At 52.0% G+C, this 57,671-nt stretch carries 43 protein-coding genes and 1 pseudogene (1 of these 44 cut by a window edge); 15 read left to right on the plus strand and 29 right to left on the minus strand.

The genetic code is table 11. From position 1 onward, the window contains the following. The 5 genes from uppS to rpsB all read right to left on the minus strand — a co-directional run. Positions 1–499, minus strand: the 5' portion of a protein-coding gene (gene uppS, locus JL719_RS13380) for an undecaprenyl pyrophosphate synthase (protein WP_084153436.1). Its footprint begins 266 nt before the window's first position; only the first 499 of its 765 coding nucleotides appear in the window; it begins with the start codon at positions 497–499; its stop codon lies beyond the left edge, outside the window. Between the two features lie 12 nt (positions 500–511). Further along, the gene (gene frr, locus JL719_RS13385; RefSeq protein WP_020481855.1) at positions 512–1,069 is read right to left on the minus strand and encodes a ribosome recycling factor; all 558 of its coding nucleotides are present in this window, start codon (positions 1,067–1,069) and stop codon (positions 512–514) included. A gap of 4 nt (positions 1,070–1,073) precedes the next feature. Further along, positions 1,074–1,793: a UMP kinase gene (pyrH, locus tag JL719_RS13390; RefSeq protein WP_020481856.1), complete on the minus strand. Its 720-nt coding sequence runs from the start codon at positions 1,791–1,793 to the stop codon at positions 1,074–1,076. An 83-nt stretch (positions 1,794–1,876) separates the two neighbouring features. After that, positions 1,877–2,755, minus strand: a complete 879-nt coding sequence (gene tsf, locus JL719_RS13395; protein WP_033158772.1) for a translation elongation factor Ts — start codon at positions 2,753–2,755, stop codon at positions 1,877–1,879. A 122-nt stretch (positions 2,756–2,877) separates the two neighbouring features. Continuing rightward, positions 2,878–3,621: a 30S ribosomal protein S2 gene (gene rpsB / locus JL719_RS13400; RefSeq protein ID WP_020481858.1), complete on the minus strand. Its 744-nt coding sequence runs from the start codon at positions 3,619–3,621 to the stop codon at positions 2,878–2,880. Between the two features lie 281 nt (positions 3,622–3,902). Between rpsB and map the strand changes: the two genes are divergently transcribed. Next, positions 3,903–4,667, plus strand: a complete 765-nt coding sequence (gene map, locus JL719_RS13405; RefSeq protein ID WP_033158773.1) for a type I methionyl aminopeptidase — start codon at positions 3,903–3,905, stop codon at positions 4,665–4,667. After that, the gene (gene glnD, locus JL719_RS13410) at positions 4,664–7,309 is read left to right on the plus strand and encodes a [protein-PII] uridylyltransferase (protein WP_033158774.1); all 2,646 of its coding nucleotides are present in this window, start codon (positions 4,664–4,666) and stop codon (positions 7,307–7,309) included. The genes map and glnD overlap by 4 nt, the downstream gene beginning before the upstream one ends. Positions 7,310–7,314: 5 nt before the next feature. Here glnD and JL719_RS13415 read toward each other — a convergent pair whose 3' ends face one another. Then, positions 7,315–8,535: an FAD-dependent monooxygenase gene (locus tag JL719_RS13415; RefSeq protein ID WP_033158775.1), complete on the minus strand. Its 1,221-nt coding sequence runs from the start codon at positions 8,533–8,535 to the stop codon at positions 7,315–7,317. Between the two features lie 252 nt (positions 8,536–8,787). Between JL719_RS13415 and JL719_RS13420 the strand changes: the two genes are divergently transcribed. The 3 genes from JL719_RS13420 (at position 8,788) to JL719_RS13430 (ending at position 16,708) form a co-directional block, all read left to right on the plus strand. Beyond that, positions 8,788–14,271, plus strand: a complete 5,484-nt coding sequence (locus tag JL719_RS13420) for a glutamate synthase-related protein (RefSeq protein WP_051670397.1) — start codon at positions 8,788–8,790, stop codon at positions 14,269–14,271. A gap of 96 nt (positions 14,272–14,367) precedes the next feature. Further along, complete coding sequence (locus tag JL719_RS13425; protein WP_033158776.1) at positions 14,368–16,107, plus strand: sulfite reductase subunit alpha; 1,740 nt, start codon at positions 14,368–14,370, stop codon at positions 16,105–16,107. Between the two features lie 73 nt (positions 16,108–16,180). Continuing rightward, positions 16,181–16,708, plus strand: coding sequence for a metal-dependent hydrolase (locus JL719_RS13430; protein ID WP_033158777.1), 528 nt, complete (start codon positions 16,181–16,183; stop codon positions 16,706–16,708). Positions 16,709–16,849: 141 nt separating this feature from the next. Here JL719_RS13430 and JL719_RS13435 read toward each other — a convergent pair whose 3' ends face one another. From JL719_RS13435 to JL719_RS13455, 5 genes are all read right to left on the minus strand, one after another. Continuing rightward, complete coding sequence (locus JL719_RS13435; protein ID WP_033158778.1) at positions 16,850–17,278, minus strand: Hsp20/alpha crystallin family protein; 429 nt, start codon at positions 17,276–17,278, stop codon at positions 16,850–16,852. A gap of 123 nt (positions 17,279–17,401) precedes the next feature. Further along, a complete protein-coding gene (locus JL719_RS13440) occupies positions 17,402–17,902 on the minus strand; it encodes a TPM domain-containing protein (RefSeq protein ID WP_033158779.1) in 501 nt (166 codons plus the stop codon). Positions 17,903–17,905: 3 nt separating this feature from the next. Beyond that, the gene (locus JL719_RS13445; protein WP_033158780.1) at positions 17,906–18,766 is read right to left on the minus strand and encodes a TPM domain-containing protein; all 861 of its coding nucleotides are present in this window, start codon (positions 18,764–18,766) and stop codon (positions 17,906–17,908) included. Between the two features lies 1 nt (position 18,767). Further along, positions 18,768–19,358 (minus strand): LemA family protein, encoded by a 591-nt coding sequence (locus JL719_RS13450; RefSeq protein WP_033158781.1) that lies wholly within the window; start codon positions 19,356–19,358, stop codon positions 18,768–18,770. A 90-nt stretch (positions 19,359–19,448) separates the two neighbouring features. Beyond that, positions 19,449–20,051 (minus strand): DUF938 domain-containing protein, encoded by a 603-nt coding sequence (locus tag JL719_RS13455; RefSeq protein WP_033158815.1) that lies wholly within the window; start codon positions 20,049–20,051, stop codon positions 19,449–19,451. Between the two features lie 50 nt (positions 20,052–20,101). On the opposite strand from JL719_RS13455, the gene JL719_RS13460 reads away from it, so the two are divergent. After that, a complete protein-coding gene (locus JL719_RS13460) occupies positions 20,102–21,238 on the plus strand; it encodes a GNAT family N-acetyltransferase (RefSeq protein ID WP_033158782.1) in 1,137 nt (378 codons plus the stop codon). Between the two features lie 12 nt (positions 21,239–21,250). Here JL719_RS13460 and JL719_RS13465 read toward each other — a convergent pair whose 3' ends face one another. The 4 genes from JL719_RS13465 to pedA1 all read right to left on the minus strand — a co-directional run bounded on the left by JL719_RS13465 (position 21,251) and on the right by pedA1 (position 26,603). Next, positions 21,251–21,463 carry a TraR/DksA C4-type zinc finger protein gene (locus tag JL719_RS13465; RefSeq protein ID WP_033158783.1) on the minus strand — a complete coding sequence of 71 codons (213 nt, stop codon included), beginning with the start codon at positions 21,461–21,463 and terminating at the stop codon, positions 21,251–21,253. A gap of 33 nt (positions 21,464–21,496) precedes the next feature. Then, on the minus strand, positions 21,497–23,116 hold the full coding sequence (locus JL719_RS13470) for a putative bifunctional diguanylate cyclase/phosphodiesterase (protein WP_033158784.1): 1,620 nt from the start codon (positions 23,114–23,116) through the stop codon (positions 21,497–21,499). A 133-nt stretch (positions 23,117–23,249) separates the two neighbouring features. Further along, a complete protein-coding gene (gene uvrB, locus JL719_RS13475) occupies positions 23,250–25,346 on the minus strand; it encodes an excinuclease ABC subunit UvrB (RefSeq protein WP_084153438.1) in 2,097 nt (698 codons plus the stop codon). A 33-nt stretch (positions 25,347–25,379) separates the two neighbouring features. Next, positions 25,380–26,603: a lanthanide ABC transporter ABC transporter substrate-binding protein PedA1 gene (gene pedA1, locus JL719_RS13480; protein WP_033158785.1), complete on the minus strand. Its 1,224-nt coding sequence runs from the start codon at positions 26,601–26,603 to the stop codon at positions 25,380–25,382. Between the two features lie 138 nt (positions 26,604–26,741). Here pedA1 and JL719_RS13485 point away from each other — a divergent pair, with 138 nt between their 5' ends. The 4 genes from JL719_RS13485 (at position 26,742) to JL719_RS13500 (ending at position 30,232) form a co-directional block, all read left to right on the plus strand. Then, positions 26,742–27,131, plus strand: coding sequence for a PilZ domain-containing protein (locus JL719_RS13485; RefSeq protein WP_020481875.1), 390 nt, complete (start codon positions 26,742–26,744; stop codon positions 27,129–27,131). Positions 27,132–27,143: 12 nt separating this feature from the next. Then, positions 27,144–27,971, plus strand: a complete 828-nt coding sequence (locus tag JL719_RS13490) for an MOSC domain-containing protein (protein WP_033158786.1) — start codon at positions 27,144–27,146, stop codon at positions 27,969–27,971. A 635-nt stretch (positions 27,972–28,606) separates the two neighbouring features. Next, positions 28,607–29,539: a PEP-CTERM sorting domain-containing protein gene (locus JL719_RS13495; protein ID WP_165385962.1), complete on the plus strand. Its 933-nt coding sequence runs from the start codon at positions 28,607–28,609 to the stop codon at positions 29,537–29,539. Between the two features lie 27 nt (positions 29,540–29,566). After that, positions 29,567–30,232: a phage tail protein gene (locus tag JL719_RS13500; RefSeq protein ID WP_201798991.1), complete on the plus strand. Its 666-nt coding sequence runs from the start codon at positions 29,567–29,569 to the stop codon at positions 30,230–30,232. A gap of 162 nt (positions 30,233–30,394) precedes the next feature. On the opposite strand, the gene JL719_RS13505 is transcribed toward JL719_RS13500, so the two are convergent. From JL719_RS13505 to JL719_RS13530, 6 genes are all read right to left on the minus strand, one after another. After that, positions 30,395–30,739: an FUN14 domain-containing protein gene (locus JL719_RS13505; RefSeq protein ID WP_033158788.1), complete on the minus strand. Its 345-nt coding sequence runs from the start codon at positions 30,737–30,739 to the stop codon at positions 30,395–30,397. A gap of 84 nt (positions 30,740–30,823) precedes the next feature. Next, a complete protein-coding gene (locus JL719_RS13510; protein ID WP_225892856.1) occupies positions 30,824–32,953 on the minus strand; it encodes a peptidase domain-containing ABC transporter in 2,130 nt (709 codons plus the stop codon). Positions 32,954–32,955: 2 nt separating this feature from the next. Further along, complete coding sequence (locus JL719_RS13515; protein WP_033158789.1) at positions 32,956–34,203, minus strand: HlyD family secretion protein; 1,248 nt, start codon at positions 34,201–34,203, stop codon at positions 32,956–32,958. A gap of 45 nt (positions 34,204–34,248) precedes the next feature. Further along, positions 34,249–34,683, minus strand: a complete 435-nt coding sequence (locus JL719_RS13520) for a hypothetical protein (protein WP_033158790.1) — start codon at positions 34,681–34,683, stop codon at positions 34,249–34,251. Positions 34,684–34,690: 7 nt separating this feature from the next. Next, a complete protein-coding gene (locus JL719_RS13525; RefSeq protein ID WP_033158791.1) occupies positions 34,691–34,984 on the minus strand; it encodes a hypothetical protein in 294 nt (97 codons plus the stop codon). 42 nt (positions 34,985–35,026) lie between these two features. Further along, positions 35,027–35,209, minus strand: coding sequence for a hypothetical protein (locus tag JL719_RS13530; RefSeq protein WP_033158792.1), 183 nt, complete (start codon positions 35,207–35,209; stop codon positions 35,027–35,029). Between the two features lie 1,703 nt (positions 35,210–36,912). Between JL719_RS13530 and JL719_RS24100 the strand changes: the two are divergent. From JL719_RS24100 to JL719_RS13560, 5 genes and pseudogenes are all read left to right on the plus strand, one after another. Then, positions 36,913–39,147, plus strand: a pseudogene (locus tag JL719_RS24100) (putative bifunctional diguanylate cyclase/phosphodiesterase). A 225-nt stretch (positions 39,148–39,372) separates the two neighbouring features. Beyond that, positions 39,373–40,038, plus strand: a complete 666-nt coding sequence (locus JL719_RS13545) for a Crp/Fnr family transcriptional regulator (RefSeq protein ID WP_033158819.1) — start codon at positions 39,373–39,375, stop codon at positions 40,036–40,038. Positions 40,039–40,191: 153 nt separating this feature from the next. Further along, complete coding sequence (locus JL719_RS13550) at positions 40,192–43,665, plus strand: FecR domain-containing protein (protein ID WP_033158793.1); 3,474 nt, start codon at positions 40,192–40,194, stop codon at positions 43,663–43,665. Positions 43,666–43,703: 38 nt separating this feature from the next. Continuing rightward, the gene (locus tag JL719_RS13555; RefSeq protein ID WP_033158794.1) at positions 43,704–44,159 is read left to right on the plus strand and encodes a hypothetical protein; all 456 of its coding nucleotides are present in this window, start codon (positions 43,704–43,706) and stop codon (positions 44,157–44,159) included. Between the two features lie 160 nt (positions 44,160–44,319). Continuing rightward, positions 44,320–46,473 (plus strand): adenylate/guanylate cyclase domain-containing protein, encoded by a 2,154-nt coding sequence (locus tag JL719_RS13560; protein WP_129871409.1) that lies wholly within the window; start codon positions 44,320–44,322, stop codon positions 46,471–46,473. Between the two features lie 63 nt (positions 46,474–46,536). On the opposite strand, the gene JL719_RS13565 is transcribed toward JL719_RS13560, so the two are convergent. The 8 genes from JL719_RS13565 to JL719_RS13600 form a co-directional block, all read right to left on the minus strand. After that, entirely contained in the window at positions 46,537–47,130 is a 594-nt protein-coding gene (locus tag JL719_RS13565) for a PqiC family protein (protein WP_165385963.1), read from the minus strand. Positions 47,131–47,150: 20 nt separating this feature from the next. Continuing rightward, on the minus strand, positions 47,151–48,143 hold the full coding sequence (locus tag JL719_RS13570) for an MlaD family protein (protein WP_033158797.1): 993 nt from the start codon (positions 48,141–48,143) through the stop codon (positions 47,151–47,153). After that, positions 48,140–48,931, minus strand: coding sequence for an ABC transporter ATP-binding protein (locus tag JL719_RS13575; protein ID WP_033158798.1), 792 nt, complete (start codon positions 48,929–48,931; stop codon positions 48,140–48,142). Before JL719_RS13575 ends, JL719_RS13570 begins: the two co-directional genes overlap by 4 nt. 2 nt (positions 48,932–48,933) lie before the next feature. Then, on the minus strand, positions 48,934–50,097 hold the full coding sequence (locus tag JL719_RS13580) for an MlaE family ABC transporter permease (protein ID WP_033158799.1): 1,164 nt from the start codon (positions 50,095–50,097) through the stop codon (positions 48,934–48,936). Between the two features lie 172 nt (positions 50,098–50,269). Continuing rightward, positions 50,270–51,253: a response regulator gene (locus tag JL719_RS13585; protein WP_033158800.1), complete on the minus strand. Its 984-nt coding sequence runs from the start codon at positions 51,251–51,253 to the stop codon at positions 50,270–50,272. A gap of 7 nt (positions 51,254–51,260) precedes the next feature. Beyond that, on the minus strand, positions 51,261–55,061 hold the full coding sequence (locus JL719_RS13590) for a response regulator (protein WP_129871410.1): 3,801 nt from the start codon (positions 55,059–55,061) through the stop codon (positions 51,261–51,263). A 592-nt stretch (positions 55,062–55,653) separates the two neighbouring features. Next, positions 55,654–56,115, minus strand: a complete 462-nt coding sequence (locus tag JL719_RS13595) for a single-stranded DNA-binding protein (RefSeq protein WP_033158801.1) — start codon at positions 56,113–56,115, stop codon at positions 55,654–55,656. Positions 56,116–56,151: 36 nt separating this feature from the next. Then, positions 56,152–57,537, minus strand: coding sequence for an MFS transporter (locus JL719_RS13600; protein WP_033158821.1), 1,386 nt, complete (start codon positions 57,535–57,537; stop codon positions 56,152–56,154). Positions 57,538–57,671: the final 134 nt, after the last annotated feature.

The raw sequence follows: 57,671 nt of genomic DNA on the forward strand, positions 1-57,671 counted from the left end.
CGTCGATCTCGCCCGATTTCACCCCAGCGACGATTTGCCGCAAAGCTTGGGTGATGTCCCAACGTCCGCCGTAGTTAGCGGCAATCAGCAATGTCAATCCGTCGTTTTGTGCGGTCTGTCCTTCGGCTGCGGCGATTTTTTCCCGCAGTTTTTCCGGAAACGCGCTTTTATCGCCGATGATTTTCAGTCTGATGTTGTTTTTGTCGAGTTTATCGACCTCGGATTGCAGTGTGTTCATGAACAGCTCCATCAACAAACTCACTTCATCTTGCGGCCTGCGCCAGTTTTCGCTGCTGAAAGCGAACAATGACAGCACTTCAATGTTCTCTTTGGCACAATACTCGACGATCTTCCTGACCGCCTTCACACCAGCGTAATGCCCCATGATCCTGGGCATCAAGCGTTTTTGCGCCCAGCGACCATTGCCATCCATGATGATGGCAATATGCCGTGGATTGCCGTTATTTATCGCCGGTTTATCGTTGTCAGCAGCAGTCATCACGCCTCTCGATTACATGGAAAGCAAATCGGCTTCTTTTTCTTCAAGATGCTTCTCTACTTCCTTGATGTATTGATCGGTGAGCTTCTGAATTTTTTCTTCGGCTTGACGCGCATCGTCCTCAGAAATTAATTTCTCTTTCAAAGCATCTTTGATCGCGGCATTGGCGTCGCGGCGAATATTGCGAATCGCTACGCGGCCTTGTTCGGCTTCATTTTTGACGATTTTAACCAAATCACGACGACGCTCTTCGGTCAGCGCCGGCAACGGCAGTCTGATGACGGTACCTTGCGTGGCGGGATTTAAGCCCAAGCCGGACGACATGATGGCTTTCTCGATAGCCTGGATCATGCTCTTTTCCCAAGGCACGACTTTCAAGGTACGCGCGTCCTCGACAGAGACGTTGGCAACCTGCGACAAGGGCGATTCGTTACCGTAATACGTGACGCTGATTTGGTCCAGCAAGCTGGGATGCGCGCGGCCGGTTCTTATTTTGGTAAATGCTTTTTGTAAGGACTCGATGCTTTTTACCATACGGCTGGCGGCATCTTGTTGAATATCGCTGATCATTCTGTTAGTTCCTCTCGATTAGGGAGCCTATGTCTTCACCGCGCATCAAGCGCATAATCGCTCCCGGCTCAAATACATTCATTACCCGCATGGGCAGGTTGTTATCCCGGCACAAAACCAAGGCCGTGGTGTCCATGACATTCAAGCGCTGATCGATGGCTTCGTCATAGGTCAAGCGGGGATAAAATACGGCATCAGCCACTTTATTCGGGTCCGCGGAATAAACGCCTTTGACTTTGGTCGCCTTAATCATCAACTCGGCGTCAATTTCAATAGCACGCAAACTGGCGGCGGTATCGGTAGTAAAAAACGGATTACCGGTTCCGGCAGCGAAAATAGCCACTCTACCTTTTTCCAAATGTCTGACAGCCCGGCGACGGATGTAATCTTCGCACACCTGATTGATTTTCAAGGCAGTCATGACCCGAACCGGCTGCCCGAGATACTCCAGCGCGTCCTGCATCGCCAAGGCATTAATCACCGTTGCCAACATACCCATTTGGTCGCCGGTGACTCGATTTAAGCCTTCAGATGCTTTCTCGCCGCCGCGCAAAATATTGCCGCCACCAATCACCAAGCCAACCTGGATACCTGCATCGCACAAGTCTTTCACTTCTTGAGCCAAGCGTTGCACTATATCCGGATCGATACTGCCGCCGCGTTCGCTCGCCAGTGCTTCGCCGCTCAATTTAAGTAAAATTCTCTGACAAATCAATTGACTCATAATCAAATATCCACCGTAAACATGGGTTAAAAGCAACGAACTGATATAAATAAACCCGGCGAACCGGGTTTATTCCGAGGCGTTTAGCCTCTAACTTGTGCCATTACTTCGGCGGCAAAATCTTCTTCTTTTTTCTCAATGCCTTCGCCCACTTCGAAACGAGCAAAACGCACGACAGCATTGCCTTTAGAGGTCAGCAATTTACCAACGGTAACGCTGTCGTCCTTGATGAAAGGTTGACCCAACAATGTCACTTCCGCCAGGAATTTATTGATACGACCACCAATCATTTTTTCAACGATCTCGGCAGGCTTGCCACTTTCCAGTGCTTGCGCGGCAAAAATCTCTTTTTCCTTGGCTATAACATCGACTGATACTTGATCATCCGATACATATTCAGGTTTAGCAGCGGCAACATGCATCGCCACGTCCTTACCCAAAGCGGGATCGTTTTTGCTTAACTCAACGATAACGCCAATTTTACTGCCGTGCAGGTAAGCCGCCTGACCACCTTCAGTGGTGGTGAATTTAACGAAACGGCGCACAGTAATGTTTTCGCCGATTTTAGCAATCAACGCACGACGGGTATCGTCAACGCTGACGCCGGTGCTCAGTACCATTGCTTGCAATTCTTCGTCGCTGTTGACATTGCTGGTCAACAAACTATTGACGACATCATTAGCAAAACCAATAAAATCATCGCCTTTGGCGACGAAATCGGTTTCGCAGTTAACATCTACCATAACAACGGTTTTAGCGTCGTCGGAAACTTTAACACCTATGATGCCTTCCGCCGCGATACGGCCGGATTTTTTATCGGCTTTTGCCAAACCGGCTTTACGCATGTTTTCAATGGCCAGTTCCATATCGCCATTGGCTTCAACCAGGGCTTTCTTACACTCCATCATGCCTGAGCCGGTACGCTCACGCAATTCCTTGACCATCGCCGCACTAATACTCATCGTTTTTTCCTCAAATTTTATTAACTAAAAAAACGCCTCACAAAGGAGGCGTTTAAAAGACAGTCTGTTCTGAATACCAGATTCAGCGGCGCTCAACCACCTTGGCCGAGCGCGTTTAATACTTACGCTTCCGTTACGACTTCTTCTACAAAATCGTCGGCTTTGGCTGAAGCATCCATACGCAAGGCTTTTGCTTCCAGCACGGAGGCCGAAGCACTTTGGCAATACAAAGTCACTGCGCGGATAGAATCGTCATTACCTGGGATAACGTAATCAATTTTTTCGGGCGAGTTATTGGAGTCAACCACGCCGACCACTGGAATGCCCAATTTTTTGGCTTCCATAATGGCATTTTTCTCATAACCTACGTCCAACACGAAAATAGCGTCAGGAGTGCCGCGCATATCTTTGATACCGCCCAAGCTACGCTCAAGCTTTTCCAATTCGCGCTCCATGCCCAAAGCTTCTTTTTTGCTGAAACGTTGGTACAAGGTGCCATCGGCTTTCATCGCTTCCAGTTCTTTCAAACGGTTGATGGACTTTTTGATGGTTTTGAAGTTGGTCAACATGCCGCCCAACCAACGATGGTTGACGTAAGGCATGCCACAACGTTTTGCTTCTTCCGCCACGACTTTACGCGCCGCTTTTTTAGTACCGACAAACAGAATGGTGCCTTTGTTGGCGGTCATTTGACCAAGATAGTTCATCGCATCGTTAAACAATGGAAGCGTTTGTTCCAGGTCGATGATATGAATTTTGTTACGCGCTCCAAACAAATATGAAGCCATTTTTGGGTTCCAGTAACGGGTTTGATGTCCAAAGTGAACACCCGCTTCCAGCATTTGACGCATTGACACTGCTGCCATTTACTTCTCCTAAAATTGCCGAATAATTCGGCGTTGGGTTACGCCTCCACTCGCCCCGATCAGTGACCGAAAATCCTAAATAGACTTTCAGCACCCCACCGACCGTGTCGACAAGTGTGAGTATTGGTTACATAGTGAACTTACCTTTATACCATGATTAGAATTTCACAACAACTTCAAGTCTGATAGACTCCTGTCGGCGCCTGCCTGCGAGAGCATCTTGATTAAATAGCAAAACCAGGCCCGCACCCGCTTTTATCCTAATAATTAGCCACCTGCCGATGACTATTACCATAAAAACCGCTGAAGAAATCGACAAGATGCGCGTTGCCGGAAAACTGGCCGCCGAAGTACTTGAAATGATCGCCCCCTACGTCGTTGCCGGCATATCCACCGAAGAGCTTGACCAAATCTGCCACGACTACATCGTCGATGTGCAACAAGCCATTCCCGCGCCCTTAAATTATCGCGGCTTCCCTAAGTCGATTTGCACATCCATTAATCAACAGATTTGCCACGGTATTCCCAGCGAGAAAAAACTAAAGAACGGCGACATCGTAAATATCGATATTACGGTGATAAAGGATGGTTATCACGGCGACACCAGCAAAATGTTTTGTATCGGTGAGGTCAGCCCACACGCCAAACGCTTGGTAGACATCACCCGCGAATGCCTGTTTTTGGGTATAGCGGAAGTCAAACCCGGCGCCCGCCTGGGCGACATAGGCCATGCGATTCAAAAACATGCGGAGAGCAATCGCTACTCCATTGTCAGAGAGTTCTGCGGTCACGGCATAGGCAAAAAATTTCACGAAGATCCACACGTGATGCATTTCGGCAAACGCGGTGAAGGCGAGATAATCGAGCCCGGCATGATTTTTACGATAGAACCCATGCTCAATCAAGGCAAACGCCATATGAAGATCCTCGCCGACGGCTGGACGGCAGTGACCAAGGACCGCAGCTTGTCAGCACAATGGGAGCACACAATTTTGGTGACCGACACCGGCTACGAGATTTTGACGCTGAGACAGGAAGAACTGTGAGCCAAGCGCTGTTCACCGAAAACGATTTTCTCGACTGCTTTGCAGGCGAAAATCCGGTCGCCAAATTCAAAAATGCGATTAACGAAGAAAATGCGCAGTTAAAAATGCGCTTTAACCCGGACCAGGCGACCGTCGGCTTGCTGACCGAGAAAGCTCGCTTCATCGACAATCTATTGACCGCCTGCTGGCTACATTTCCTCGACGCAGCCGCCAGCCGCCATAGCCTGATTGCGACCGGCGGATATGGCAGAAGCGAATTGTTTCCCTACTCGGATATCGATATCTTGGTGCTGCTCGACGCCGCCAACCCGATAGACTATCAACAGCCCGTATCCGGTTTTTGTAATTTTCTTTGGGACATTGGCTTAAAACCAGGACTCAGTACACGCTCAGTAGCAGAGTGCCTGGCGGTTGCCGCGGACGACCAAACCGTCTTTACCAATCTGCTGGAAATGCGCCTGATTACCGGCAACTCCGAACTGTTTAGCGATCTAAAACACCAGATAAATTCTGAAACACTCTGGCCATCGGAACAATTTTTTCCAGCCAAAATGGCTGAACAGCAAAAGCGCTACAGCAAGTACCACGACACGGCTTACAACCTGGAGCCCAACATCAAGGAAGGCCCTGGTGGACTTCGCGACTTGCAGGTCATCAGCTGGGTATTCAAGCGCCATTACAACGCATCCTCTCTCCGCGAGTTGATCAAGTACGGTTTTTTACCGAAATCCGAATACGACAATCTTATTACCGCTCGCGACATCCTCTGGCGCCTGCGCTTTGCACTGCACAATCTGACCAACCGCTGCGAAGACCGATTGGTGTTCGATTACCAACGCGAGCTAGCCAGCCAGTTCGGTTACATCGATAAAAACGAACAACCCGACGTCGAGCAATTCATGCAGTTTTACTTCAAAACTGTCGTGGACATTGAACGCCTGAATGAAATGCTCTTGCAACTGCTGAACGAGAGACTGATCAGCAACAAGGAAAGCCTAACCCCCATCCCTATCACCGCCAATTTTTCATCGATTGACGGCTATCTGGAAGTCAGCCACAAAGACGTATTTCAAAAACAACCGCTGGCTTTGCTGGAAATTTTTTTAATCTTGCAACAATCGCCCTCTTTGAAAGGAATTCGCGCTAGCACCATCCGCTTGATTCGCAAAAACCTGCACCTGATCAATGCCGATTTCCGCGCCAACAAACAGGCCAACCGCCTATTCATGGATATTCTCAGGCAGCCGCGCGGCATTACCAGCCAACTCAAGCGCATGAACCGATACGGCGTACTCGCCGCCTATTTGCCGGATTTCGCCAATATCGTGGCGCGCATGCAATACGACCTATTCCACATCTATACCGTGGACGAGCACACTCTGTTTGTTATCCGTAATTTGCGGCGCTTCTCGCTGGCCAAACACAACAAGGAATTGCCGTTTTGCAATAATATTTTTTTACTGATTTCAAAGCCTGACATTTTGTACATCGCCGCCATGTTTCACGACATAGCCAAAGGCAGGGGCGGGGATCATTCCACGCTCGGCGAAACCATTGCCAACAACTTTTGCCAGCAACACGAATTATCAAGCCACGATACCAAGTTGATCACTTGGCTGGTTCGTCAGCACCTGTTGATGTCAATGACCGCACAACGCAAGGATATTAGCGACCCGGACGTCATCCACACCTTCGCCCAAGAAGTCGGCAGTATAGAGCGGCTAAATTATTTATATCTACTGACAGTGGCGGACATTCGCGCCACCAACCCTAGCTTATGGAATGCCTGGAAAGACGTATTGCTTAAAGACTTGTATATTTCCACCCACCAAGCCTTGCACCGCGGCCTGCAAAATCCGGTGGCCCGCTCGGAACGGGTACAGGAAAACAAAAAAGAAGCGGGCGACGAGCTTTTGAAACTGGGTATATCCAAAACCAATATCACGCAGTCGTGGCAGCATCTCAGCGACGACTATTTTCTGCGTTATTCTGCGGACGAAATCGCCTGGCACACCATCGCCATCGCGGCCTGCCAGGAAAGCGAACTGCCGTTGGTATTACTGCGCCCGCAAACCCAGCGCGGCAGTGCGGAGATTTTCGTTTACACCCGCAACGAAGCGCAGATTTTTTCGATTTCGACCGCCACTCTGGACCATTTGGGCCTAACAATTCTGGATGCCAGAATCATCACGACTGCCGATCAATACGTACTGAACAGTTTTCAGGTTTTGGAACAATCCGGCGAAGCCATTAACGACTTGTATCGCGAAGTACATATCTGCACCTCGCTACGCCAAGGCTTAATCGCCAAAAAAGTGAAAGCGTCAAAGAATATCCACAAGCAGTCCCGCCAGGCCCGACACTTTCCGATAGAAACCAGCATCACCTTTCTGGAAGATCCTTCGCATAAACACACCGTCATCGAATTAGTGACGACGGACCGCGCCGGCTTGCTATCGACCATAGGTAAGGCGTTTACGGAGCTGGATATTCAACTGCACGACGCAAAAATCACGACGATAGGCAGTCGCGCGGAAGACATGTTCTACATCAGCGACCAGCAATCAATGCCGATCACCGACGAAGACAAAAAAGCCCAGATACGTACCACCATGTTGAGATATTTGAGCCTCAAAGGTTAGGAAAGCTATCTTGCCAACAAGGACTCACCGCGCGCCAATTTCGGCAGACGGCCTTCCAGCCCCATCGCAGCCTTCATCGCTTTATTGCGCGCTGGGGTGATGCGTTGCGCCAAACCCAGACCAAGATTTCTTAACAGTTTAATCGGCAAAATGTCGTTACTAAATGACCGATAAAACACATCCATTAAGGTCATCATTTTCAGATTCTCGTTGCGGCGCATGGATTCGTAGCGTTGTAACACCGCCAAGTCGGCTATGCTCTTACCACGTTTATGGGCGTCCACCAGAGTTTCAGCCAGAGCCGCGGCATCCAGCAAACCGATATTGACGCCCTGCCCGGCCAATGGATTAATCATGTGCGCCGCATCACCCACCAAAGCCACACCTTGTTTCACATAGCGTTGCGCATGCTGCCGCTTCAGCGGGAAGCTCGCCACACCTAACACCTGCTTGACCTCGCCCAGGCAATCAGGAAAAGCCGCAACCAGCTCATCCCGCAATTGCTCATAAGATAAGGCTTGTAAACGCCGAACTTCATCGGGGGATTGATACCACACGATGGAACCATAATGACCTGTCAACGGCAAAAAGGCTTGCGGACCACTGGACACAAAGCGCTGCCAGGTGATGTCTTGCTGCGGATAGGCGGTCTCTATGTAAATAACCAAAGCGTGCTGGTTATAATCCCAACTGGTCACACCCAAACCTACCGTCTGCCTGACTCGGGACTGTCCACCGTCCGCCGCCACCAGCAATTTTGCCTGGAGTATACGACCGTCCGCTAATATCAACTCCGACCCATGGCCGTCGTAATTGATCTTGGTGATGGTTTGCGGCATCAACAATTCGATATTGTCGAAATGGGGCAACCTATCCAGTAACGCCAGCTGGGTGATGCGATTTTCGACAATATAGCCCAGCTCGGGATAGCGAATGTCATCGCTATTAAAAGTGGTATCACCGGCGGTTTCCCAAACCCGCATGCGCTTGAATGGGCAATAACGCCGCGATGTCACGCCTTCCCAAGCGCCTACTGCTTCGAGAATATTTTTCGAGGCAATACTGAGTGCCGAAACCCTTAAATCATGTGGCTGATCGCTGGCAAAAGCTTCTGGAACCTGCGCTTCTATCACAGCGACTTTTAACTCGCTACCACCCAGACAACAAGCCACGGCGGCACCCACCATCCCTCCGCCGACGATCACCACATCAAATTGTTCTTTCATATTTCTTCACAAAGTTTTAAAACTAGAGACCAGACGAGAGAACGACGCCGCCATTGGCTTTACGGAATGACAGAGGCCGCGCCACATGGTAGAATTACAAAGTTTCGCCAACTGAAATTCCGAAGTTAATCAGGGATTCTCGCCGCATGGGACGACTCTAACACGCAGCAGGCAGAAAAACCATAAACGGCACTACCGGTAAGGAAAATACCGGCTAGCGCATTTATTCAGTATGAGAGGATCTGGATAGCAATGATTAAAAACGCCCAGAAAATTAACGCAATACACATGCTTTACGACGCTGATCTTTCCCAGGACAGCTGCGGTGTTGGATTTATCACCCGCAAAGACAGCAAACAGACTCACGAGCTCCTAGTCAAGTCACACGAAGCCTTGTGTACTATTCCTCATCGCGGCGGCATGAGCGCGGAAGGCATAGGCGACGGCGCTGGCGTTAATATCGATTTGTCTCTGAAGTTTTTCCGTAAGGCCACAGGGAATGCGGACCTGGAACTGGGGCAATTCGGCGTAGCCAACTTTTTCTTCCCGGAAGATCACGCGCATTACGATTCTGAGGCACAAAAACTAGTCGAAGAACAATTTCTGGAATTCGATCTGCCGATTATCAAATGGCGGGAAGTGCCGGTTGACAGTTCTGTGTTGAATGCCGCAGCGTTGCGCGCGCAATTACCGATTAAACAGGTCATTTTCGGTCGACCAAAATCCCTCAAAGATGCCAGTCACGAGGCTTTTGAAAGACATATTCAGTCTGCGCTGCTGACTATTGAAGCCCATGGCTTTACTCGCCCGGAACTGAATGGCTTTTACCCGTTATCCATGAGTTCCCGCACCCAAGTTTACAAAGGCCGCCTGAACTCATTCGAAGTCATCCCCTACTTTGTCGATTTGTACGACGCGGACCACGAAATCAGTACGCTGTTTTTCCATACCCGTTTTTCCACTAATACCGCACCGGCGACGATGATGGCGCAGCCTTTTCGGTATATGGCACACAACGGCGAGCTGAACACCGACAAGAAAAACCGCCTCAGCGAAAACGCCATTGCTCGGCAAAACAACAAACATGTGGTGTTTCCTTGCGGCCAATCCGATTCCGGCCGCCTGGATCAAACCCTGACCCGCCGCATCAACGAAGATCAACTGGACATTGTCACCGCTATTTTGGCGATGATGCCACCGGCTTGGGAAAACGATAGCACCCTATCGGAAGATGTACGCGCGATGCTGGAATATTTCAGCCTGTACGAAGAGAAAAACGACGGCCCGGCCGCGTTAATCTTCAATGACGGCATTCGCGTCGGTGCGCGCCTGGACCGCCTGGGCTTAAGACCATTGCGCTCGGTCGAAACCGCAGAGTATCTGGCGGTGATGTCCGAAGCGGGCCAGATCGATTTTCCACCGGAAAAAGTGCTCAAACGCGGCCGCATCGAAGCAGGCGGCATGCTGTATTTCGACCATAGCACCGGTGAATCTTACAACAGCCATCAAGTGATGGAACGTTTGGCTAAGGAAAGAGACTACAAAGCGCTGCTGAAACAAAGCTGCGTTCATATCAGCGAATTGCCCAAAGTAGAGCTTTCGGAACTCAGTAACGAGCATGAACTGAATATCGACCAACGTCACACAGCTTATTCGCTGAACCAGGAAAGCTTTAAGTTTTTGCTGGACCCTATCCTGCAAACCGGCTTGGAAAAAGTCTCCGCGATGGGTTACGGCCTGACGCCGAACGCTTTGAGCGCGTCTGAAGGCGGTATGTCGCGTTACTTCAGCCAACGCTTTGCGCAAGTGACCAATCCGCCGCTGGACTCCCTAAGGGAAAGCGACGGCATGACTTTGCGCGTGGCCCTGGGCGCCAAACCCACTTTTGCGCCGCAAAGCAGCAAACAGCTGATGATCGAATCGCCGATTCTGCAACGCACCCAACTGGAGCAGATTCGCAGACAAAGCCAGGTAAAAACCGCGACTATTGAGGCGCTATACACTCCGAACTTTGACAATGCCGCGCAAAATGAACTGGCTTTAGAACAAGCCTTGCAAGCGGTATGCATACAAGTCGAACAAGCTGCGCGCGACAATACCGGCATTATCATTTTAAGCGATGCCAACATCAGCAAATCCCAGGCAGCTCTCCCGGCGCTGCTCGCCATTGCTGCGGCCAACCAGCATCTGGTCAAACATGGTCTGCGCTTTAACAGCTCGCTGATCATGGAAACCGGCCAGGCAGCCAGCCCGCATGACGTCGCCACCATTCTGGGCTTCGGTGCCTCCGCGATCTGCCCGCTCAGCGTGCATAACCGGGTAATTACCGAATATGCCGATGTAACCGCGCAACAAAAAGCCCTGTACAGTTTTCAAAAAGGCGTCGAAAAATCGCTGATGAAAACCATGGGCAAATTCGGCTTGTGTACAGCGGAAAGCTATATTGGCGGGGAGTTTTTCGAATCCAACTACCTGGATACTGACGAACCAAAGCTGAAACCGTATTTCCCCAACATTAATGCCTCGGTGGGCGGTGTTCGCTACAGCGACATAGCCGCCAGCGCAACGGAATGGCACCATAAGGCGCTATCCGTAACCAGCGAAAGCGATATTCCATTCCTTGGATTATTCAAAGAGCGGAATGAAGGCGCCGGCCACACGTTTGGCAATACGGCGGTGCGAGAATATATCAACATGACCGATGAAGCGATCATGTATATAGCGCCACAACAAGCGCCGGAAGCCAGTGATACCGCCTATTTGGATTTCGGCTACGAAAAACGCACACCCGAGCAAATCGACGCTTTCGGCATTACGCCGGCCTATCGCAGCTTTACCCACAATCTGGCTCAGGAACGCGCGAACCGTCCCGCTGCTTTGCGCGATGTGATGGAGTTCCCAGCCGATGTCAGCAGCGCTAATAGCAAAGCCGATTTTGATCGCCTACTGGGCAGCCAGGATTTGCACGGTAACAACAATTACATGATCCGCGGCTTACAGGTCGAGAGAAGCAATGGCGTGGTGTTCAACATTCGCTTTACCGAGAACTCAAGCAAAGCGCGTCTGGAACAACTAGCAGAACATCTGAAAGCGCGTTTTGCCGGCAACGATTTTGGTTTAAACCTGGATAACGACAGTATCAGTCTGCGGGCGAACGACAGCGACAGCCTGATTTACCACTATTTGAGCAACGTGCGCTCTGCCCGCTCGCGGATAGCACTGGATCAGGTGCAACCTGCCCATCAAATCACCCCGACTTTCGCGTCCGGCGCGATGAGTCACGGCGCACTGCTGGCCGAAGCCCACGAAGCCGTGGCGCAAGGCACCAACATAGCCGGTGGTATGAGCAACTCCGGCGAAGGTGGCGAGCACTCCAGCCGCTTTGGCACGATTCGTTCTAGCAAAATCAAACAATTCGCGTCCGGCCGCTTCGGCGTCTGGGCAGGCTATCTCGCCGATCCGAATCTGGAAGAAATCGAAATTAAAATCGGCCAGGGCGCCAAGCCCGGCGAAGGTGGTCAATTACCGGCACCGAAAGTATCGGTGGAAATTGCTGCGCTGCGTGGCGGCACACCCAAAGTAGAACTGGTCAGCCCGCCGCCGCATCACGATACTTATTCCATCGAAGACCTGGGCCAATTGATTCACGATGCCAAAGCGGCCCGCGTTCGCGTGGTTGTCAAATTAGTATCCTCGGAAGGCATAGGCACTATCGCGGTCGGCGTCGCCAAAGCCGGTGCAGACGTGATCAACGTGGCCGGTAACACCGGCGGCACCGGCGCGGCGGCGGTAACCAGCTTGAAAAACACCGGCCGTTCGCCGGAAATCGGTATCGCCGAAGTGCATCAAGCGCTGGCTGCTAACGGTTTGCGCGATAAAGTTATTTTACGTTGCAGCGCGGCGCACCAAAACGGTTCTGACGTGGTTAAATCTGCAATTTTAGGCGGCGACTCCTTCGAGTTCGGCACCACCGCTTTAATGATGTTGCGTTGCGTTATGGCGAAAAACTGCAACATCCGCTGCCCGGCCGGTTTAACCACCGCCCATGAGGAATTCAAGGGCGACCCGCGCGTGTTGGCGCAGTTCTTTATGAACCTGGCCCACGAAGTACGCGAAATCCTGGCTGACTTAGGCTACACCAGTTTGCAGGAAATTCGCGGTAAAACCGAGTTGTTGCATTTGATCGATCATCCCAGCATGGTCGGCCAAATCCACCTGCAAAAACTGCTGGCGGAAGTACCGGTTGTCAAAATTGAGAAACCGATTTATCTGGAAAAAGATTTCGCCATCGACGATTTGATCTTTGCCCGCGTTAAATCGGCCTTGTTCGAAAAAGGTCAAAAGCAAGTGCTTGTCGAAGGCGACGAATTCAAACTGAACAACCGTAACAAAACCGTCGGCGGTCAAACCGCAGTCGACCTGGAACGCTTGTTGGCTTATGCACTCAGCCCTGAGCAAGTCGCTAAATCGAACATCATCTATACCAACCAACATGGTCGCCGCTATTTAGCCGACGATACGATTATCGTCCGTACCCACGGTTCGGCGGGACAAAGTTATGCCGCGTTCAACAACGACGGCATGCGTATGGAGCATACAGGCACTTGCAACGACGGTGTCGGAAAAACCGCTTGCGGCGGCACCATCGTCATCAAATCACCCGGTGGCGGCTCCCAGTTACCTGGCGAGAACGTGTTGATCGGTAACTTTGCGCTGTTCGGTGCTTCCGGCGGCAAAACCTTTATCAATGGCGAAGCCGGCGACCGGTTTGCCGTGCGTAACTCCGGCGCGATGGCGGTTGTCGAAGGCGTCGGTGATTTTGCCTGCGAATACATGATTAACGGCGCGGTATTGAATCTGGGCGGCTTTGGTAAAGGCTTCTGCACCGGCATGTCGGGCGGCAACGCCTACCAATACGATCCAGACAATCGTTTAAATGATTTGTATGACGATACCTCGGTATCCATACACAGTTTGACCGACGACAACGACCTAGCAAGCAGCCATGAGCAATTTATTTTGTACATGCTGGAACAACATGTTGAACATACCGACTCGGAAAAAGCCAAGGCTATCCTGGCTAATTGGGCCAACGAGCGTCGGCACTTCAAATTTGCGTTGCCGCTCTGGTTAAATCGCACGCAAACCGCGGAATACCTAAGCAAAGCGCTGGATCGCAAAGCGATGATCGAAGAGTTGTCGGTGGCATTTGCGCAAAAACAAATCGAGCAAATCAAACAGGCTTACAAACACAATACACCATTGTTCGATGGCGCCATTCCGGGTTACGGCGAAACCGACACCGATCTGACCTTGAAATTGATCAACAGCTATGCGGTGATCGATAAAGCCCAGCAAATTGCCCGCGATCAGTTAACTAAAGCCGGCCAACCGGCTACTGAAGCCTTAGTTGATAAACATGCCTACAAGCTCGTGATGGAACGTCCGCGCAAGCTACAAGATGCGCTGATTAAAAACATCCGCGAAGCTTACAGCCAATACGATGATGGTCAGTTAGCCGCGTTGATGGCGGAAAAACGCCTGAACGACTACAAAACCACGCTAATGCTGCGCGACGTGCAAAGCATTTACTCGATAGGCTCCACGGCCTGGATCATCGAACAAGATAGATTCAACCGTTTAGCGTTGGCCGGCCTGCCGTCTATCGATAAAAATCTGGCGAGCTTGGAAAGCCTGTCTATTGTGAAAGACATGCTGGAAAGCGCGTCTGCCTGAGCTGAGGGAGGGTGCTTCACGCACCCTTCGCGCCACTTGGCAAGAACCAAATACAGTGACTGGACAACCTGACACCTGTCCACAGATGGTAATGAAATGAAAGCACCTTTTATCCCGCAAAACGCCCCTTTTAGTGATACTCAACGCGCCTGGCTTGGCGGTTTTTTCGCCGGCATGCATAGCCATATGTTGCAAAGCGCCGGTAGTGTCAATCAAGCGAACGCCCGCACCTTGCACATTCTTTATGGTACTCAGACCGGCAACTCCGAGTCGCTGGCTAACGACGCCGCCAATGCAGCCAAAAAACATGGCTTGCAACCGGTCGTCAAAAGCATGGATGAAGTCGAAATCGGCCAATTGCCGCAAATGCAATACTTGCTGATCGTTACCAGCACATACGGCGAAGGCGCTATGCCGGACAATGCCGAAATGCTTTGGGAAGCGGCCAATAGTGATGCCGCGCCGCGCTTGGATAACGTTAATTATTCGGTGTTGGCCCTCGGCGATACCAGTTACGATTTATTCTGCCAGGCCGGCATAGACTGGGATAATAAACTGGCAGCTCTGGGTGCCAAGCGCGTGTTTGACCGCGTCGACTGCGATGTGGATTTTGAAGCCCCAGCGGAAAAATGGCTCAGCGAAGTGATTCCGTTGATGGCGGAAGGCGCCAGCACAATTGCGGTTGTCGATACCGAAACCCAGGCGGCTAAATCGGTTTACAACCGCAAAAACCCATTCCCAGCCAAAATGCGCGTCAACCGCATTGTCACGGCATTGGATTCGTCGAAAGAAACTCGGCATTACGAAATTTCTATCAATGGCTCCGGCCTCAGTTACGAAGCCGGCGACGCATTGTGCGTGATCCCGACCAACTGCCCGGACTTGGTAGCGCAAATCGTCAAAGCCATCGGCTGCACCGGCGCGGAAGACGAACCGGTCAATGGCGAATTAATGAAGCTGTCGGATGCGTTGCGCACACATTTCGAGATCAAATTACCCAGCAAAGAACTGATTGAAGAAATCGCCAGCCGTTCCGGCGATCAAGAGTTAAACGCATTATTGCTGTCCGGCGACAAGGAAAAACTGGCCGATTACCTTTGGGGCCGCGACATACTCGATCTGCTGTTGCAATTCCCCGGCGTGGAATTTTCGGCCGCCGAATTTTTACGTTTATTAAAACCGTTGCAACATCGCGCCTACTCCATCTCCTCAAGCGGCAAGAAACATCCGGACAGCGTGCATTTGACCGTCGCCAGCGTGCGTTACGATGCGCATGGCCGCCAACATAAAGGCGTCTGCTCCACTTATCTGGCGGATTTGGTGAATGAAGAATCCGATGTACGAATATTCTTCACCCCCAATAATAACTTCCGCGTACCGGCCGATGATAGCCTGCCCATGATTATGGTTGGACCCGGCACCGGTATCGCCCCGTTCCGTGCTTTTCTGCAAGAACGCGAATTCCGCAAAGCCCCCGGCAAAAACTGGCTGTTTTTCGGTGACCGCAACGCCTCGACCGATTTTATCTACCGCGAGGAAATCGAAGCGATGCAATCCAGCGGCTTGCTGACCAAGCTGGATTTAGCGTTCTCGCGCGACCAAGCGGAAAAAATCTATGTACAGGATCGCATGAAACAGCACGGTGCCGAACTGTATGCCTGGCTGGAACAAGGCGGCTACTTCTTCGTGTGCGGCGACGCTTACCGGATGGCCAAAGACGTCGATCAAGCCCTGCACGACGTGATTCGCGAGCATGGCAAGAAAACTTTGGTCGAGGCGGTTGAGTATGTCAACCAATTGAAAAAAGACAAACGCTACGTCAGAGACGTTTATTGATCCGGCATTGATGTTCACGGGTACATCTCGACGTACCCGTAAGTTTTCTCCCATCGCAATCATCTGAAATTCCATGCCTTTCACGCCTTTTCACATTGGACCCGGCACGGCAATTAAAGCGGTTTTCGGCAAATATTTCAGCTTGACGGTGTTCGGATTCGCACAGGTGATGATGGACATAGAACCATTGGTGCGCATGGTTCGCGGCGATATTATTTTACACGGCGCGACTCACTCCTACCTTGGCGCCATCTGCATCGGCGGCTTTTCCGCGCTAGTGGGCAAACCGTTTTGCGTTTTCCTATTACGGTTTTGGAATGCCGGGCTTGAGCCAAAATATCTACGTTGGCTAAGAATCCAAGCCGACATGCCGTGGGCACCGGCCATTGCTGGTGCGTTTATCGGCACGTTTTCTCATGTACTCTTGGACAGCATGATGCATGCAGACATGCAGCCGTTTGCACCATTCAGTAGTAACAACGGACTGTTGGATTTTTTACCGCTCGGCTTCCTGCACCTTCTTTGCGTGTTTTTAGGCGTTTTCGGGGTTTTTACCATCTTGCTGGTTTGGGCTTGGCGCAAGTGGTCTATTGACGTTTGATCAACAATCATCACGCATCTGAAGCACTAACGACGCCCCAAACAGATATTCCGTTTTCCCTGATCCTGTCGACGTCAGAACTAGCCTATCCCTCGACAGGATCAGGGCGATAGCATCTTGGACCGGGCTGGCCCTAAGCGCCTAATCGATAGTCATCCGTTGTCCGCTTTTTTTCAGTTTTTTCGCTAGATTCAGCGTCAGTATGCCGTTCTCGTAACGAGCTTTGCTGGCTTCCTCATCAATCTCCGCGGATAGTTGAAAGCTCCGCGACACTTCACCGAAATAGCGCTCGCTACGCAGCAATTTATCGTCTTTATTTTCCGAGTCCAGTTGGCTGATTTGCGCACGGATGGCAACCACATTGCCGTCGATATCCACATGGATATTCTCTTTGCCGGCACCCGGAATTTCGGCTTGGACGATAAATTCGCCCGGGTTTTCCTTCACATCAACCTTGATCTGCGCGGGCAAACCATCCCCATGTAGTGGCTTGATGTAATAACCTGGATTGACATCGCGAAACAGTTCGTCAAACAGACCGCGACTAACAAATGGGCTTAAGTTACTCATGTCGATTCTCCTCTTTGTTGCATGTAAAAACCTGAACGGTTCTATGCCAATATGGTGTTAGACCACAAGAAATTCAAGAGAAAGACACTTAAAAAACAACAGAAAATCGCTGCAAAAAATGGCTTAAAGAACTAGCGGCGTGTCAGCTATTTCGTTAGGATTTTCTTTATTTAACGCCGGAAAATGCTGTTGCAATTGCGCGGTGATTTGGGCAATCCCCTCGATCACGCCCGGTTCGAATCGACCTGCCCTAAACTGCGCTTCCATCTGTTTGCAAACCCTCGCCCAAGCTGCTTCGCCAACTCGGGCATGTATTCCGCGATCAGCGACAATCTCGACATCATGATCAGCGAACAGCAAATAAATCAGCACACCGGTATTGTGTTCCGTATCCCAGATTCGGCATTGTGAAAATACATCAAGCGCGCGTTGTCTCGGCGTAACCCCTTGCAATAACTCGCCTATCTCCAGCGCACTTTCCACGACAAAACGGATTTCACCCAAGTGCGATGCTTCGCTATCAGCAATCGCCGCTTCGATGGCTTGCAAGCTGCGCTGGGGAAACGCCAGACGCACACGCCAGGGACCACTAAAAATATGCTTTAGGAATCTAATCACATGCATACTCTACCATCTCCCCGACGCACCGCCGCCGCCAAAACCGCCTCCTCCGCCGGAGAATCCGCCACCCGACCCGCCGCCAAAATCGTCATCGTCGTACAAATTATCGTTTTGCCGGCCTCGAAAAGCACGTCTGCCATTGCTGAGCGACACCATAAACGCAAAAAACGCCGCAAGACATGCAACCAGCCAACCAGCGTTCAATAGCCAAGCAATAATGCCGACCACGCTGCCGTTGATTATCCCACCGAGAAAGCTTCCAAACAGAGTCCGTAAAATCCAAGCGCCGGCCACCGCTAGAAACACCAAGAGGGGCAGTAAACGTTGCACTCGGCCGTCGACAAACGATGCTTGAGGGGCAGGCAGAGGCACACCATCAAATATTCCGATCAGGCTATCGACGCCGGCATTTATGCCCCCCGCGTAATCTCCTCGCCGAAAATACGGAATCATAATGTCGTCAATAATCCGCTTGGCCAATACATCCGGCACCACGCCTTCCAAGCCGTAACCCACTTCGATGCGCGTGACGCGGTCATCCTTGGCCAGCAACATCAATATGCCGTCATCGACATCCTTGCGACCCAGACGCCATTGTTCGACCACGCGAATAGCATATTGCGCAATGTCTTCCGGCTGGGTACTGGCGACGATCAACACCGCAATCTGGCTGCCTTTTTGTTGCTCAAAAGCCTGTAATCGTTGTTCCAGCGCGGTTCTTTGCTGTGCGGATAAGGTAGCGGTCAGATCGGTGACACGCTGTTCAAGATTGGGCACTCCTTGCTCGGCGCTTACGGCGGTCACAAATAAACAGACCGTCAGGAGAACCGTCACCCAAAACCCTAAGAATCCGGCTGTCTTCAACATGTTATTTGCCAAAATCAACCACCGGCGCCGTCGAAATGGCTTTTTCGTTTTCGACCGTAAACGATGGCTTAGTTTTATAGCCAAACAGCATCGCAGTCAGATTGCTGGGAAACGAGCGCACGGTAATGTTGTATTCCTTGATCGCGGCGATGTATCGATTGCGCGCCACGGTGATGCGGTTCTCGGTACCTTCCAGTTGCGCTTGCAGATCGCGGAAATTGGCATCGGCTTTGAGCTGCGGATAACTCTCCGACACCACCATCAACCGCGACAAAGCCGAACTCAGTTCGCCCTGCGCCGCTTGAAACTTGGCAAAAGCCTGTTCGTCGTTCACCAATTCCGGCGTCACTTGCATGCTGCCTACTTTGGCGCGCGATGCTGTCACCGCTTCCAATACCTCCTTTTCATGTCCGGCGTAGCCTTTCACCGTATTCACCAGATTCGGCACCAAATCGGCCCGTCGCTGATATTGATTCAGCACTTCCGCCCAACCGGCATTGATTTGTTCATCTTGCGTTTGAAAGGTGTTGTAACCGCAACCGGGCAGCATCAATGTCGCGATTAGAAGAAAAACCTTTACTATGTTTTGCATCGTCCACTCCGTGAATAGAAAAATTTTTAATTGTTCACAGCAGCATAACACGTAGCCACTTAGCTCAGGCCAAGGGTCAGACTGTGGTCCTTATGCCCGCTTCCGCAACACCAATAGCCGGTTATTGGCCGGCATGGCGTGGTCGGCCTGTAAGGTCAAACCGATGTGTTCGGCCAAGGCCATGATCGCCTCGAAATCCTTGATACCGCTGCGCACGTCCCGTTCTTTCAGCCATAGGTCGAAACGGGCGTTGCTTTCGCTGGTATATGCACCGGCATAATTAAACGGGCCGTAGATACACATCGTCGCTTCGGCACCCAAATAGATCGCCAACCGCGCGAATAAGAGCCTCACTTCATCGCTGCTCATGATGTGCAAAGTATTCGCGGTAAATACCGCATCGATTTGTGCGCACGGCCATTGCAAATCCGCCACGTCCAAACTAAGCGGCGGCAGTAGATTTACCAGCTGTGCCTCGTCCCGCCATAACTGGATCCCCGGCAGATTCTCCGGCCTATCGGTAGGCTGCCATGTCAGATGCGGCAGGTTCTCGGCAAAATGACAGGCATGCTGGCCTGTGCCGCTGCCGATTTCCCAGACTGTCATGGGTTGGTCAAAGACCGTTTTGAGAATCTGTAAAATAGGTTCCTTGTTGTTCTCGCAGGCTTGAGAAAACGGCTTCTCTGTCGTCATGGGCAATGATTTGATGGTATGTTGGGGCTTTAACTCTACTAACATTAAAAATGGAAGTAAAACAAATCGCCAGCATGGCGCAAATCGAAGCCACGGCATGGAATCGACTGTGCGGACCCGACTATCCTTTTTTACGCCACGAATTTTTAGCCGCACTGGAACAAAGCGCCGCCGTTTGCCCGCAGACCGGCTGGGAAACCGCGCATTTATTGGTTTTCGACAATAAAAAATTGTTGGCAGCATTGCCGCTGTATTTAAAAACCCATTCCTGGGGCGAGTATGTGTTCGATCAGCAATGGGCTCAAGCTTACCAGCAGCATGGTCTGGCCTATTACCCGAAATTAATCAGCGCGATCCCGTTTACCCCTTGCCAGGGACAGCGACTGCTATTCGCACCGGATGCGGACCAAACGGCAATCTGCGCTTTGTTATTCAGTTTTATCCAACAACTTGCCGAACGACAGGGTATTTCCTCGTGGCATTGTTTATTTCCCGAACCTTCCCAGCTTGAGCTGCTGAGATCTTTAGGTTTAAGCGTCCGCGAGGGCGTGCAGTTTCAGTGGTTTAATCGTGGCTACGCGACTTTTACGGACTTTTTACAAACCCTAAGCGCCGACAAACGCAAGATGATTAAGCGTGAACGACGCCGGGTAGCGGAACAAGGTATTGAGCTATTGCGTGTTCCGGGGACGGAGGTTGCCGAGACCCAATGGCAGGTGTTTTTCCGCTTTTACGCACTGACCTACTTAAAACGCAGTTCCGAACCTTATCTCAATCTGGCGTTTTTCAAACAAATTGCGCGAACAATGCCTGAGCAATTATTGCTGGTTCTGGCAATGAAAGACGATGTGTACGTCGGCGCGGCCTTGAGTTTTATCGGCGCGGATACCTTGTACGGCCGATATTGGGGATGCGATGCGGAGTACAACGCGCTGCATTTCGAAGCCTGCTATTACCAGGGCTTGGACTACTGTATAGAACACGGCTTGGCGCGTTTTGATTCCGGCGCGCAAGGCGAGCACAAAATCTCCCGCGGCTTCGAGCCGGTCACTACCTACTCCACGCATTGGTTAAAGGATGCCGGTTTTGCCAAGGCCGTGGCGCAATTTGTAGCCCGGGAAAAACAGGCGATTGCGCATTACAAGCAAGACGCGGCGAATTACCTGCCGTTTAAACGAGCCCAATAAAACAGTACTGCGTCAGCTTTTTTCCAGCTCGGTTTGACAAGGCAAACAATACTGGCAGGCAATCGCCTGACGCCGTGCTTCCGGAATCGGCTCCCCACATTCCTGGCAATGGCTGGCCGATTCGCCCGTATAGATAGCTTTACGTGTCTCGGCAACGAACAGCTCGGTCATCTTGTCCATTCTTTCCAGAATAGCGTCGGTACCACCCGCCCAGGCTGTGGACATTATTGGGGCTCCTGAATCTGCATAGTTTTGTGTTTAACGATGGGCTTCCACCCACGCACCAAAAGCCTCAAACGGCATCGGCTTGCTGAACAAGTAACCCTGCGCCAAGTCGCACCGGTAAGTGCTGAGTTTTTCGATAATTTCCTGAGTTTCCACACCTTCGGCAGTCACCTGCAATCCTAAATTGTGCGCCAAGTTGATGGTGGCTTTAACGATGACTGCATCGTTTTCGCTGTGCAACAAATCGACGACAAAGGATTTATCGATTTTTAATTCCGTTAACGGCATGCGTTTTAAGTAAGCCAGTGACGAATAACCGGTGCCAAAGTCGTCGATAGACAATTTGTAGCCCATTTCATTCAGGCGCTGAATCACTTCCATGGCCCGCTCCGGATCGGTCATGATGGAGCTCTCGGTAATCTCCAACATCATCCAGCCGGGTTTGATATTGGCCGCCGCCGCCACACCGGCCATCACATCCGGCAGCTCAGGATCGTGTAAATCCTTGGCGGACAGATTGACGGAGATAATCAGTTCCCAGCCGCGCTTGCGCCATTCCGCGCAATGTTTGAACGATTGTTTCAGCATCCAGGCAGTCAAATGCTTGATCACCCGAGTTCTTTCCGCCATGGGTATAAATTCATCCGGCGCGATAAAACCATGCTTAGGGTGTTGCCAACGTACTAAAGCCTCCGCACCGTAAACCTGCCCGGTTTGCACCGACACCTTGGGTTGGTAATAAACATGTAATTGCTCTTTTTCGATAGCCTGGCGCAACTCGCTCATCAGCGTTAAACGGCGCGGGCTGTGATCGTCGTAAGACGGCGCGTAAGTGGTGTAGCCTTCGTGCGATTGGCCGGCTACGAATAATGCCACGCCGGCTTTTTGCACCAAGGTATCGACATCGTCGCCATGCTCGGGGAAATTGACGATGCCGATATTACTGTGGATTACCAAACTCAGACGCTCGACTTTAAAAGCCGGATCCAGAGCAGCCTGTATATTTTTCGCCAATGTCAGGCCGGCAGTTTCGTTATCCACCGCCGACAACAACACGCTGAAAATATTGCCGTCGATACGGGCGACACTATCAGTGCCCAACACCACGCTTTGCAGGCGCGTGGCTATCTGTTTCAAAATCAAGTCACTGCTGTTGCGGCCCAGCGTGTCGTAAACTTCCTTAAAATTGGCGACTTCCACCAACAGGATGGACAGCATCTTGTTTTGATTGCCGGCAGCTAACATCGCTTGCTCCACCCGGTCGTAGAACAATACCCGGTTCGGCAGGTCCGTTACCGAGTCGTGGGTGGTGGAATAACTGACTTGTTTTTCTAATGATTCGGCGCGAGAACGCAGTTCCTGGGTCTGGTCCAAAATCATCGCCCCGGCTTGATAAGCGATGACCGAGCTGGAATATTGGCCCCAAAACCCGAAAATAAACGGTAGCGCTTCAAGCATCCACAGACCGTAATTTTCGGTCTGGGCTTTGATGATGCCGTTTAAAGAAATTTCGCCGACGTAGTAATAGCTCAAGGCCAACAACGCACTGAGAATGCTGGCAAGCGCGATAGCCACACCCTGATAAGTGGTTTTAGATACCTCGCTTTTCAGCACGCGAACATTTTCGTTCAGTATGTTTTTGGCGGGTATCATCTGTTTCTCGGCGTCTGCTTCATGAATTCGCTATCGTTGTTTAGCTTCTGCCGACCAAGCATTGCAAGCTCGGGACCTCGACAAAATTCACTAAATATAGTTAGCCAAAACGTTAATTACAAACCTAAGCCTCTTAAACCACCATCTCGGCTTGCAGCAATTTAATCTGATCTCTGATCCGCGCCGCATCTTCAAATTCCAGGTTTTTGGCGTGCTGATACATTTTTTCTTCCAGTTGCTTCAAGGCCTTGGCGGCTTGTTTGGGCGTCATAGCCTTGTAATTGCCGGCCGGTTCGGCAACTTTCGCTCTGGCGTTGGAAATGGAACCGCCCGAACCGGGAATCGATAACTCCAAAATATCGGTAACCGATTTGAATATGGTTTTAGGCTGGATATTGTGCTCTTTATTGAACGCTTCCTGCTTATCGCGGCGGCGCTCGGTTTCTTCAATAGCCAGTTGCATCGAACGAGTAATCTTGTCCCCGTAAAGGATTACCTTGCCATTGGCATTGCGCGCGGCACGGCCTATGGTTTGGATTAAAGAGGTCAGCGAACGCAGAAAACCTTCCTTATCCGCATCCAGAATTGCTACCAGCGACACTTCCGGTATATCCAGACCCTCTCGTAACAAGTTGATCCCGACTAGCACGTCGAACACGCCTAACCGTAAGTCGCGGATAATCTCCACCCGCTCCACCGTTTCGATGTCTGAATGCAGATATCGCACCTTGACACCGTGCTCCATCAAATAATCGGTCAAATCCTCCGACATGCGTTTGGTCAGGGTGGTAACCAACACCCGTTCCTGCACCGCAGTACGTTTGGTGATTTCCGATAACAGATCATCGACTTGGCTGGTCGCCGGGCGCACTTCGACAATGGGATCGACTAGGCCGGTCGGGCGCACTACCTGCTCCACCACCGCGCCGGAATGTTCTTTCTCGTAAGTACTGGGCGTGGCGGACACATAAATACGCTGACCGCAGATTTGCTCGAACTCCTCGAACCTCAGCGGCCGGTTGTCCAAGGCTGAAGGTAATCTAAAGCCATATTCCACCAAGGTTTCCTTGCGCGAGCGGTCGCCTTTATACATCGCGCCAATCTGCGGTACCGTGACATGGCTTTCGTCGATGATCACCAAGGCATCCTTGGGTAAATAATCGAACATGGTCGGCGGCGATTCACCGTCTGCGCGATTGGACAAATGCCGGGAATAATTTTCGATACCGGAGCAATAGCCCACTTCCATAATCATCTCGATGTCGAACAGCGTGCGCTGCTCCAGCCGTTGCGCTTCCACCAGTTTATGGTTGTCGCGCAATTGCTCCAGGCGTTCGGCCAGTTCGATTTTGATTTTTTCCACAGCGGTCAGCAACTGATCGCGCGGTGTGACGTAGTGACTTTTCGGATAAAGCGTAAAGCGGGCCAGGCGCTGAGTGACTTCACCGGTTAGTGGGTCGAACATCGACAACCTTTCGATCTCGTCGTCAAACAACTCGATACGCAGGGCTTGTTCTTCCGACTCGGCTGGAAACACGTCGATCACCTCGCCGCGTACTCGATAGGTAGCGCGGCGCAGTTCGGTGTCGTTGCGGGTATATTGCATTTCCGCCAAACGCCGCAGTATGTCGCGTTGCTTGATCATATCGCCGCGCACCAAATGCAGCACCATCTGGAAGTAGGATTCCGGCTCGCCCAAGCCGTAAATTGCCGATACCGTGGCGACCACGATGGTATCGCGCCGTTCCAGCAAAGCTTTGGTGGCCGACAAGCGCATTTGCTCAATATGCTCGTTAAGTGAGGCGTCCTTATCGATGAAGGTATCGGAGGCCGGAATATAGGCCTCGGGCTGGTAATAGTCGTAATAGGAAACGAAATACTCGACACTGTTGTCCGGGAAAAACTCCTTCATTTCGCCGTACAACTGCGCAGCCAGCGTCTTATTCGGCGCCATGATCATCGCCGGCCGCTGGGTTTGCTGTATCACATTGGCGACGGTAAAGGTCTTGCCCGAGCCAGTCACGCCCAGCAAGGTTTGATGCAATTCACCGTCGTTGATGCCCTCCACCAGCGCCGCGATGGCTGTGGGCTGGTCGCCAGCCGGTTGATAGCGGCTTTGAATTTTGAACGGTTTATGCGCCGGTCCCTTTTTTTGCGGCCGCGCTTCTTCCACGCCCAGAACACCCGTGATCGCCGACTGGCTAATCTCCATGCGCCGTTTATCGCTCATGCCCTACCCTCTGAAATTTGGTTCAACACCGGCTTATTTACAAGCCGTTTCCGGCTGGTCGTATCCTAGGGTATCCAGCTCCGTCTTCGGATGCAAAAATCCTTCGACCGGCGCCACGCTAACTAAAGATCGCGGTGCAGCCAATAATACCGGTTGCCGCAATTGACCGTCCCAAGGGCGGAACGACAGGGGCACGCCCTTGTAACCTTGCAACGCAAACGCTTCGGAGAAGACATAATCCTTAATCGCCTGAGTTTGATTGGACTTGCTGCGGACGCTGGCCTCGCCTATCGCCCGCACCGCCAGATAGGCGGCATAATCTTGTTCTTCCATCCAGCGGCCGGCGGTGTCCTTGAAGCGATTTTGCAATTGCACCGCGCCCCATTGTTCGTGGGTTCTGTGCCAGGCGGTGGCAACCAAACCCTGCGTGCCGATCACGGGACGCGGTTTCCAGGTCCGGTAATCCAGATATTCGCCAAACAAGCCCTGTTCGTCTGCAACAACCAACACATCGTAATCGTCCACTTGGGTAAATACCGGCACGTCGGATTGGGCGGTACGGCGGGCATCGTAATCGTTGGTCCAGGCTTTTTCCGCGACCAGTTTGATGCCAAACTTCTTGGCCGCGCGTTTAATGGCCGCTGCATATAACTTGTCTTCCGGCGTGGGGCCTATCACCAAAAACCAGTTTTGCCAGCGTTTTTTGAGCATATATTGCGCCAGCGCATCGGCACGCATGGCCCGGCTGGGTAATAGGTGCAAAATCTGATGGCGGCAATCCGTGTTGCGCAACTCGTCGTCGCTGGTAGCGGCATCGAACAGCAATTTGTTTTTCGCTGCCGGCAAGTCGGCGAGCTTGTTTAATTGGTCAGGCTGCACGTTCAACACCACCAGCCCAACATCGTCGCCCAATTGATTGAAGGCCTGCTGTAAATCGCCGCCAACCGGCACCACAACCTTCTTTAACTCGTAGTGCTGGCCGGTAAATTGCCCGGTAGTATTATTGTCGGCAATCGCCAGTTCGGCACCGATCTGGCCTTTGTTCTGGATAAACGGATCAAGGTTGGACAAGGCTGCCGGCGCTGCTCGCTCCTGACTGAAATAGCCGATTTTGACTATCTGCTTGGCAGGCTCGGCGGGCTTGGTGACCTGCGGTTTGGCCGGAACGGCTTTCTTGGCAGGCGCGGCAATTGCGTCGCTGCTTGGCAACGCGACAAGCCAACAAAAACAAACTGAAATAAGCGCGATTTTTTTCATAATCCGATACGGAACGACATAAAAGCGTTATTTTAACGGATTCGGTTCGGCCGGGCTCTGTCAATAATCGTCCCGCTCTATTGAATTTTAGTGGTTTAACATCAATACTTAGCCACCTTTACATTCGCCGCGTTTGCCATGTCTGAGCCAGATTTCTCTTTAGATTTTCTCGATCAAGAGGTCACGATTGATAGCTCATGGTCTAACAAGCGTAGTGCGGTTCGCTATCGACGCAACGACATCCGTGCTGCCGTTAAAGTCAAAAGCATCTGGTTTCCACGCTTGTTTCCGGTCGTGTTGCGGGATGTCAGTAGCCGTGGCGCGGCGATATTCAGCGAGAAAAAACTCGGTAAGAATAAGCGCATATTCCTGTATTTACTATTCGCCGACGGCAAGCGTTTTGATATCTCCGCACTTGTTGTTCATTGCGACCGGGAAAATGGCCGTTACGGCATCAAGTTCGACAACATTGAAAAACATTTAGCAGAGCATTTACTGCATACCCAAACCGATCTGCTATTCAGCTAACAGCAAAATAATATGCCGATACTCAGTGAAATTTATATATACCCGGTCAAATCGCTGGCCGGAATTCAAGTAGAACACTGGCCGGTGGACCACAAAGGCTTGCTGTACGACAGAAAATGGATGCTGATAGACAGCGAGAGACAGTTCCTCAGCCAACGCCGTTTACCGAAAATGGCGTTGATTAAAACCCGCATTGCAGATCAACAACTGATTTTGTCGGCACCCAACCAAGCGGATCTAGCGCTGCCATTGCAATCAAACGACGGCGATGACATTGAAGTGGTGGTCTGGCACGACCGTTGTATAGCTAAGACCTGCGGCGATGACGCCGATGCTTGGTTAAGCGATTTTTTACAAACCGATTGCCGGCTGGTTTACCAAACCGATAACGATATTCGCAAGGTCGATCCTAACTATGCGTTGGACAGCGACCAAACGTCTTTTTCCGACGGCTTTCCGTTTTTGATCGTGTCGGAGAATTCCTTAAACGCCCTTAACCAAGCCATGCCGGTGACAATTGACATGATTCGCTTTCGGCCGAACCTGGTCGTCACCGATTGCGATAGCTATGCCGAAGATACTTGGCGACGGCTTAGCATCAACGATATTGGTTTTAGATTGCCCAAACCCTGCTCGCGCTGTTCGGTACCGACCATAGACCCGCTAACCGCCGAAACCGGCAAAGAACCCTTGACGACGCTGAATCGTCTGCGCAAATGGCAAAACAAAGTCTATTTTGGGCAAAACGCCTTGCACGATAAACCCGGCAGCTTGTCAGTCGGCCAGACAGTGCTGATCGACGAAATCGGCGAACCGCAGCCTCCGCTATCCTTAACATAGAAAATCCGTTACTTTCACTATCAATGCGCATATCCGCGCATTTGCGTGCTGCCAATTTAGATGCTTTGTTTTACCTGTTTGTTGAAGTTATTTGCCTTGCTAACAGGGGCTTTTGAAGTTTTACTAGCCAGCAGATAAAGCCTTCTAATACCTATTTAGTCATTTTTTAAGCTAAAAAAGCCTACTTTCAATTACTAGCTCTATCGAGCGAACCAATAAGTCAAACCCCGCCCCTACATAAAAACGATATTTCGTACCTCAAGCGACATATCGTGCCAAATCGCTCCCGCATCAATTGTGCACGCTGGTTTTTCCAGCCAAGCATCGCCGTAAAACCCCTTAAAAAACATAAAGATAAATTATTTTCACGCATGAAATTAATAACTGGCACAAGAATTGGCTATTAATTCACGTAATACAATTTTTTGAATAAAACAGAAATAAGTTAATTAAATTTATTTAGACATTTAGAAAATGGCATTTAGCAACATGAAAAATTATTTTAATTGACTGCATTTAAATAGTTACTAGACACCTGTATTTTTTCATGCAACAGGTCATTAATATAAATATTTTTTCAGCAAAAAATGCCCATTAATAAATCACTAAATCTAATCAAATATAGAGGTATCAAGATGGAATCAATTAAATTTAAAAAGAGCTTCGGTAGCGATTTTAAGACCCTACCCTCAAACCACGCTAGCCGACTTTGCAATATGGCATTGGCTATTTCAATACTGCTCGGCGCGCATGCCGGATCGGTGTCGGCCGCGGCTTTTGACAGCAATATTGTGATTCGCGGCTCGGCGGAGTTTGATAGTTCCGGCTCCCCGTCCGATCCTGTAAACGCTACCCAGGCGGGTTCGCTGACCAGCATTATCGCCGGCTCTACCTCCACGACCACACTGGTTGGCTCCACGATCACAGGCCCTGATCCGTTGTCAGGCACCTTAAGCCACATCGGCGACGGCTTTGGCATAAACTTAAGCGCTAGCGGCACTGGCGGCACCGAACCGTCGGGCATCAGCCCCCTGTTTGGCGACTATACCTTTTCGATTGAAAACAAATCGGCTGTGGATAGTTTTGTGGTGAACTTACAATTCCATTACAGCCATCAAGTCGAAGCAATCGATACCCAAGTGCTAAACGATAACGGTGAATTCGCCGAATCACAGATCGCCTTTTTCAAAGCAGATGGCAGCGAATTAGTATTTTCTAAAGTAGTCTCGGACACCCTTTTCGGTAACGAAAAATTCATACCCAGCTCTCCATTCACCGATATTGGTAGCGGCGTAGGCGGCGCGTTGTCAGACGTCGGCACCTTACTCTTGTCATTTCTGCTGAACCCAGGCGATTTAATCAGCTTTGGCGATAGCAATCCGGATCTTTTCGTATATGGCGGCGCCGACTCCGGCAGATTTTCGATAAACGCTTCCAGCCTAATTACAGTCGATTCGGTCACCAAACAAACTAACAACACGGTACCGGAACCGGAAACTCTGTGGTTGCTGGCTATCGGCTTGATCTCAGTCCTTACCAGCAAACGCCGTCACTACGCTTTCAATTAATTTCAACTCAATTTAAAGGTACTCAACATGTCAAAAGCATTCAATAAACCACTCTTGAAACTCGCCATGATCGCTATCACCGGCTTACCAGTATCAGCCTCGGCTTGCGGTTCCGACCCCTTTCTCGGCGAGATTTGCACATTTAGCTTTAACTTTTGCCCGCGCGGTTATCTGGAGGCCGCCGGACAGACGCTGAGCATTGCGCAAAACACAGCCTTGTTTTCATTATTGGGTACGCAGTATGGCGGTGATGGACAAACAACATTTATGCTACCGGATCTGCGCGGCCGTTCGCCAATCGGGGTCGGACAAGGTCCGGGGCTATCGCCAATATCGATTGGCCAAGAAATCGGCATAGACTTTGTAACCCTAGGACTAAGCCAAATGCCTTTACACTCCCATGGTGCGCAAACTTTTTTAGATAACGTTTCCGCTACGATTGACGCAGTAAGTACAGCCGGCAATAAGAGTACGCCCTCCGGCAATGTATTGGCGGCCTCGACATCGAGAGATAATATCTATTCAAGCGATGCCCCCAACGCTTCCCTAAAGGCAAACATCATAAATTTTACGGGTAGGCCAACCACTTCCGTTCAGCCTGCGGGACAAAGCCTGCCTTTTGATAACCGTTCACCTGCTTTGGGTATCACTTACTGTGTAGCCACACAAGGTATTTTTCCTGGCCGAAATTAACGGCTGGAATCTTATAAATCTGCCCTGTTAATCGCAAATAGTCTGAAGTGATATTCACGACACATAGTGCCCACGCAAAAAAGTGGGCACTATGTAGCTAGGCAAAACACGCTGCTGACTGAGCCACATGATCAACCCTTAGCCGGGTAAGCAAAAACCGGTTTACCCGAGTTTAAATCCCACAAAAAAACCGCCTGCACCGCTAACACCCCGGCTGGTAAACACCGCCAGCCGATCCAGCAAGAAACTGCCGGATTCCTTGGCAGCCTCTGCGGCTGAGCTAGCCGCATTTTCCAACGCCATATTGTTGATGTTGATAAGATCGTAATATTCGGCAACGAACAATATCGACACAATCGCCCCACCGACAAACAAGGCCGTGCGCAGCATTTTTTTGGCGAAATAGCCAATCGCCATTCCCAAAATAAACGGTGCGCCTAAATTACCCAGCAAAAAGGCTTCGGAAAAAATATCGTTGGATGCGTGTGTTTCAATGGCGTTATTCATAAAATCCAGTCGTAAAATGTTTAAAAATTTTCGACGATTTTATAACGAATCCGGCAACATAGAGCATTTACTGCGCAGCAACATCTAAGCCGCCTGCGACGCATAACACGGGCCGGCAAGCGCATCTGCCGCTATGGCTTGTAAGTCAATCACCCTATCCACCGAGGCGATAGTCTCCGGGCGATGGGCGATGATGATGCGGGTCAATTTCAGTTGCTGCACCGCACCGTTCACCAGTTTTTCGCGGGCCACATCCAAGTGGCTGGTGGCTTCGTCCAACACCAGAATTTTTGGGCGTTTGTATAAAGCGCGGGCCAGCAGCACCCGTTGTTTTTGGCCGCCGGACAACACCGTGCCCATATCACCGATCAGTGTGTTGTAAGCCATCGGCATGGTCATCACATCCTGATGCACCGCCGCCAGTTGCGCGCAGGTTTCGATCCAGGCTTGATCCGGCTCCGGGTCAAAAAAACAGATGTTGTCGGCAATAGAGCCGGCAAACAATTGATCTTCCTGCATCACCGCCGCCACCATATTGCGGTAATCGTGGCTGTCGATGCGGTTTAGGCGCACACCGCCGATCAGGATTTCGCCGGCACTGGGCTGCAATAAACCCAAGATTAATTTGGCCAGCGTGGTTTTGCCGTAACCGGACGGACCAATGATCGCCACCGACTCGCCTTCGGCAAAATCCAGATTCAGGTTCTTCAGCACCGGCGGCTCGGACGGCGCATAACTGAAATCCAGATTGCGGATTTGGATCGATGCCGCCAGTTGCTCGTGACGGGCACCACTAACATGCTCATCTTCGGCTTCCGCCAACGCAATATCGGCGACCCGTTCGGTGTGTAAGCCCAGCATTTTGAATTCGATGCCTTTTTCGATGAAGCTGCCCACCCGATGAGTGAACTGGTCTTTAAAGGACATAAACGCAAACAGCATCCCCACCGAAAAGCCGCCGTCCAGAATAAACAAGGCGCCTAGCCAGATCACCGCGATGTTTTCCACCCCAAACAACAAGCTGTTCAGGGCGCGGTAAATGATATTGAGCTTTTGCACGCGGATGCCGGCGTTGAAATGATCGACCATCAAATTTTGATACCCGTGCCGGCGTTGCAACTGGCGATTAAATAACTTCACGCTTTGCATGCCACGCACAGTTTCCAGCAGATTGGTTTGCTGCTTGGCGGCGCGCAGGATTTGCTCTTCGCTGGCTGCGCGTAATGGGGCGAACGACAACAAGCGCAATACTCCGTAAAGCAGCGCGGCCAAGCTGACGATAGCCGCAAGCTTCCAGCTGTACACCAGCATCATACCCAGTGTCACCAACGCCATCACGCCGTCAATAATCGCTTCCAGAAAGCTGGTGGTCAGGGTGCGTTGAATCACGTTTAAGGATTCGAAGCGCGAGACGATGTCGCCCAGATGCCGCTTCTCGAAGAAATTCATCGGCAGCTGCAATAAGTGTCCGAACAGATTGCTCATCATCTGCAAATTCACCGACGTACTGAGTACCAGCACCACCCACGAACGCAGCGCGGTAATGCCTATCTGAATCAAGGCCAGCAATAGAAATCCCAATCCCAATACCGTCAATAAATTGGTATCCCGGGCCACCACCGCGTTATCCACCACCAGTTGCATAAAAAAAGGCGCTACGATTGCAAACACTTCGATGGCTGCCGCCAATAAAATGATTTGCAAGGTAGCGCTGGAGGCACCGTTCAATCGGCCGATGAGGCGGGAAAGTTTGATTTGTTGACGTTCGGTTTTGGCGGTAAAAGCTTGGGTGGGCTGCAACTCCAAAGCAATACCGGTGAAATGTTTGGAGACCTCGGTATAGGGCAAATGCACGGTACCTTTGGCCGGATCGTGTATCGTCGCCACGCCGCGTTTGACCTGGGTCAAAACTACGAAATGATTGAAATCCCAATGCAAAATAGCCGGCAGGCTTAGTCTGCTCAGTTCGTTCAAATCCACCCGTACCGGCCGCGAACCCAGATGCAATTGGTTGGCGATCTGGATCAGATGATTCAAGGTCGAGCCTTTCAAAGACAGGGAAAACTTTTGTCTTAAACTGGCCAGATCCACCCGGTGCCCATGAAAATTGGCCACCATCGCCAGGCAAGCCAGACCGCATTCGGCTGCTTCGGTTTGCAGGATCAGCGGGGTCTTCCTGCGGCCGGAAAAGTCGAGGATATGTTGCATAGTCATGATTAAACCCGTCCTAGAATGCTGTAAAGAGGATCGAACACCCATTCGATCAGGCGGCGATGATCCAACCAAATATCCGCATCCAGCAGCATGCCGGATTGCAGCGGAATATCCTGGCGATAGGCTTGCACCGCTTGTTTATCGATCTCGACAGTGACCCGGTACACCGGCTCTTGCAAAGCCACCGGCAAATCGGCTTCCTTGGGGGTAATCAAGGTTTTGGCGATTTCGACGATACGGCCTTGATGACTACCGAAGCGTTGATAGGGAAAGGCTTGATAACGCACCGACACGGTCTGCCCCTGCTCGACAAAGCCCACCGCGCTGGACGGTACCAATAACTGGGCTTGCAATTTGGCACCTTGCGGCAGGATGGACAGCAAGGGATTGGCGGTCGTGGCATTTTGTCCCTGCTCCGCCAGGATGGTGGTGACGGTGCCGTCGTGCGGCGCGGTGATTACAATATTGCGGCGCGATTCGGATTCGGTGATGTTTTGCGCCAAACTCGAAATATTGCGTTCGATGGCCGCGCGCTGGTTTTTAAATTTCATTTGGCTACTGTCCGCTTCCAACTGCGCGGAGCGGATGTCGCGTTGTAAGGTCATCTGTACCCGTTGCAGGGCTTGCAGCTTGGCTTGGTGATCCAACCATTCATCTTGTTTTTGTTGGGCTTGCACGGCCGAAACGAATTTTGTGCTTAGCAACTGCTGATAGCGTTGCGAAGTTGCCGCGGCACCGGCCAAACGCTGTTGCTGGGTGTCTATTTCATTATTGACTTGTTGCAATTCGCGTTGCATGCCATGCAGTCTATCCAACACCGAACGGTATTGAATCTGATCGATTTGCTCTTGCTTCACCAGTTCGGTCTCCAGACTTTCCCGGCGTTGTTTCAGTTGTTCAATCGCCGCGGCCTGAGCTTGCGGGGTTTCCCGTGAACTACTTTCGGTGGATAACACGAACAACGTATCGCCGGCTTTCACGGCTTGCCCCTCACGCACGTGTTTTTCGATCAAGGTGCCGGCCTGCGGCGCATACACTTTGATTAATCCCATGCTCGGCGACAAATAACCATTCACATGCGATTTGCGGGTGTACTCGCCCCAAAAGGCAAAGGCGACCAGCAGCAAAGCGCTGCTGACGGCTAAAGCGGTGAGAAAGGCAAACGACAAGGATTCCACGTGAATAACCTCCCCTAAGGGCTTGTCTTTTTTAAAGTCCAAGGCTTGTTGTCGAAATAACTCATGTTTCATAGCGCCGTTTCCTTCTCACCCTTTTTGACATTGCGACCAAAACCCTCAGAGAACGCCGTAGTCGGCTGCCCGCCGCATGTCTTCGGTCGGCTTGAGGTTATTGGTCACCACTTGCGGACATCTAAAACACGCCGAGCGGCCTTCCTGTAGCCACCAACGACAGTCGGCACGAATCGCGCACACCGGCAATTGCTCGGTGACCGTCGGCGTAAAACGCACGACTTTTTCAGCCAGCCGGCATTTGGACTCCGCTTCCGCGTAGTGACCGCAACCGGTGCAGGCGCACGGCGCGGAAAAGCGGAACACTTCCGCCGGACTGACCGGGCCCGCCAATTCGAGCAATTGCTCGGTCACCGGTTGCGGGGCTTGCAGATAAGCCATTTCCGGCTGATCCGCAGTGCCAGTCATCACCCCGATGACCTGGGCACCTTCCCATTCCGGCTGCGCGCTGGGACATAACACTGGGTTCTCCGAGGTCATGGCCTTATCAACCCAGCTGGGTTGCTCCTTGCAGGCCGCCCGCTAAGCCACCGGCCAAACCGCCGGCACCCTGATTGGTAATCACATTATTTAATCCTCTAAACTGATCGAACCAGGGGCCGCCGGCGATAATGCCTTTATTCAGCACCAAGCTTAACGAGGCGCCGCCGCTAACTTGATCCAGTTGCGCCTGATTCAATTCCACGCCGGCAGCCTCGCGGGCTTGCAAAGCGCGTTCTATACCTTGCGCGGCAAAGGCGGATAATTCATCGGCAGAAATTCGAGTGGTTTTGTTTGACATGACAGCTCTCCAAAAAATAAAAGATGACTTCAGGGAAGTGATTTAGCGCACAACCAAGCCAGCATTGGCTTTAATCACGAACGACCCTGGATTGATGACCGGCCAGAATTTACGGGGAAACTGACTTAAATCAGTGCCGACATCGACTAAACCGCCGGAAACTTGGCTGATTTCCTCAGGTTGCAACACCTTCAGAGCTTGATCTAATTTGGATTTTTGAGACATTGTCTTTCTCCTTAAAAAAGTGATGAGGCCGGCTCATAGCTGGCCCAACGACTGCGATACCGGCAGCATTGCTTACCGAACCACATCCCCATCTACCGGTTTGTGAACTTGAGCGGGTATTGATACTTTAGGTGTTCGCCACCCTGGAAAGCTGTGAAAAATTCCACTGCGAATGGCGGTAGTTTTTCATTCGACAAGGATTCGTGCCGCTATGGCGGCTACGCTAAAAGCGGAGCTTGGCTGGATGCGTAATTTGCGAAACTTTTTTACCGGCTAAATTTAAAGATCGTCTTCAGCATCTACAATTATTATCGCGGCCCTAAAATACCGCTGGCCTAAATGCCTTTGGGGTAAAGGCTCTATCGAAGGCTTAAACCGTTTCAGGCTTCGACGAATGCAGCCCAAACGGGGCAGCAGCGATAAATTGGGCCGATTTGCATGACAATGTCTTTGATACAAATGACGGCATTTATAGAATTTGGCGATTTTCGAGAACCAAACTGATCGGGAGCTGCCGCTTACGCAATTGCCCGAACTCGACACGATTCCAGCTTTGCAGCGTACTGCCCAAGATGCGCTAACAAGATCACTTCACAGCGATAGCCATTGACCAAACAACCATGAATAACGCGCCTTCACCCGCGAAACAGACAACGTTATCCGAAACAGTTGCTCCTTCATTTACCCGAGTTTTAATTTCCAATATCGTGGGTTTGGTGATGTTGCTTGGTCTGGCGCTGTTAATAGGCATGACTTGGCAAAGCGTCGCCAGCACCGAAGAAACCACCCGGCGGGAGGTGAAAGAAACCCTGGACCGCGCGACCGAGCGCCTGCAGATTTTGATTCGCGCGGCGGAGATGACAGCCGAATCCGCTGAACGTGCCGCGATAGCCCCGGAGGTAACGGGCGCCACTTTACAATCGACACTGGAATATTCGCTGGCGGCATTCGAACAACGCCCGGAATTAAGTTATCTGGGCATTTCCTTGGCAGCTTCAGGCGAATACGGCGCGTTGGAACGAACTGCAAATGGCGAGATTTTACTTTGGCTATTTCCGGGTGACCGCACGGAAGGCCCGCCTGCGCGAAAGTTCATATTGACCGAGCAGGGATTCGTGCTCCATCAACAGCTGTTTAACCAACACTACGATCCCCGCAGCGATGCGTTCTACGCAGCCGCTTTGCGCAGCCCGAGCGGCGACACCTGGGTTCCGGCTTACCGCTGGGCGGCGCCATTTACAGGCAACGAGCCTTTGTGGGGCTTCAGCTACGGCAAAGTGCTGAAAGATGCGGGCGGACGTTTGATCGGCGTTCTGGATGCTGACTTCGACATCCCGGCATTGAATAGCTTTCTAAGCGCCATAGGTACGGAATATCACTCCCGGTTTCAGGTCCTGGAGTTGGGAGCCGCTCCCCGCCTAATCGGCGATCAGTTGCAAGTAGGCCGAGCGCCGTTGCCCTTGCCTGCCGATTTGAGCCCTTTGCTGAATTTCACCGGCGAATTATTCCTAGACCGCATGCTATTGGAAGGCGAGCAACGCTGGGTTGCCGCCCGCCGCATGCCGCTGAAAGGCGGCATGTCTTGGTTGGTCATTACTTCGCGAAAAGTATCGTTTATCGAAGACATGCTGCGTCGCCAGTTGTATCAGGTGGGCGGTATGGGCGTGGCAATTACCGCAGGACTGGTGCTGGTCTCAATGCGCATGGCCCGGCGCTTCGGCAAACCGCTGGCGGCGCTGGAGCGCCGGGTCGCCGGCATCGGTCATACCGAACTGGAACCCCCGGCGGCCGCCACTTTCGCCACGAACGAGTTCCGGGAAACCCAAATTCTGGGGGAAGCCCTCGACCACATGGCCGTGGCCGTTAAACAACTGCTGGAAGCCAAGGAACAGCAAGCCGCTTCTCTGGCCTTAAAAGGCGCAATTTTCGACTCCACTCACACCGCAATCTTTAGCCTGGATCACCAATTGACCGTTATAGAATGGAACGCCGCCGCAGAACGTTTGTTTGGCCTGGCGCGTGAATTCATTCTGGGTAAGGCCATCACCGATGCTGTGCTTGCGCCCGACGGCCACGCTGATTGGGCCGAGATTCTCAGCACCACCGATTCCGGCGCGTTTCAATTTGTCGGCACCCAAGGCGTATTCGACGCGGAATTGCGAGTGGCGGCTTTTACACGCAACGGTTTGGAAGTCCGCACGCTGTTTCTAAACGACATCTCGGAACGACAACGCGCGGATGCCGCATTGCGGGAAAGCTTGGCCCGCTTCCACGCCGCCACCCGTGCGACCGGCGATGTCGTGTGGGACTGGGACTTCGCCAGCAACAACATCTGGTGGAGCGAGAACTTTCAAATTGTGTTCGGCTACACCACTGACGAAATTTTGCCTTCATTCGACTTCTGGGCCCGCCGCATCCACCCCGACGACCGCGACCGCGTGGTTGCACACCTTCAAGCCACCGTAGCCGGCAGCGAGAACACCTGGTCCGAGGAATACCGTTTTCGGCGCAAGGACGGCAGCTATGCCGACTTGTTTGATCGCGGCCAATTGCTCTGTGACGACACGGGACGCGGCGTGCGGATGATAGGTGCCATTCAGGACATCACCGCGCGCAAACAGGCCGAGCTGCAGATTCGCTATCTGGCCACCTACGACGGCCTCACCGGCCTGCCCAACCGCGACCTGATCCAGGACCGCATTGCCCAAGCCATCGCCCACGCGCGCCGCGCCGGCAATCAGCTGGCACTACTCTATCTGGATCTGGATCGCTTCAAGATAGTTAACGACGGCTACGGCCATCCATTCGGCGACGCGGTGCTGAAGGTCGCCGCCGAGCGGCTAGGCAGCCTGGTCAGGGACGGTGATACCGTGTCTCGCCTGGGTGGTGACGAATTTCTAATTTTGCTGACTGATTTAAATAAAGATAGCGATGCCTATTTCCTCGCCCAAAAAGTGGTCAGGCATCTTGATTGTCCGCTTCTGGTTCAGGGGCGTAATATCCATTTGTCCGTGAGCATTGGCGTCAGCGTATTCCCGCAGGACGGCGAAACCGCCGAGGCGCTCATCGACAACGCTGACGTGGCGATGTACCGCGCCAAGGACCTAGGCCGCAACACCTGTCAATTCTTCACCCGCGAGATGAGCGAGGAAACCCTGCGCCGTGTCAATATAGAAACGCGCTTGCGGGAAGCGTTGGCATTGGGACAGTTTCAGCTGGCCTACCAACCCAAGGTCAACTTGAAAAACGGCCAAATTTCCGGCTGCGAAGCCTTATTGCGCTGGCAACATCCCGAAATGGGTGCGGTATCTCCCGCTCAGTTCATTCCAATTGCCGAGGACTCCGGGCTTATCGTGCCCATTGGCGATTGGGTGCTGCGCGCAGCTTGCGCTCAGGCAAAAGCCTGGACAGACGCCGGTTTGCCACCGGTCTGTGTGGCGGTGAACATATCCGCGCGCCAGTTTCTACAGCAGGATGTGATCAGTTGGGTGATGAATACGCTCGAAGACACCGGTCTACCGGCCGCTCAACTCGAACTGGAACTGACCGAGAGTTTGATCGCTCAGGATGTGGAGAAGGTCATCGCCACTTTTAGCTAGCTCCGGACCGCTGGCGTGAAGCTGTCCATAGACGATTTCGGTACCGGCTATTCCAGCCTCAGCTATCTGAAACGATTTCGCGTAGATACCCTGAAAATTGATCAATCTTTCGTGCGCGACATGCTCACCGATCCGGAAGATGCCACTATTGTATTGGCGGTGATTGCACTGGCGCACAACCTGGCGTTCAAGGTGATCGCCGAAGGCGTGGAAACCGAACAACACTGCCAGTTTCTGCGCCAACACCATTGTGACGAGATACAAGGCTATTACTTCAGCAAGCCGTTACCGGCATCAGCATTCGAGGTCTTGCTGCGTACCGGCAAAAGCTGGGTATAAACGGCAGGCGCTTGGCGGGATGGGTTTTGCAAAGTTGAAGTTCGCCAATGCGCCGAGCGCTATTTCCGCTGCCGCCGTAAAAGGGGTATGTCTGTGATTTAATTGGCTGACAATCTGTGAAATACTTCACTATCATGACGCAAAATTAGTATGCTAGGCGTCAACTACAAACCAGACCGTTATCAAAAGCGGCACTCTACTAAACCAAGCGGTTATAGCCTCATCATGCAAGCAGAAGTCATCGCCAGTCTGAACCACATCCCCTTTCTCGCCGATCTGCCCGAGGAGGCTTTGGAAGCTTTGGCATCCAGGGCCAAGGTCATTAAATTTCCGAAAAAGGCCATGATCATCGCCGAGGGCGACCAGACCAGTTCGCTGTACATTATTTTGTCCGGCAAGGTGCGGGTGTTTGGCAGTAACGACAAAGACAAGGAGGTCACCTTATTGATTCAGGAGGCCGGCTCTTATTTCGGCGAACTGGCCTTGCTTAGCGACGAACCGCGTTCCGCCGCGGTGGAAGCCCAGGAAAAAACCGTGTGCGCGGTCATCGCCAAAACCGATTTCATCCACTGGTTGAAACTACACCCCGATGCGGCGATTGCCTTACTTAAAGTATTGGCTGAAAAAGTCAGATTTCTGACCGAGAAAGTCAAACAAATGGCCTTGTCGAATGTGTACGAACGTACCATTAAGGTACTGCAAGACATGGCGGAAAAGGAAGGCGACGTCTACGTGATTCATAACCGCCCGACTCAGCAAGAGCTGGCGACCATGGTGGGTTCATCTCGGGAAATGATTAACAAAGTGATGAAAGAACTAACCAAAGGCGGTTACATCAGCGTCGACGAAAAAACGCTACGCATCGAAACCACCCCACCGGCCGCATGGTGAGCTGCCTGTAGCGATTATCGGCAGCGCATGATCGCAACTGCACCTTGGGCCAATTGACAAAAATAAGAAAATCCCGAGCAAAGTTAATTATTACCTTGATCAGTTAGGGTTTCAGACTTTATCATCCGAAAAAAAACATCTTTCGGAGATAAAATGCGCTGCCTTGTGATTTGCTTCATGGTTTTATTTGCGCCAATGTGTTTGGCGGAAACCGATGCGACCGCGACAAGCTGTAGCGTGGAAAAAGCCGCCAGACTGGTTTCGCTGCAAGGCAGTTTATATTACGACGCCGGCGCGCAAGGCCAATGGCAACCGGCACAATTGGAACAAACTCTTTGCGAAGGCAGCAGGGTTAAAGTCGAAGCTTACAGCCGCGCATCCTTGTTACTTCCGAACGGCATCACGCTGCGTTTGGCCGAAGGCACCGTCTTGACCTTAAACGGCATCGTCCCCAGCCAGCCCACTTTAGTCGATTTGCTGAAGGGCTTTGTGCATTTCATCAGCCGCACGCCCAAACAGTTACAAATCACCACACCCATCGCCAACGCCGGCCCGGAAGGCACCGAATTTGCGCTACGCGCCGATGATGCCAGCGCCGAATTGTGGGTTTACGAGGGCGCTGTGCGCTTTTTCAATACCTACGGCGACATTCACCTGAAAGCCGGCGAAGCGGGGCAAACCTTGTTGGGCCAGGCTCCGCGCGCGCAAATCGATCTTAAGCCCGCCGATGCGGTGAATTGGGCCTTGTATTACCCGCCGCTATCAGCCTATGCGGAGCCGGACGCGCCGATAACTCCGGCTCTGCGTGCCGCGATTCAGAATTATCGGCAAGGCCGGATCGATTTGGCGCTAAGCGCTTTGGAGCGGACACCACCCGTTGAACAGTCGCCGGAGTTTTTGAAAACCCGTGCAGCAATCAGGCTGACAGTCGGGCAAAGCCAGCTGGCGATGCAAGACATTCAAGCCTTGCGAACCAGCAACGCGAATGACGCGGACGCTTCGGCTCTGGAAAGTATTCTGGCGCTGACCCAAAATCGCAAAACAGACGCGCTGAATCTGGCCGAACGTGCAGTAACGGCAAATCCGCAATCGGCAACCGCTTACTCAGCGCTGTCCTACAGCCAACAGGCCGGCTTCGAACTGGAAAAAGCCTTGGCAGCAGCACAGCGTGCCAGCCAGTTGGCACCTGACGATGCGATGACTTGGGCGCGGCTGTCCGAACTACAGTTGGCGCTGGGCTTGCGCGAAGAAAGCGCACAATCGGCGACTAAAGCCTTCATGCTCGACGCCAATCTGGAAAGAACGCAAACCGTACAGGGTTTTTCGCATTTATTTCGCGTGGATACTGCCCAAGCCATGCGGCATTTCGAATCCGCCGTCCAGCTGGACTCTACCGCGCCTTTACCGCGCCAGGGCTTAGGTCTGGCAAAAATCCGCAGCGGCGACCTGGAAGCCGGCCGCCGCGACCTGGAAATCGCCGCTATTCTCGACCCAAGCAATTCCTTGTTGCGCAGCTATCTGGGCAAAGCCTATTACGAAGAAAAGCGCCCCGCGTTGGCCGGCGACCAATTCGACCTGGCAAAGCAACACGACCCGAAAGACCCGACGCCTTATTTTTACGATGCACTGCGCAAGCAAGCCTTGAATCGTCCAGTCGAAGCGCTGCGCGACATGCAACAGGCTATAGAGCTGAACGAAAACCGCGGCGTATACCGCTCGAAACTACTGTTGGACGAAGACGCTGCGGCCCGCACCGCCAACTTGGCACGCATCTACAACGACTTGGGATTTGGCCGGGTGGCGTTGAAAGAAGCCTGGAAGTCCCTGGGCCAAGATGCCACCAACCCGTCAGCTCATCGTTTTCTATCGGACTCTTACGTCGGCCAACCGCGCTACCGCGTCGCCCGCGCCAGCGAACTGTTGCAGGCGCAGTTGCTGCAACCGATCAACATTACGCCGGTACAACCGCAACTGACCGGCGAGAATATCGGCGTGCTTAACAATACGGGTCCAGGCAACTTGTCGGCTAACGAATACGATACCTTATACACCGGCAACGGCGCACATATGGTCCTGAACGGCGCTTACGGTAGTCGAGAGACCAAAACCGACACTGCCGTAATCTCAGGCGTATACAACAAGCTGTCGATGAGTCTGGGGCAGTTTCATTACCAAACTGACGGATTTCGTCAAAATGACGATTACCAGCAAAACATTTACGATGCCTTTGCGCAATATACCTTCACACCTGACTTTAGCCTGCAAGCCGAGTTGAAATCGGAAGAACTAGGCGCTGGCGATGTGGCGATGCGTTTAAACGCATCGCACGATGCAACGCTGAGGGAAACCATCAAACAGGATACGGCGAGGATTGGCGGACGTTATCGAATCAATCCCGAACAAGATATTATCGCTTCGGGATTTTATACCTCCCGAAACGACACAACCAGCAATCATTTGGTTGATCTTAGTTCATCGAGACCACTCAATTGGAATATTTCCGACCCAACATCTGGAACAAAAAGTAACGGTTACCAAACTGAGTGGCAATATTTGTTTCACCCGGACAATTTCGAACTGATCGCAGGTGTTGGCTATCTTAATTTAGATAACCACTTCAATTATAATAATAACATCAATTTTTTTGTGCCCCCCCCATTATTAAGAAACTCCAGCACCCAGCAACAATATAACACTGACCGATTTAACGGCTACATTTATTCTAAACAATATTTATTGCCCGGAGTAATAACAACCATAGGTATTAGTTATGACTCGGTGAATAACCAGATCAATGATTTCCAATCGATAACACGAGACTCCAACGGCAGGAGCAGAACCTTTCAAAGTAAACCAAATATGTTGAGCCGAGACCAATTCAATCCAAAATTCGGCATCACCTGGAACCCATTCGACAACCTCACGCTACGCGGTGCAGTGTTTAGGACTATGAATCGTCAACTAGTGGCCAATCAAACCATAGAACCCACCCAAGTTGCCGGCTTTAATCAGTTTTTTGACGAAAACACCGATGCAAGAGCTTGGCGCTACGGATTGGGAACGGATTACCAGCCTATACAAAACATATTCTTGGGCGGTGAAATTAGTTGGCGGGATAGTCAACAACCGTTTTCGGACAATGGCCTTATTGCCAACCAAAACCGAGCAGAGTCATCTCATCTCGCATACTCATACTGGACACCAACGGAATGGATGACACTTAAATCTGAATACCGATTCGATGCAACTGATAGAAGCTACACCGCTCGCAGAACGCAGTCGAACTCTCCGCAAAATGTGGAAACGCATCAAGTCCCCATCTCATTAAATTTATTCCATCCCGTTGGTCTATTCGCGAGGATTAGTGGCACCTATGTTAATCAACACGTTGCCAGTGTCAGCAGTTCAGCTATCAATCCCTTAGATTATCGCAGTGAAGATTTTTGGACATTCGATACCGCCATAGGTTATCGGATGCCGAGAAGGTTGGGTACAATTAACTTTGAGGTAAGAAACTTATTTGATAACAAATTTAACTATCAAAGCAATTTCGACGCCAGCGGCCCACAAATTAGTCCGTTCATACCTGAACGGCAGCTATTCGTAAAACTCAGTTTATTTTATTAATTTAACTGCGAGAAACTTTAATCTATAGGAGAAATAAAATGAATATAAGAACTGCGTATAAAACCAGTTTGGTACTAATTTTGAGCAGCTTGTTAGTGGTAGGATGCTCTGCGATTAAGACATTCCTCGAAAAGCGCGTAGCTTTGGCTACTGGCGTCAATTTCGAAACAGGAAAAATCGTAGCACTGAATCCCGAGTCGGGCAAAGAAGTGGCGGCCTGCATCCAAAGTGCTGGTGACCGCGTCACCGATAAATCAAGCTCTGGCAACGCTACAAAATGTACTGTTGAATTACTTGTCAGCGACAACAATCCTGAATTGACAAACGCATTGGAACTTAGCAAAAAATTGATACAGGGCGAAATCAAGAAAAATGGTAAAACCAAATCGGCTCGTTTTGTCATCTCGGTGACCACTTTATACGAAGGCTCTGATTGCAATGTTGTGTACTCCGGTGGAAATCAATACGAGAATTGCAACGACAATGAGCGCTGAGTATCCCACTCAAGTATCTGTCCAATATTCGTCAACATAGACCACTATTGGCCGAACCAACAGTAATAGATTCTGATTCCGCCTGCGGTCTTTGGCCGTGGCGGATAGGTTTCTATAAATCCTGATGAAGCACCTTTGCTACCGTGCGTTAGTTGTTGCCATGCTTGCACTGACAGCGGGAAGTCTTAGCAACACATTGACTGATCTTGAACTTTCAATGGGTCTCGACTGGTTGTTCGATATTCGCGGCCCCCAAAAACCACCCTCTGACGTTGTAATTGTCGCAATGGACGAAACATCGGAAAACCGGTTGGGCGTCGGTCAAGACCTGACCCGCTGGCGTCGGTTTCACGCAGATTTGATCCGGCAATTGCATAAGCAGGAAGCGAGTTTGATTGTCTTCGACCTGCAATTTATTCGTCCCCACCCTGCCGACGACCAAGCCCTTGCCGCCGCCATGCGAGCCGCCGGGAATATTTTACTGGTCGAATGCGTACAGAAATTTCGCCACGGCGACCAGGATTTTTACGGGCGCGAGGAATGTTCCGACACGAATAGCTTGCCGGCAATTTCCCGGGAAGGCGATTCAAATACCGAATTACCCGAGCAACTAGTGGCAATGCGCAAAGTGCCACCGACGCCAACCATAGCCGATGCGGTTATGGATCATGCACCGTTTTTCTTAATCAATGACGCGACCTCTACCAGCGTTCGCGAGGTCTGGACTTTTTTCGACGCTTTAGCCGAAACGCCGAGTATGCCTGTGTTGACTTGGTATTACCATCAAGTCCAAGCGCGCAAGCTTCCAGTCACCCCTAGACCTATTTCCAGTTGGTTGACCGAACAACGACGCAATTGCCAAAACAACACCAATGAGCCACCGGTTGATTCGTCACAGAAACGCCTATTGGGCAAAGCCATCTGCCAAGGCGACAGCCGCTATCTCAATTACTACGGCCCGCCGCGCACGCTCAGAATGGAATCCTACGCCGATGTTTACGAAGGCAAGGTCAAAGACTTACAAGGCAAAGTGATATTCGTCGGCCGCGCCAATCGCCAGTTTTCGCCGGGTAAATCGGACTTTTTCCCTACGCCCTATTCCGACTCGCATACCGGCAAAATGGCCGGCGTGGAGATCATGGCCACGCAATTCGCCAATTTACTGGAAGACAGTTTTATCGAAATCCCGGCGCCGGGCTGGATAATTTCCAGCGTATTTGGTTTGCTTGTCGCCTTGTTGCTATTCAGTTTTGCCGGTTGGCGCGGCATCGTCCTCAGCCTGATTTTCACTGTGGCTTACGCCGGCTCGGCTGTCTGGTTGTTCGCTCGGCTCCACTGGTGGTTGCCAATCGCCGGGCCCTTATTAATACAATTGCCATTGTCATGGCTGCTCAGTTTGGCTTGGTCGCGTTACGACTTAATGTGCGAACGGGGGCGGATACTTGAATTCGTCAGTAGAGTGTTTCCGCAATGGGTCGGCATGTTGCCCGCGGCGCCGGGACAATGGACCGAAAGCGCTAACGTCGGCATCGCTAAAAGCGAAAAAGATGTTTCCGGCTTGTGCCTAGCCACCGACATCGAAGACTACACCGCCATCGCCGCCCAACATTCGCCCCGGGAAATGTGGACGCTGTTGAATACCTACTACCAGGTGCTGGGGCATCCGGTAGTGTCCCACGGCGGCGTCATAGCCGATGTGACCGGCGACGCGATGATGGCGGTGTGGTTCGATGCGCCGGCAACGCAGCAACGCCGCAGCGCTTGCTTGGCCGCGCTGGAAATGGCCACGGCGGTGGCGTCTTTCAACCTCTCATCCAGCCAGGAACCACTCGCCACCCGCATCGGCTTGCATGAAGGGGATCTAACGCTGGGCAGCCTGGACGCCGGCAGCTCCAGTCATTACCGGGCTATTGGCGATACAGTCAACATTGCGTCGCGAATTCAGGGGGTGAACAAGTATTTAGGTACGCGGATTCTGGCAGCGCAGAGCATCGCAGCCGACTTGGAGAGCATTGTTACCCGACCGGTAGGTACGTTTCGCGTCGTCGGCCGTGCGGAGCCGTTGAATCTAGTGGAAGTCGTCGGGGTAAAAATCAGCGGCGATAACTCGCAGAACCAAATGCACGCTCTGTTTGCCGACGGTTTGGCCGCATTCCAGGAAGGCCGGTGGCCGGAGGCTACTCGCTTATTCCAAACGGCACTCGCTGTCGACTCCAACGACGGACCCAGCCGTTTTTATCTGCAAAAAGCTTTGCACTATAGTGAAATGCCGCCTTTGGCATGGGACGGAATCGTGGTGTTGGATGGCAAATAAGCCGTAGCAGCGACACCTAAAAAATGGCGTTCCAGCAGAACGATCAGATGGTCTTAGCCGCTTTCAACGGCCATGCATTGAGTCCAGTCCGGCAATTTCATTAGCCAATTCAATACTAAAGCGCGTCAAGCAACGGCTTTGCGCAGCGACACTGGCTTCAGCGCCCTTACCTGCCGCTTCGCTGCATTCGAAGCGTTTGCCGAGCACGACTTGTTCGGCTTTTTTTAACTGCCATTGCACGGAGAAGCGGCTTTGGCCGCTGGCGGTTTGATGTAACTCAAGAATATCAAAACTAATTTGGTAATCGATAGCCTGACGCGGTGTCCAGGGATAGCGAACCACTTGGTCTATGCCCAATTGTTTGGCTAAAGAAAGCCGCAAAACCCGGGCAATATTGTCATCCAGACGTTCAGCCCAGCGATGTTGGTCGTCCAATTCATATTGATGCTCGCTCAGCGCAGTGACTAGCTGCGGCCTGTCCAAATACGCCGGCAAATGAATCGGGCCTAAGCCCAACACCGTATCGGCCGGTAAAACGGCAGCAACAGACGGCGTGTCGGTTTCGGCGCTCAACATGTAAAACTGCATCGGCTGACTGCTACAAGCGGCCAGCAGCAGCGCTGAAAGTAGCATTGGCAAATAAATTATGTGTTTCATATTCATCCGGTTAAATCTAGCTATTTGCCGTATATCAACGACTCCGGCCGCCTTTCCAGCGACTCTGTTAAATCCTTCAAGGACCGGGCGGCATTGCGCATTTCCACCAAGGCTTGCCCGAGTTGCGCATCCGGCGCGGCCAAGGTTTCGACAGCGGTCAAAGCGTTTTGCGAGCCTTCCATCACCTTGGTCGCGGCGTTCAGACTTTGTTCGGCGGCTTTCAACACCGGCAACAATTCCTGGTTAAAGTCCTGCAAGGTGGTGCGGGTATCGCTCAAAGCGCCATTGGCGTTGCTCATTAACGGTCCGATCTGATTGTTTAATGTCGCCATCAAACGCTGAGTTTCCTGCAAGGATTTAGCTAAAGCAGCCAACGATTGCTTGGTGTCGTCGGATTGCAGCAAACTACGCATTTCGCTGAGGGTATCCGCCAAATTCTTCATCATCTCCTCGACCGGCAGCTGACGCGCGCGATTGAGAATTTCATCGGCGGTATTGCGGATTTCGTCAACGGTAGTCGGCACGCTGGGCAGCTCGGGTAGGTTTTTGTAATCCAGCTTAATCAGATTGACCGGTTTATCGCTATAAAAATTAAGATCGACATAGAGTAAGCCTGTCAGCAAGCTCTGCGTCTCCAGCCGCCCCTTCAAGCCCGCGTCTATCAGACGTTGCGCGTCCTGCATACGCTGTTTTTTGCTGTGGCCGCCGGATTGCTGTACTGACAAATCTTGCAGCAAGGCGGGGTCGATTTCGATGACCACCGGCTTGAAAATCCGGCCGGTTGCAGAATCCATCACCAAGGAAATTTCGTTGACGTTACCGATCTGCACACCCTGCAATTTAACCGGCGCGCCGACATTCAAACCGTTCAAAGCCGAGTCGAAAAAAATCACGAAGCGTTTTTTATCCTTAAAAAAATCACTGCCGCCAAAGATCATCACGCCCGCCGTCAGCAGAATCAACGCGCCGACCAAAAACGCGCCGATGGCGAGTGGATTGGCTTGTTTGCTCACGCAGGACTCCTCATGTGTCGATGATTGCTATTTTGCTCGGTTTGGTCGCCGCGATTTAAAAATCGAATCACGTTGGGGTGTTTGGATTCGTGCAGCAGTTTTTGCGGGGAACCACCGTCAATATTGGTACGGGTTTCGGCATCCAGAAACACCGAATTGTTGCCAATCGCGAAAATACTGTCTAGATCGTGGGTAACCACGACGATGGTGGCCGACAAAGCGCTACTCAGGCTCAGAATCAGATCGTCCAGTAATTTGGCGGTGATAGGGTCCAAGCCGGCCGACGGTTCGTCGAAGAACAAAATTTCCGGGTCCAGGGCCATGGCCCGTGCCAGACCAGCGCGCTTTTGCATGCCGCCGCTGAGTTCGGAGGGATAATAATCTTCAAATCCCGCCAAGCCGACCAACGCCAGTTTATAGGAGACAATCTCCCGCACCTTTTTAGCTGGCAACTGCGTAGCTTCGGTAATCGGCAGCGCCACATTTTCCGCTAAGGTCATCGAACTGAGCAGAGCACCGCTTTGAAACAACACGCCGGTGCGTGCCAAAATTTGCTGGCGGGCTTTGGGATTGGCTTGCCAGAGGCCTTGATCGCCATAACAGACATCGCCTTTTGCCGGGGACTTTAGGCCTATCATGTGCCGCAACAAGGTGGTTTTGCCGCAGCCATTGCCGCCCATGATAATAAACACGTCGCCACGATTGATCGTAAAATTCAGATCGCGCTGAATCACGAAATCGCCGTAAGTCATGGTTAGATTTTTTACTGTAATGCAGGCCTCGGCCATCGTTAAATCCCCAGCCGGTTGCAGATGATGGTCATTACCGAGTCGGCAACGACGATAAACACGATGGCGGTTACCACCGCCGAGGTGCCGGCATCGCCGACCGCCGAGGCACTGCGGCCGCATTGCATGCCGCGCATGCAACCCGATAGCGCAATCAAAATCCCGAACACCGAGCACTTCACGAAGCCGATAATAAAATCCTTCATCTTCACGGCATGGGCGGTGCGGTCCAGATACTCGGTCAGCGACACGTCAAAAAAATTCACCGTTACAAAGCCGCCGCCGATGATGCCCATCAAATCGGCATAAAGACATAAAAGCGGCATGATGATGATCAAGGCCAACATGCGCGGCAACACCAGAAACGCCATCGGGTCCAGGTTCATGGTTTTTAACGCATCGATTTCGCTGTTGACGTGCATCGTACCAATCTGCGCGGCATACGCGGCGCCGGTGCGGCCGGACATAATAATCGCCGTCATCAAACCGCCCATTTCCCGGGTCATGCCCAGACTAACCAAGTTGGCAATGTAAATTTGCGCGCCGAACAACGACAGCTGCACCGCGCCGACGAAAGCCAGAATCAACCCCACCAACAAGCTGATCAAGGTGACGATAGGCAACGCCGACGGCCCGCACTCTTGAATATACAGCCATAAATCCTGGCGGCGAAAGTGGGCTTGTCCGCGCAGCGTGGCGAAGATGCTGATCATCATTTCCCCGACAAAAATCAACATCTCCTTGCCATGCTGAATGGCTTTTCCGGTGCTGACCGCCAAAGCCTGCGACCACGACCTCTGGGTTTGCTCGCGGTGCGCATCGACGCGCTCCGGCACGGCGGCAACCAGAGCCAACAAGCCTTGAATCGATGCCGGCAAGCTGGCCTTATCCACGCCCACCTGTTTTTGCTCGGCGTAATCAATTAGCTTAATTAATTCCGTCACCAACATGCTGTCCCAACGGCCAAGCGCCGCCGTAGACACGACGATTTTTTCGATAACCTGGGTTTCAATCTGCGCGAGTATGGGTTCCAAAGCGGGTAATTGCGCATCCAGCACCCAGTCTCCGGATAGCGCAATTTCCAAGGCCTTTGCCTGACGAATCGCGCTGATGGCACAAGTTGGAGCACTATTGGTGGCTGGCGGTAGGATCTTTGAATTTTTCATCCCTGTTGGTACTAATAAAACTTAGCCACAAGTATGCGCAGAACGCCGACGCATGGCAATAGCCGACCGATAAGTATTTTTAGCGCAACACGCCTAAAAATAGCCTGATGCAACTGCCTCAAAATCGGCATGTCGGCAGCGCAAAGCTTATCAGTACCTATCAAGTTTTCGCCTATTCGCGAATTTCCCAGTCGGCCTTGATTTGCAAAATTTGCGGTTGGATATCCAGAAAACAGGCCACCATCGCCGGATCGAAATGCTGCCCGGCACCGTCGCGGATAGTCGCGACCGCCTTCTCGACCGGCCAAGCTTCTTTATAGGGCCGGCGCATGGTCAATGCGTCGAACACATCGGCCACTCCGACAATACGCACCGATTCGGGAATGCTTAGGCCCGCCAGCCCATTTGGGTAGCCGGTCCCATCCCATTTTTCGTGATGCGACAAGGCCACTTCGGCCGCCAATTTAAAAATAGGTGCATCGCTTTTCGACAGGATATCGTAACCAATCTGGCAGTGCCGGCGCATGATGCGCCATTCGTCTTCGTCCAACGCCCCCGGTTTACTCAGTACCGCATCGGGCACGCCGATTTTGCCGGTATCATGCATCGTCGCGGCAAACTCCAGCAATTCGGCGTCGGCACAAGTCCAGCCGACATTTAGAGCCAAGGCTTTAGCATAAGCGGCCATCCGCCAAATATGTACCCCGGTGTCGTTGTCGTTATAATGTCCGGCTTCGCCCAGCATATAGATTGCATCGCGGTGGCTTTTTTCCAATTGCGTGGCTCTCACTAGCGACAAATGAGTTTTCACCCGCGCACGCACCAGACTGGGCACCACCGGCTTACTCAAGTAGTCCACACAGCCCACCGCAAATCCTTGCTCCTCATCGCCCAACTCAGATAAAGCGGTGACGAATATGACCGGGATGGTTTCGGTGGCCGGATCGGCTTTCAAAGCCCGACAAACTTGGTAGCCGTTCATATCCGGCATCTGAATATCTAGCAAAATTAAACTCGGCCGGTGTTTGGCAACAGCCAGCAGGGTTTCCTCACCGTTACGCGCAAACACCAAACGATAGGTAGGCTCCAGAATTTCACGAAGTATCGCCAAATTCGCGGGTTCGTCATCCACGATCAAAATCGGATTATTAGGCATGGGTATCTTACTGTTTTGGTATATCGAGTTGGCTTATTAACGCCAGAACTAAGCTTTCAGCTTGCCGAAAATTATAGTCGCGAATTTGTGTCGCGAGCGGCGCCAATAAATCGGCATCCACCAAGCCCGCCAATTTCAGCAATAGGCGCTCGGCATGACCGGGGTTATCTTCATCCAGCGCCGTTAACAATTCGCTTAACAAGGGTTTGATACCATCGGGCGCCTCGCTTTGAGCACTATGGTCAAGCGGTGACAGGGAGTTTGCGCTTAAGTTACCGATGCTGATGATCACTACGTCAAGCGCCTGTTGCAGCGCTGCGGCGGCCGCGCCCAACGGCTGACTGTGATGCAAGGCCGTTTCCAATTCGACGCTGCGTTTGGCTACCTCGGTCAGAGCCAAACCGTAAGCCGCGCCTTTTAACTTGTGCGTCAGGGTGGCAAGCTCGGCAAGTTGACCTTGCTCGGCAGCGACACTAATGTCCCGTCCGGCTGTGCGATACTGCTCGACAAAGCGTGCCAGATAGGCCTGGTAAAGATCGCGCTTATGCCACATTTTTAGGCCGGCGTTAACATCGATTCCCGGCCAATCGTCTGGGTATAGAGTTGTCGGCACAATGAGTGGGGCGGATTGGCCGCGGGGAATCAACCCGTCATCCGGATCGCCGGATGCCAGCCCCGTCACTCCGAGCGGCGAATTGTTTCCGGTCCAACGCCTGATCAAAGCCAGCATTTGCGGTACGTTAAAGGGCTTGGCGATAAAATCGTTCATACCGGCTTCCAGCGCTGCTTCCTGCAAGTTTTTAAAGGCGCCGGCCGTGAGTGCCAGAATGGGTAAATCAGACCACGCCGGATTTTTGCGTATCCGCCGCGTGGCGGCATAACCGTCCATGCGCGGCATTTGCACATCCATCAATACCAAATCCACAGCACCAGGGTTTTTAAACAACCAATCCACCGCGTCTTGGCCGTCGCACGCCAAGCTGACTTGCGCGCCCTCCGACTCCAAAATGCGCCTGGCCACTTCGCGATTGATGTCGCTATCGTCCACCACCAATATCCGCAGACCTTGCATACGTGTGCCTGCCGAATTGCACGATTTATCCGGCAAAACTGGCAGCGGCGGGGATTTCGACAATACCGCCGCGACGGCGTTATACAATGCGGAAGGGGTTACCGGTTTGCTCAATATCCCCTCGACATGCTTCATGTCGGCATCAACCGCCAGCAGTTCCCGGGAATAGGATGAGCTGATCATCAAGATAATGGCTATACGCGGCTGATCTGGGTTAACCGCCGCCAATGAAGCCCGGATAGCTTCGGCTATGCTCGTACCGTCGACATCCGGCATAGGCCAATCCAGCAACAGCACGTCATAAGGATCGGCGCGTTCCAGACTGGCGAGCAGTTCGACGATTGCCGCCTCACCCGAGTCGACGGCGTTGGCATACCAATCAAGACTTCGCGCCGAGGTATTGACGGCTTCGCGCGTAGTCTCACAATCATCGACCACCAGCAATTTCAAATGGTGCAAATGCGGGAGAGACTGCGCCGGATTGCAATCAAGATGCCGCTGCAACCGCAGGACAAACCAAAATTCGCTGCCTTGGCCGGCTACGCTGTTTACCCGCAACTCGCCCCCCATCAAATTCACCAGCTGGCGACAAATTGCCAAGCCAAGGCCCGAGCCGCCAAAGCGGCGGCTGATTGTATTATCTGCCTGGGTAAAGGCGGCAAACACATCGTCCAATTGCGGTTCGGAAATACCGATACCGGTATCGCTGACGGCAAAGCGCATCGCCACCGTATCGCCGCTTTGCCAATCATCGACAGTCACGCGCAACACGACTTCGCCGCGTTCGGTAAATTTAATCGCGTTGCCGAGTAAATTAATCAAGACTTGTTGAATGCGCAGGCCATCGCCGACCAGAGCATCGACACCGGCCGGCGGGATAATGATCAATTCCAGATTTTTGTGGTCGGCTGCCGCCGCCATCAAGGCCGCAAGGTGATCGAACATATCGCTGAGCCGGAACGGCAGGTTTTCGATCTCCAGGCGTCCGGCCTCGATTTTGGAAAAATCCAGAATATCGTTAATAATCGCCAACAAAGAACGCCCGGCATCACGAATTTTCCGCACCAAACTGTGTTCTTCTTCGTTCAGCGTGTGTTGTTCCAGCAAATAGCAAAACCCCAGCACCGCATTCATCGGCGTGCGGATTTCGTGGCTCATATTCGCCACAAAACTGCTTTTTACCTGCGTCAAATGCTCTGCGCGTTGCAAGGCTTGGTTGAGCTGTTCCGTCCGTTGTTCGACCAGGTTCTGCAAATGATCCCGATATTGCAGCAATTCCATTTCCTGTTTTTTCCGCACGCTGATGTCCTGTACCGTGGCCACCCGATACATCACCTTTTGCTCGGCATTTTTGACGCTGACCAAATCCACCGACACGTCAAACTTAGAACCATCCTGGCGCCGATAAACCGATTCGTAACGTATTTTGCCGAATTGGTCGGCTTCATGCAGACGCTGTGCGGCCGATTCGACGTATTCCGGCGCGTACAGGGACAGAATGAGTTGGCCTTCAAACTGATCGGCGTTGTCGTAACCCAGCATCTCGGCAAACGCCGGATTGCAGGTTACCAGGCGGCCGGTCTCGGGGTTGCCTATGGCTATACCGTGCCCGCAATAGCGGAAAGCATCGATCCAACGCTGCTTTTCCGCGGCCGCGAGCTTGGCTTCGGTGATGTCTTGTACGGTCCCAATCAAGCGCCAGGGTTGACCATCGGCCGTGGTCTCCAGTTTGGCTTTGGACAACACCCAACGCTGCTGTCCTTGCGGAGTACAAATACGGTATTCCAAACCATTACCGCTGTTACCCGCCAAACAGTCCTGATGCCAGGCGCGTCTGGCGGCACGGTCATCGGGATGCACCGTTTCCAACAACTGCTCCATGGATAAGGCTTGATCGGTTTCGGGTGATAGGCCAAATACCCGAAAGGTTTCTTCGCTCCACATCGCTTGGCCGCCAGGTAGGTAGCGAACCCAAGAACCAATATGAGCCACGGCCTGAGAATCTGCCAGCAGCCGTTCTTTTTCTATCAGGCTTTGCTCGATTTGCCGGCGTTCGGTGATGTCTAAGACAATACCTCGATAGAGTAAAGGCCGACCTTTCTCATCCAACTCTGGTTGACCACGCGACATCAGCCAACGCTCCCGGCCGTCGACTAGTGCGGCAAGCCGCCATTCCACGTTCAACTCGATATTTTGCTGTACCGCTTGGTGAATTGCCGCTTGTGCGATGGCGCGATCATCCGGACGCACAGTGGACAGCCAGACGTCGTAGCTTGCTTGGCAAGCAAACGGCTCCAAGCCATACAGGCGCCACAAACCTTCATCCCATTGATTTTCGTTGGTCTGTAAATTCCACTCCCAGATACCGGCGTTGGCAGCGCGAAGTGCTTGGTTCAAACGCCGGTGGTTAACCTCCGATTCTAAACTGGCAATGCGCTGCAATTCGGCTTTGGAGCGGCGCAATTGTTCGAAAGCCAGATTAAACGACAGCCCCATCAAGGCAAAAATCGCCGTGGAATAGTAATAGCGCACGTCCGCAATGTTAAAACTTCCCTCAGGCGGGATAAAAAAATAGATACCCATTGAAACGGCCATCGCGGTAGCAAGCAGGCCGCTAAGCACTCCTCCCAAGTAGGCACTTAAAAATACCGCCGGATAAAACAAACTCCAGGTCAGGGGCGACAGCGCGGACCATAGCGACCATTGCAGCAAGCCGGCGGCAATAGGTATTGCCACTGATAGAACTGAAGTCAAGTGGATGGGAATTCGTTGGAAGCGGATCTGCAGAAAACGCTCAGCATGCCGATTTCGCTGCTGGTTAAACCTGAGCGGGTCGAAGAATTTAATCAGCGTGTCCTTAATCACCGCGATAAACCCTGCGACATTCAGCCGTTGCGCAACGCATAAAAATGCAAAAGTTATCCATGCAAAACAATGCCGGCGCCACTTTATTAGCAATCCTGCAGCAATTCAGGTGTGTAGCTTCCAGTCTAAAAGAAACTAACGAATGCACCGAGTTGTCGACAGTCACAGGATCAGACCCGGTGTATTGCCAACGCTGCTCCGCACTTACCACCCGGCACGTTTCATCATCCTCTAGGGAAATGTTGTGCGAACCGAAAAGCATATGCCCCCCGTACTTTTGGTGTAGCCCTTTAAAATACTAGCTTACCAGATGAGTGTATTGCGGCAAATATCGAGGGGCTCTGGTATCTATAGACAGCGGATAATAAGTAAAGTGGCGTTTTAGACGGCGCAGAACAAACAGATTTCGCGCGCTATAAAAAAGCCCCTGAGTAGGGGCTTTTTGCGTCTTCTAAGGTAAGTCTCAGAACGGAATATCGTCGTCGAAATCGTCATAGGAAGCCGGCGCAGCTTGTGGGCCTGAAGGTCCGGAAGAGCGATTGTCATAGCTACTGGCTGGCGGGGTATTATTGTCCGAGTAGCTGGCAGTGCCGCCGCTTTTACTGTCCAGCATGTGCATATTGTCGGCAACGATTTCGGTTGTGTACCGATCTTGACCGTCCTGACCTTGCCATTTTTGCGTACGAATACGGCCTTCGACATAACATTGGCTACCTTTTTTCAGATATTCGCCGGCGATTTTCGCCAAACCACTGAAAAACACCACCCGGTGCCATTCGGTTTCTTGCTTGCGCTCGCCGGTTTGCCTATCTTTCCAGCGTCTATCGGTGGCCAACCGTATCGTGGTAATAGCATCGCCACTCGGCATATAACGCACTTCCGGATCGGCGCCGAGGCGGCCGATCAGCATAACTTTATTTAGCATGGTGTTCTCCGTGTAAAAATTGCGATGAACAGCGGCTTACTGCCACTGTTTTAAAAAAATGCCTAATTGGTTTTTATCGAGTTGCTGGTTATCGACTTTCAAATACGCGGCATTCTCTTCGAAATGCAGCCGCACTTCCTCGATGCCGTTGATAGCCAGTAAAGCCTTGGAAAATTCCTCGCCGCGTTCCGGCTTAACCGCTTGCAATGGCAACAGCAAGTTGGCCCAATAACGCGGCGGTGACATGAACAACGCGATGACTATCCAGCTGGCGGCAACGCCTGCCGAAAACATAAACACCGCCGCGGCGCCGAATTCGCCGTACAACCAGCCACCAGCGCCACCGCCTAAAAACGCGCCGAGGAATTGGGCGCTGGAATAGATGCCCATCGCCGTGCCTTTTAAATCACCGGGCGCGGTTTTGGAAATCAACGACGGCAAGGTGGCTTCCAACAGATTGAAACCGCAGAAGAATATCCACAAGCAGGCGATCAAACCGATCAACTCGCCGTGTAACAGCACAAAACCGACATTGGCAATCACCAAGGTGGCAATCGCGCCGATAAACACCTTCTTCATCTGCCGTTTTTTCTCGGCAATGATCACGAAGGGGATAATCATCGCCATCGATGTCACCAACACCGGCAGATATACCAGCCAGTGACTGCCGCCCTGCAAGCCGGCGTCGCGCATCAATAGCGGTACCACTACGAAACTGGCCATCAGGATCAAATGCAGCGCAAAAATACCGTAGTTCAAGCGCAACAGATCGGCATTCTTGATGACCGAACCCAGCTCCGAAGGAATGTACTCGGCATCGCGGTGGGTGGTAATTTTTTCCGGGTTAGGCACGACAAACAGAATCACCAAAATGGCCAGCGCCGCCAATACCGCAATCATCCAGAAAATACCGGCAATGCCGAAATGATCGGCGATGATAGGTCCCAGGGTGATAGCCACCCCGAACGACACGCCGATGCTGGCACCTATGGTCGCCATGGCTTTGGTGCGGTGTACTTCCTGGGTCAAGTCGGCCAGCAAGGCCATAACCGCTGCGGAAATCGCCCCGCAACCTTGCAGCGCGCGGCCGATCAGCACGCCGTAAATGTCGGTCGCCAGCGCCGCCCAGACGCTGCCGACGACAAATAAAATCAGGCCAATCACGATGACCGTCTTGCGGCTGAAACGGTCCGACAACAAACCGAACGGTATTTGCAGGATGGCTTGCGTCAGGCCATAGATACCCATCGTCAAACCTACCAGCTTGGGCGTCGAACCGGGCATTTGTTCGGTAAACAGCGACAACACCGGCAGCAGCATAAACAAACCCAGCATTCTGAGCGCATAGATACTGGCCAGCGATACGGTAGCCCGCTTCTCCATGGCCGTCATCGGACTGGTAATATCCTGAACCTGTGTCAAACCAAACTCCCCTTTGCCTTGCATCGTTAAAGGTGGCTATAGTACCAGTTTATCAAGGCGAGACTCCAGCGCCGGTATGAAGCCTGAAGAGTATTTGCCAAGGATTTTCGCGTGTTAGAATGCAGCAAAAAATC

The organism is Methylomonas sp. LW13, from assembly GCF_016865255.1.
Classification (GTDB): Bacteria; Pseudomonadota; Gammaproteobacteria; order Methylococcales; family Methylomonadaceae; genus Methylomonas.

Coding starts and splice junctions, on each gene's coding strand:
- frr (WP_020481855.1), bottom strand. CDS start 1,069: ATGATCAGCGATATTCAACAAGATGCCGCCAGCCGTATGGTAAAAAGC.
- pyrH (WP_020481856.1), bottom strand. CDS start 1,793: ATGAGTCAATTGATTTGTCAGAGAATTTTACTTAAATTGAGCGGCGAA.
- tsf (WP_033158772.1), bottom strand. CDS start 2,755: ATGAGTATTAGTGCGGCGATGGTCAAGGAATTGCGTGAGCGTACCGGC.
- rpsB (WP_020481858.1), bottom strand. CDS start 3,621: ATGGCAGCAGTGTCAATGCGTCAAATGCTGGAAGCGGGTGTTCACTTT.
- map (WP_033158773.1), top strand. CDS start 3,903: ATGACTATTACCATAAAAACCGCTGAAGAAATCGACAAGATGCGCGTT.
- JL719_RS13415 (WP_033158775.1), bottom strand. CDS start 8,535: ATGAAAGAACAATTTGATGTGGTGATCGTCGGCGGAGGGATGGTGGGT.
- JL719_RS13420 (WP_051670397.1), top strand. CDS start 8,788: ATGATTAAAAACGCCCAGAAAATTAACGCAATACACATGCTTTACGAC.
- JL719_RS13425 (WP_033158776.1), top strand. CDS start 14,368: ATGAAAGCACCTTTTATCCCGCAAAACGCCCCTTTTAGTGATACTCAA.
- JL719_RS13430 (WP_033158777.1), top strand. CDS start 16,181: ATGCCTTTCACGCCTTTTCACATTGGACCCGGCACGGCAATTAAAGCG.
- JL719_RS13435 (WP_033158778.1), bottom strand. CDS start 17,278: ATGAGTAACTTAAGCCCATTTGTTAGTCGCGGTCTGTTTGACGAACTG.
- JL719_RS13440 (WP_033158779.1), bottom strand. CDS start 17,902: ATGCATGTGATTAGATTCCTAAAGCATATTTTTAGTGGTCCCTGGCGT.
- JL719_RS13445 (WP_033158780.1), bottom strand. CDS start 18,766: ATGTTGAAGACAGCCGGATTCTTAGGGTTTTGGGTGACGGTTCTCCTG.
- JL719_RS13450 (WP_033158781.1), bottom strand. CDS start 19,358: ATGCAAAACATAGTAAAGGTTTTTCTTCTAATCGCGACATTGATGCTG.
- JL719_RS13455 (WP_033158815.1), bottom strand. CDS start 20,051: ATGACGACAGAGAAGCCGTTTTCTCAAGCCTGCGAGAACAACAAGGAA.
- JL719_RS13460 (WP_033158782.1), top strand. CDS start 20,102: ATGGAAGTAAAACAAATCGCCAGCATGGCGCAAATCGAAGCCACGGCA.
- JL719_RS13465 (WP_033158783.1), bottom strand. CDS start 21,463: ATGTCCACAGCCTGGGCGGGTGGTACCGACGCTATTCTGGAAAGAATG.
- JL719_RS13470 (WP_033158784.1), bottom strand. CDS start 23,116: ATGATACCCGCCAAAAACATACTGAACGAAAATGTTCGCGTGCTGAAA.
- uvrB (WP_084153438.1), bottom strand. CDS start 25,346: ATGAGCGATAAACGGCGCATGGAGATTAGCCAGTCGGCGATCACGGGT.
- pedA1 (WP_033158785.1), bottom strand. CDS start 26,603: ATGAAAAAAATCGCGCTTATTTCAGTTTGTTTTTGTTGGCTTGTCGCG.
- JL719_RS13485 (WP_020481875.1), top strand. CDS start 26,742: ATGTCTGAGCCAGATTTCTCTTTAGATTTTCTCGATCAAGAGGTCACG.
- JL719_RS13490 (WP_033158786.1), top strand. CDS start 27,144: ATGCCGATACTCAGTGAAATTTATATATACCCGGTCAAATCGCTGGCC.
- JL719_RS13495 (WP_165385962.1), top strand. CDS start 28,607: ATGGAATCAATTAAATTTAAAAAGAGCTTCGGTAGCGATTTTAAGACC.
- JL719_RS13500 (WP_201798991.1), top strand. CDS start 29,567: ATGTCAAAAGCATTCAATAAACCACTCTTGAAACTCGCCATGATCGCT.
- JL719_RS13505 (WP_033158788.1), bottom strand. CDS start 30,739: ATGAATAACGCCATTGAAACACACGCATCCAACGATATTTTTTCCGAA.
- JL719_RS13510 (WP_225892856.1), bottom strand. CDS start 32,953: ATGACTATGCAACATATCCTCGACTTTTCCGGCCGCAGGAAGACCCCG.
- JL719_RS13515 (WP_033158789.1), bottom strand. CDS start 34,203: ATGAAACATGAGTTATTTCGACAACAAGCCTTGGACTTTAAAAAAGAC.
- JL719_RS13520 (WP_033158790.1), bottom strand. CDS start 34,683: ATGACCTCGGAGAACCCAGTGTTATGTCCCAGCGCGCAGCCGGAATGG.
- JL719_RS13525 (WP_033158791.1), bottom strand. CDS start 34,984: ATGTCAAACAAAACCACTCGAATTTCTGCCGATGAATTATCCGCCTTT.
- JL719_RS13530 (WP_033158792.1), bottom strand. CDS start 35,209: ATGTCTCAAAAATCCAAATTAGATCAAGCTCTGAAGGTGTTGCAACCT.
- JL719_RS13545 (WP_033158819.1), top strand. CDS start 39,373: ATGCAAGCAGAAGTCATCGCCAGTCTGAACCACATCCCCTTTCTCGCC.
- JL719_RS13550 (WP_033158793.1), top strand. CDS start 40,192: ATGCGCTGCCTTGTGATTTGCTTCATGGTTTTATTTGCGCCAATGTGT.
- JL719_RS13555 (WP_033158794.1), top strand. CDS start 43,704: ATGAATATAAGAACTGCGTATAAAACCAGTTTGGTACTAATTTTGAGC.
- JL719_RS13560 (WP_129871409.1), top strand. CDS start 44,320: ATGCTTGCACTGACAGCGGGAAGTCTTAGCAACACATTGACTGATCTT.
- JL719_RS13565 (WP_165385963.1), bottom strand. CDS start 47,130: ATGAAACACATAATTTATTTGCCAATGCTACTTTCAGCGCTGCTGCTG.
- JL719_RS13575 (WP_033158798.1), bottom strand. CDS start 48,931: ATGGCCGAGGCCTGCATTACAGTAAAAAATCTAACCATGACTTACGGC.
- JL719_RS13580 (WP_033158799.1), bottom strand. CDS start 50,097: ATGAAAAATTCAAAGATCCTACCGCCAGCCACCAATAGTGCTCCAACT.
- JL719_RS13585 (WP_033158800.1), bottom strand. CDS start 51,253: ATGCCTAATAATCCGATTTTGATCGTGGATGACGAACCCGCGAATTTG.
- JL719_RS13595 (WP_033158801.1), bottom strand. CDS start 56,115: ATGCTAAATAAAGTTATGCTGATCGGCCGCCTCGGCGCCGATCCGGAA.